Consider the following 57,671-nt stretch of genomic DNA (forward strand, 5'->3'; position numbering starts at 1 on the left):
AGGGGCCCAGCTCGATCCACTCATAGCCCGACTCGGCGACCTCGTCGAGGAAACGGGTGTAGGGCGTCTGCTGCGGATCGTCGGGAAACCACACCCCCCACGAATCCGGCGCGGAGCCAACACGAATTGAAGTCACGGTGCTCCCTGGCCTAGCGGTCGGACGGATTGATCAGTGGCCGCTGGACTTTCTTCCAGTCTGCGTACCGCTGATGGGCCTGCTGGGTGGACGCCAGTGTCGAGACCTGGCTGACCGGCACGTCCCACCAGGAATGGCTGTCCGGTGCAAAGACCATCGGGTCGGTCTCGACGTGGATGACCGTGGTGCGGTCACTGGCCTTGGCGACCTTGACGGCATCGGTGAACTCGGCGGCGGTCGTGACACGGATGACGTCGGCGCCCAGGCTGGCCGCGTTCGCGGCCAGATCGACAGGCAGTTTGCCGCCGTTGAGCCGGCCGTCCTCGCCGCGGTACCGGTAGCTGGTGCCGAAGCGTTGCGAGCCAACGGAATCCGACAGGCCGCCGATGGAGGCGAAGCCGTGGTTCTGCACCAGCACCGGGATGACCTTCACACCCTCCTGCACGGCGGTGACGAGTTCGGTGGCCATCATCAGGTAGGAGCCGTCGCCGACCATGATGAACACGTCGCGGTCGGGGGCTGCCATCCGCACTCCGATACCGCCGGCGATCTCATAGCCCATGCAGGAGAACCCGTACTCGACGTGGTAGCCCTTGCGGTCGCGCATCCGCCACAATTTGTGCAGATCACCGGGCATCGACCCGGCGGCGCACACTACGACGTCGCGGGCGTCGGACAACGTGTTCACCAAGCCGATCACCTGGTTCTGGTTCAGCGCGGCACCGTCCTCGGTGCGGTACGCCGCGGTGACGGTGTCGTTCCACTCGGACATCAGTTCGCGGACGCGCGAGGTGTATTCGTCGCTGACCGAGTAGTCGTCGAGCAGTCCGGTCAGCGCTTCGAGCGCTTCCCGGGCGTCGGAGACCACGCTGATCCCGCCCTGCTTGACCGAGTCCAGGGATGCCACGTTGATGTTGACGAACCGGACGTCGGGGTTGTTGAACGCGGTGCGCGACGCCGAGGTGAAATCGCTGTAACGGGTGCCGATCCCGATGATGACGTCGGCCTCGGCGGCCAGCGCGTTGGCCGCCGTGGTCCCGGTGGACCCGACGGCGCCGACCGAGCGCGGATCGTCGTGCAGCAGTGAGCCCTTCCCCGCTTGGCTCTCGCAGACCGGGATCCCGGTCTGGGCCACAAACTGCGCCAGCGCGTCGTTCGCGCCGGAATAGATGACACCGCCACCGGCGACGATCAGCGGTTTGGTCGCCGAGCGGATGACCTCGGCGGCCTTGGCGATCACGGCCCGCTCGGGCATCGGCCGGGCGATGTGCCAGGTGCGCTCGGCGAACAACGAGACCGGCCAGTCGAAGGCCTCGGCCTGCACGTCCTGCGGCAGGGCGATCGTCGCTGCGCCCGTCTCGACGGGATCGGTCAACACCCGCATCGCCCCCAGCAGCGCCGCGGGCAGCTGCTCGGGACGCCACACCCGGTCGAAATAGCGCGACAACGGTTTGAACGCGTCGTTGACGGTGACATCCCCGGACGAGGGCAGCTCCAGCTCCTGCAGCACCGGTGAGCTCACCCGGGTGGCGAAAGTGTCTGCGGGCAGCAGCAATACCGGCAGTCGGTTGATGGTGGCCAGCGCGGCGCCGGTCAGCATGTTCGTCGAGCCCGGTCCGACGCTGGCGGTCACCGCCCACGCCTGGGTGCGGTCGCGCTGCCGGGCGTACGCGACGGCGGTGTGCACCATGGCCTGTTCATTGCGGCCCAGCACATACCGCAGGCCCGGTTGTTCGCCGGCCTCGTGGGCCTCCACCTCGTCCTGAAGCAGTGCCTGGCCGATGCCCGCGACGTTGCCGTGGCCGAAGATGCCCAAGCACCCGGCGAAGAACTTGTGCCGCTCACCGTCGTGTTCGACGTACTGGTTGGCCAGGAAGCGCACGGTCGCCTGGGCGACGGTGAGCCGTACGGTCGGTTCGTTGTCGACGAACTTCTCTGTCGACTTCGGCGCGGTGGAAACCACGGGTCACGCTCCTTCGGTGGCGGAGTACATCACGATTGCGCGGTGAACGGCAGACGCGGGTCGATCTCCTGGTGCTCCCAGCTGCCGCGCAGCCAGGTGTGATTGGGATCGTCACAGATCAGCCAGGCGCGGGTCGGTCCCGAACCGGCCATCACGTTCAGGTAGTACATGTGGTGTCCCGGAGCCGCGATGGACGGGCCGTGGTAGCCGTGGGGGACCAGCACCACATCGCCGGTGCGGACCTCTTCGAGCACCTCGATCGGGCGCTCGGGGGTGCCATAGACCCGGTGATAGCCGAATCCCGGTGTGCCCGCCGGGCTGTCGTCGATCTCGAAGTAGTAGATCTCCTCGAGCTGGGTCTCGACGTCAGTGTTCTCGTCGTGCTTGTGCGCGGGATAGCTCGACCAGTTGCCACCGGGGGTGATCACCTCGCAGGCAATCAGCGAGTCCGCCTCGAATGCGGTGGCGGTGCCGAAGTTGTGCACCTGGCGGCTGCAATTGCCCGCCCCGCGCAGTTCGACGGCCACGTCGGCCGCGGCGACGCGGCGGTTCGGGAAGGACGTCTTCGCGCGGGCACCGCAGATCGCGATGCGGCCCCGGCCCGACAGGAAGTAGTCCTGGCCGAGGCCGAGGTACACCATGTCTGCGGGCCCGTCGAACACCGAAGCGCGGGCCGACAACTCGAACGTCTCGCCGCCGCATTCGACGCGCCCGGCGCCGGCCAACGGCAGGATCATCACCTCGTTGTCGCCGGTGTTCAATGACACCGAACCGTCATTTCCGAGATCGACTACGTGCAAGGAGGATTCGGCCCAGCCGGCGTCCTCCGGGGTGATCGCGACGGTGAACGGAGCCGAAGCGCTGTCGGCCGGAATGTACAGCTTCGACCTCATCGGACCATCGCCACCGCGGTCGCGACGGCCGAGCTGACGTCGTCGTCGGGCGGGTAGAGCAGGGTGCGGCCGACGATCAGGCCGCGCACCGACGGAAGTGACAACGCCTTCTCCCAACTGGCGAACGCCTCTTCGGGATCGGTGGGATCCCCACCGAGCAGCAGGGTGGGAAGGGTCGTGGACTCCATGACGCGCTCCATCTCGTCCACCACGGGCAGCTTCATCCAGGTGTACGCCGAGGTGGAGCCGAGACCCTGGCCGATGTGCACCGATTTAATCACCGCGTCGGGGGTCAGGTCGTTGCGGACCTTGCCGTCGACGCGCGAGGACATGAACGGCTCCAGCATCGCGATCAGACCGTGGGCGGCGAGCTCGTCCACGGCCTGTGCGCAGGCCGCAAGCGTGGACACCGTGCCTGGATCGTCGAGATCGATGCGGCACAACATCTTTCCGCCGTTCATCCGCGCCGCGGCGGTCGATGCGGCGGTGGCGCCCGTCATCCGGTCGTCGAGCTCGAACGACGAGCCGGCCAAACCGCCGCGGTTGAACGACGAGAACACCACCTTGTTCTCGAGCGCGCCCAGCAGCACCAGGTCATCGAGGATGTCCGCGGTGGCCAGTACTCCGTCCACGCCGGGATCGGCGAGCGCGGCCTGCAACCGGTCCAGCAGATCGGTGCGGCTGTTCATCGCGGTCGGCCGCCCGCCGACGGCGAGAGCGCCGCGCGCGGGGTGATCGGCGGCGACGATCATCAGGCGTCCGTTGCCGCGCAAGGTCGGCCGGGTGGTGCGCTGCGCCCAGGCGCGTGCGACAGCGCCCGGGTCGGTGGCACGCAGCTCGGTGATCGAGGCGTAGGTGGGGCGCACGGCGGTATCAGACATTGACGGCCTCCACAGCGGTCTGCTCGGCCAGTTCGGCGACCTCGGCGGCGGTCGGCATCGCGGTCGAGCACTCCAGCCGACCGGCGACGATCGCGCCGGCGGCGTTGGCGTAGCGCAGGGTCTTCTCCAGTGACCAGTTGTGGAGCAGTCCGTGGCACAGGCTGCCGCCGAACGCGTCACCGGCTCCCAGGCCGTTGACGACGTCGACTTGGTTGGGGGGCACGGTGACCGATGTGTGCCGGGTCTTGCCGAGCACCCCGCGCGGGCCCTGCTTGACGATGGCGAGTTCCACCCCGAGGTCGAGCAGCGCGTCGGCGGCTCGGTGCGGGTTGGACTCGCCGACGGCGATCTCGCACTCCTCGCGGTTGCCGACGGCGACCGTCACGTGTGCCAGCGCCTTCTGCACCTGCTCGGTGGCGGCTGCGGGCGTCTCCCAGAACATCGGGCGGTAATCCAGGTCCAGGACCGTGAGCGGCCGACGCTCGCGCGCCTCCCATGCAGCGAAATGCGCACTGCGACTGGGTTCCTCAGACAGACCTGTCACCGTCGACCAGTAGAGTCGCGCCGAGCGGACCGCGTCCGCATCGATCTCGTCGGCACGGATCTGCAGATCGGGGGCGCTGGGCTTGCGGTAGAAGTACAGCGGGAAATCGTCGGGCGGGAAGATCTCGCAGAACGTCACCGGCGTCGGGAACTCACTGTGGGTGGTGACGTATGAGTTGTCCACCCCGAGGCGAGCCAGTTCGGCGCGCACGTAGCGGCCGAACGGGTCGTCGCCGACGCCGGAGATCAGCGCCGACCGGTTCCCGAGTCGCGCCGCGGCGACCGCGACGTTGGCGGCGCTGCCGCCGAGGAACTTCCCGAACGTCTGAACCTCTTCGAGGCCGACACCGGTCTGGAGCGGGTAGACGTCGACGCCGCTGCGCCCGATGGCGAGCACGTCGTATGGCTGATTGGTCATCACAAGTCACTCCGACGGGATAGGTGTGGGTGGCTGCCTGAAACTGTGCCCCTGGTCACGGCACCATGTCAAGACTTTGTCCTGACATTCTATCTTTATCTCAATCGATGTTAGTATTCAGCTACTCTTGACCCGCCCTATACGAGATCGGAGCGGACTTGCCCCTGACTGTGGAGCTCGACAGGTCAAGCCCGGTTCCGCTGTACTACCAGCTGGCCCAGGCGATCGAGGCTGCGATCAGAAATGGCGAACTCGCGCCCGGGGACCGGTTCGAAAACGAACTCGCGTTGGCGAAGCGTCTGACGCTGTCCCGCCCGACCACCCGCCGGGCGATCCAAGAGCTCGTCGACAAGGGGCTGCTGGTCCGCAAGCGCGGAGTCGGCACCCAGGTGGTGCAGAACCCGGTGCACCGCCGGGTGGAACTGACCAGTCTGTTCGACGACCTCGCCCGCGCCGGCCAGGAGCCGACCACGCGATTGCTCAAGTACGAGGTCGGCCCGCCCGACGAGGAGACCGCCCGCGAGCTGAATCTGGCCGAAGGCCGGGAGGTCGCGTCGATCCACCGGTTGCGGTGCGCGAACGGCGAGCCGCTGGCCCTGATGGTGAACCATCTGCCCGCCGACATCGCGCCCGACGCCGACGAGTTGGAGAGCAACGGTCTGTACCAGTCGCTGCGGACCCGCGGTGTGCACATCCGGCTGGCCCGCCAGCGGATCGGCGCCCGCAGCGCGACCCGCGCGGAGGCTCACCTGCTCGATGAGAAGCCCAACGCGCCGCTACTGACCATGACGCGTACCGCCTTCGACGACTCCGGTGCCGCCGTGGAGTTCGGCAACCACTGCTACCGCGCGTCGCGTTACTACTTCGACACCACGCTCGTCGACCGCTGACCCGTCCCGGCGGACCCCTTCTGCGCCGAAATCGCATTCCACGCGGCGAAAACGCGGAAAGTTCCGCGTGGAATGCGATTTCGGCGGGGGAGGTCAGGTGAAGGCGGCGCGGAAGGCTTCCAGTGCGGCCTCGCTGCCCGCGACTCCGGCGCCCGACGTCCAGGCCTCCATGCCGACGGTGCCGGTGTAGCCGAGCGTCCGCAGCGCCGCCGCGACAGCGGCGTAGTTGATCTCGCCGGTGCCGGGCTCGCAGCGGCCGGGCACATCGGCGATCTGGATCTCGCCGATCGCGCCACCGCAGCGACGGAGCAGCTCGATCAGATTCCCCTCGCCGATCTGCGCGTGATACAGATCGAGCATCATCTTCACGTTCGGGTGGTTCACGCCTTCGACCAGCGCGAGCGTGTCCTTGGCGCGGGCCAGCGGCACACCGGGGTGGTCGACGATCGTGTTCAGGTTCTCGACGCAGAACGTGACGCCGGCCGCGGCGCCGAGTTCGCCCAACCGCTCCAGGGTGCGGGCCGCCGTCAGCCACATCTGCCCGGTGCTGCGTTGCCGGGGACGCGCCGCCTGCCCGTCGACGAGCTCGGCGGTGTGCAGGTTCAGCCGCGAGACCCCCAGCGTTTCAGCGGCTTTGATACTCAACTCCGCTGTCCGCACCACCTCGTGACAGCTGTCCGGATCGATCAGGTCGCCGTGCAGGTAACCCGTCATCGATGTGAACACCGCGCCGGTCGCCGCCAGCGCGGCCAGATCCTTGTCGTGCCAACTCCAGATCTCGACCGCGAAGCCGAGCTCGTGGATGCGTTTGACCCGATCCAGGATCGGCAGATCGCGGAACACCATCTCGGCGCACACCGCCAACTGAAAGCTCACTGCAGCAGTTCCTTTCGATGTCGCCGCCGCGGCGGCCGATGTCCGATGGCGCGGTCGGCGACCGAGCGAGGCGCGAGCACCGCATGCGAGCCATTGGCTACGCGCGTGGACTAGAACGTTCTAGGCCACGCTAGGCGGTGGGTCCGGATTTCGTCAACGGGGAAGCTGGAACGTTCTAGGCTGAGCGCATGCAACGGAGACCGACGCTCGCCGACGTGGCCGAGCGGGCCGGGGTGTCACGGGCGCTGGTGTCGATCGTGATGCGCGACGCCGCCGGCGCCAGCGAACTCACGCGCAAGCGGGTGAAGCGCGCGGCCGACGAGATCGGCTACCGCCCGGATCCGCAGGCCCGGCGTCTGCGTCAGCACCGGACCCGGCTTGTCGGCGTGAGCTTCTCGGCTCATCAGGAGTTCCATGCCGATCTCGTCGACGGCGTGTATGTCGCCGCCGAAGCCCTCGGCTACGACGTCGTGCTCAGTGCTGTGACGCCGCATCGCGACGAACGGCGAGCGCTGCGCACCCTTGTCGACGACCGTTGTGAGGGCCTGCTGCTCGTCGGGCCACAGTTGCCGACCCGCGCGCTCGATGAGTTGGCGGCGCAACTGCCGGTGGTGGTGATGGCGCGACGGGTGCGAAGCGTCGACGCGGTGCGCAGCGATGATGTGGCAGGTGCGGAGGCCGGGACGGCGCACCTGCTTGGGCTGGGACATCGCCGAATCCTCTATCTGGACGGCGGGACCGCGCCCGGCGCCGCCGAACGGCGGCGCGGCTACCGGCGCGCAGCCAGGGCTGCCGGAGTGTCCGAGCTCATCGCCACCGGCGGGCTCACCGAACAAGACGGCGCGGCTGCGGCGTGGGCGATGCTGGCGTCGGGAAAGCTGCCCGAGGCGGTCTTCGCGTTCAACGACCGGTGCGCAGTCGGTGTGATGGATGTGCTGATCCGATCGGGTGTCGCTGTGCCGCAGGACATTTCCATTCTCGGCTTCGACGACAGCCCCCTCGCCCGGCTGGCGCACATCCAGCTCACCACGATCCGCCAAGACAGCGGAGGTCTGGCGACGGCGGCGATGCAGCGCTTGGTGGCCCGGCTCGACGGTCAGGTCGATGACGGCGCGGTGGCCGACCTCGTGCGGGAGCCGACGCTGGTGGTGCGAGCATCGACCGCTGCGCCAACCTCCTGACCTGCATTGATTGGGACGGCTAAATGACATGCAGTCCTAATGTCAGGACAAAGTCTTGACTTTCCGGAGTGAGCCGTATTACATCACCTGTGAGGCGTGTCGCCCGGCACAGGCCTGTACTGGTCCGGCGGGCGTCGCGGCAGTCCCGAGGACAAGGAGAAACTGTGATGGGCGCTCGCGCGAAGAGCAACAAACCTGTGACGTTCAAGCGGCTCGCGGCGCTGGCGGGCGCGGGGGTCCTGGCATTCGGAATCGTGTCGTGTTCCTCCACCGGCGGAGCGCCCGAGGGGTCCGGCGAGGGTGGCGGCGGCGGCACGGTCGACACGCCGCGCATGACCATCGCAATGATCACCCATGAGGTGCCGGGTGACTCTTTCTGGGATCTGGTGCGCAAGGGCGCTGAGACGGCGGCGAAGAAAGACAACATCGAGCTGCGCTACTCCAACGATCCCGAGGCGCCCAATCAGGCCAACCTCGTGCAGTCGGCGATCGACAGCAACGTCGACGGCATCGCGGTCACGCTGGCCAAGCCGGACGCCATGCAGGCGGCAGTCAGAGCCGCTGAGGCGAAGGGGATTCCGGTCGTGGCGTTCAACGCGGGCATGGACGCCTGGAAGGGCATGGGCGTCAAGGAGTACTTCGGGCAGGACGGCCGCATCGCCGGTCAGGGTGTCGGTGACCGGCTTCGCAGCGAGAACGCCACCAAGGCCATCTGCGTGATCCAGGAGCAGGGACACGTCGACCTCGAGGCGCGCTGCGCCGGTGTCAAGGAGACGTTCCCGGCCACCGAGACGCTCAACGTCAACGGCAAGGACATGCCGTCGGTGGAATCGACCATCACCGCCAAGTTGCAGCAGGATCCGAGCATCGATTACATCGTCACCCTCGGCGCTCCGTTCGCGCTGACCGCGGTGCAGTCGGCCAAGAACGCGGGCAGCACCGCCAAGATCGGCACGTTCGACACGAACGCCGCCCTGGTCGAGGCGATCCAGGCCGGTGACGTGCAGTGGGCCGTCGACCAGCAGCCCTACCTGCAGGGCTACCTCGCCGTCGACTCGCTGTGGCTGTACCTGACCAACGGCAATGTCATCGGCGGCGGCCAGCCGACCCTGACCGGGCCCGCCTTCATCGACAAGTCGAACATCGATGCGGTGGCTGAGTATGCGAAGGGCGGCACCCGCTGATGTCCACCCAGCAGACTCTCGACGTCGCCGGCCACAAGGTGGTGCGCGACGAACGCGTCAAGGAACGAAACCGGCTGCAACGCATCCTGATCCGGCCCGAGATGGGCGCGGGCATCGGTGCCATCGGGATCTTCGTCTTCTTCCTGATCGTCGCGGAACCGTTCCGGGAGGCGTCGTCGCTGGCCACGGTTCTGTACGCCAGCTCCACGATCGGCATCATGGCTTGCGGCGTCGCGGTGCTCATGATCGGCGGTGAGTTCGACCTGTCGGCCGGCGTGGCCGTCACATTCAGCTCGCTGGCCGCGTCGATGCTCGCCTACAACCTGCACCTGAATCTGTGGGTGGGCGCGCTGCTTTCGCTGATCCTGGCGCTGGCCGTCGGCTTCTTCAACGGCTTCCTGGTGATGAAGACCAAGATTCCGAGCTTCCTGATCACCTTGAGCACCTTCTTCATGCTCGCCGGCATCAACCTCGCGGTCACCAAGCTGGTGGCCGGGCAGGTCGCCACTCAGAGCGTCAGCGACATGCAGGGTTGGGACTCGGCGCAGAAGGTGTTCGCGTCGTCGTTCACGCTGTTCGGGGTCAGCATCCGGATCACCGTGGTGTGGTGGCTGGTGTTCACCGCGATCGCGACATGGGTGCTGTTCAAGACCAAGATCGGCAACTGGATCTTCGCGGTCGGCGGTGACAAGGACAGTGCCCGCGCCGTGGGTGTTCCGGTCACCAAGGTCAAGATCGGGCTGTTCATGTTCGTCGGGTTCTGCGCCTGGTTCGTCGGCATGCACCTACTGTTCGCGTTCAACACGGTGCAGTCGGGCCAGGGCATCGGCAACGAGTTCTTCTACATCATCGCCGCGGTCATCGGCGGATGCCTGCTGACCGGTGGGTACGGCACCGCTATCGGTGCGGCCATCGGTGCGTTCATCTTCGGCATGACCAACCAGGGCATCGTGTACGCGGGCTGGGACCCCGACTGGTTCAAGTTTTTCCTGGGCGCGATGCTGCTATTCGCGGTGATCGCCAACAACGCCTTCCGCAACTACGCAGCAAAGAAGTGATTCGATGACTATCTCTGTCGAAAAGCCAAGCAGCGACGCGCAATCCGGTGGCAAGGCGCCTCTGGTCGAGCTGAAGAACGTCGGCAAGTCCTACGGCAACATCACCGCGCTCAAGGACATCTGCCTGCGGGTGCACGCCGGTGAGGTCACCGGCATCCTCGGCGACAACGGGGCCGGGAAGTCCACGCTGATCAAGATCATCGCCGGACTGCATCAGCAGACTGAAGGCGAGCTTCTCGTCGACGGCGCACCCACCAAGTTCGCCTCACCGGCCGAGGCGTTGGGCAAGGGCATCGCGACCGTCTACCAGAACCTGGCCGTCGTGCCGCTGATGCCGGTGTGGCGCAACTTCTTCCTCGGCCAGGAGCTGCGCAAGAAGTCGTTCCCGTTTTCGTTGGACGCCAACGCGATGCGCGCCACGACGTTGTCCGAGCTGTCGAAGATGGGCATCGACCTACCGGATGTCGACGTCCCGATCGGCTCCCTGTCGGGTGGTCAGAAGCAGTGTGTGGCGATCGCGCGGGCGGTGTTCTTCGGGGCACGGGTGCTGATCCTCGACGAGCCCACCGCCGCGTTGGGCGTCAAGCAGTCCGGGGTGGTGTTGAAGTACATCACCGCCGCCAAGGAGGCCGGGTTCGGCGTGGTGTTCATCACGCACAACCCGCACCACGCGCACATGGTGGGTGACCACTTCGTCCTGCTCAACCGCGGCAGGCAGAAACTCGACTGCACCTACGACGACATCACCCTGGAGCACCTCACCCAGGAGATGGCCGGCGGCGACGAGCTCGAAGCGCTGTCCCACGAGCTGCGCGCCTCCAAAAACTGAGTCAGCGCCGGATCGCAGGCCCCGTGGACGGATTCGTCTGCGGGGCCTCCGGTCGTGCGTCAGCGCACGTCCAGGACGGCCTCAGCGCGGAATCGTCCACGACCCGCACCGGGGCTCTCGCGCACCTGTCGCTCCAACCGCGCATGCCTGGCCGCAACCGGCGCTACGGCCGGAAAATTTTGCCAGGACACCGAGGGTTCATGGTTTCGACATGATGTCGGTACCGCTGTCGACGAGCCCGATACGGATCCGGACGGCACAATGGCGTCATGACCAATGGCGAACCCCGGGCGCATGCCCCGGTTTGGCGTGATCCGCTGTCAGCGGGTTGGCGGGCGCACCGCGGTCTGATGCTGTTGCGCCTGCGCTGGCACGAGCGGCGCGGTGCAGGGGCCTCCCAGCAGGAGTGATCCGCCGGCGGGGCTGCAGGTCAGCGCGGGTTCATTCCCGCCGCGCGATAGACGTCGTCGATGAGCGCCATGTTGGCCACCGCGTCGGCCGTGTCGAGCGGTAGTGGGGCGCCGTGGCGGACGTGATCGGCGAACGCCTCGAGCTGATACGTGTACGACGTGCGGGTGCCGTGGCTTTCGACGGTGGTGCCGTCCTCGGTGCACAGCGTCAGCCTGTCGTCGCCGTGCGGCTTGATGAAGTCGTGCACGAACGCCTCTGCGCGCGTGCCGATCAGCCGCAGCGTGAACGAATACTCTTCGTCGACCATCGAATTGGCCGTCAATCCGGTCACCCCGGACGGGAACACCAGCTCCGCGTCGAACCGCTCGTCGACGCCGGGGCTGCGTTGCACCGCCGTCGCCGACACCACCGACGGCGTGCCGAATCTGCGCAGGATGTGCAGCCCGTAGCAACCCAGGTCCATGAGTGCGCCACCGGCGAGCTCCAGCGACCAGCGCGGGTCGCCGGACGCCGGGGTCGGCATGCCCATCCGCACCTCGATGCGGCTCAGTTCGCCGAGGGTGCCGTCCCCGGCCAAGGCCAAGGCCCGCTGCGTGACGGGGTGGAACAGGTAGTGGAAGCCCTCCATCACCGTGACCCCCGCGGCCTCGGCCGCGGCGGCCACCCGGGCCGCTTCCTCCCGGTTTCGGGCGAACGGTTTCTCCGTCAGCACCGGTTTGCCTGCCGTGACCGCGGCCATGTTCCAGGGCGCGTGCAACGCGTTGGCCAGCGGGTTGTAGATGACGTCGACCTCCGGGTCGGTCACCACATCCTGGTAGGAGGGTACTACCCGCTCGACGCCGTACTTGTCTGCGAAAGACTTGGCCCGCAACGGATCCCGGGCGGCCACCGCAACCAGACGGTGCCCCAGCTCCTGGGCGGGTTCGACAATCGCCGATTCGGCGATCCGCGACGCGCCGAGGATACCGATCCGCAGCGTCACGACGAGATGCCGGCAGCCGCGCCCTGCAGGTACTCGACACTGGCCAGCACGTCGGCCAGCGGTCCGGCCCCGTCCGGCTCGCGGTCGAGGATGTTGTCCTGCTCCATCACGTACCAGCCGTCGAACCCGTGGTCCTCCAACGTCTTCACAATGCCGGCGATGTCCACGTCGCCGGCGCCCAGCGGGACGTACATGCCCGCGGCCACGGCCTGGGTGTAGGTCATCTCACCGGACTGCACCTTGGCCGCCAGGCCGGCGTCGACGTCCTTGAGGTGGGCGTGCCTGATCCGTTCGGGCACCTCTTTGGTCAGCGCCAGCGGGTCGGTGCCCCCGATCAGCAGGTGACCGGTGTCCAGACACAGCGGAATCCGCGACCCGGCGAGCACGCGGTCGACCTCCGCGCGCGACTCCACCATGGTGCCGACGTGCGGATGCAGCACGGCGGTCAAACCGCGCGCGGCGACGACGTCGGCCAGCCGATCCAGGTTGGACAGCAGAGTCGCCCACTGTGTCTCGTCGAGGACGGGGCGTTCGTCGTAGCCGTCCAGGCCGGTGGCGGCGGCGAGTACGACAACTCCCGCGCCCGCGGCGACCAGCGACTCCAGCGGTCCGGCCAGGTCCTCGACCGGGTCGTGGTCGTCCTTGTACAACACCACCGGCACGAATCCGCCCACGCACGCGAGCCCGTAACCGTCGAGCAGTTGCACCAGTTCGGCGGTGTCAGTGGGCAGGAAGCCCTCCGGCCCCAGTTCCGTTGCCGTCAAACCTGCCTGGCGCATCTCGGTCAGCACCCGATCGGAGCTGAGCTGATAGCCCCAGCCGGGAACCTCGCACACACCCCACGAAATCGGCGCACCCGCGATCTTCATTCCTTGACCTCCTCGATGCGCACCGGAACACCCCGGCGCAGTGACTCTGTGGCAGCTTCGGCGATCCATGCGACCTCCACCGCGTCGCTGACTGTGGCGCCCTGAATGGGGCCGCCTTCGACAACTTTCACAAAAGCGCCGAGCTCGGCGCGGAACGCCTCGGTGAACCGGTCCATGAAGAAATGGTGCGGCTGACCGGTAGGGAAGTCAGAGGACGGGTCGGCGTTGTGCACCGGGACACCCTGGTCCCAGCCCGCGACGACGGTGTCGTCGAAGCCATGCACCTCAAGGCGGCAGTCGTAGCCGCGGCCGTTGTACCGGGCCGCGGACACCACACCCAACGCGCCGCCGTCGAACCGCACCACCACGGCGGCGGTGTCGACGTCGCCGTACTCGGCGAACAGCGGGTCGCCCTGCACGCTGCCGGTGGCGTACACCTCCACGACGTTCTGCCCGGTGACCCAGCGGATCACGTCGAAATCGTGCACGGCGCAGTCGCGGAAGATGCCGCCGGAACCCTTGATGTAGTCCATCGGCGGGGGAGCGGGATCCATCGTGGTGCTGCGAACAGTGTGCAGCGCGCCCAGCGTGCCGTTGTCGACGGCCTGCTTCACCGCCGCGAAGGCGGCATCGAATCGGCGCTGATAGCCCACCTGGACGGCCACTCCCGAACGGGTGATCGCCTCGGCGACGCGGGCGCTCTCGGCGGCGGTGGACGCGATCGGCTTCTCGCAGAACGTCGGCAGCCCGCGCTCGACGGCGGCCAGAGTCAACTCCGCGTGCGCGGGAGTGGCCGCCGCGACGACCACGCCATCGATGCCCGAGGACAACAGCTTCTCGACCGATTCCACCGGCGTGGCACCGTATTTGGCGGCCACCTCGCTGACGACGTCGGGCCGTTCGTCGGTGATGACGAGGCCGGACACCTCCGGCAGATTGATCAGCGTCTCGGCGTGGAACGCCCCGATCCGGCCGAGGCCGATGAGTCCGAGGGTGGTCATGGGTTTCTCCGTTCGTTGTGATCGCGAAGCGCGATGTCGAGTTCGTCCGCGGTGAGGTTTGCGGCCAGTGCGTCGAGCACGGTGTCGACCTGGCTCAGTGGGGCCAGGCTGCCGATGGGTTGGTCGCTGTCCAGGTTGGTCGGGAACGCATAGCCCTCGGCGGTGGCCACCACGGCGTTCTCCACGTCGCGGTGCGGCCGGCCGGCGGCTTGCATGGCCAACAGGGCGGGATAGACGGCGCGCACCATCGCGGTGCGGTCCAGCGCCTCCATGGCCCGGCCGAACGGTGAGCTGATCTGCATCAGGTTCGCGATGCGGCGGATGTCGGCCGAGACGTTGGTGCCCGCACCGTGATACAGCGCCGGATTGAAGAACACCGCGTCGCCGGTGCGCAGCGGCAGCTGGACGTGATGCGCGGCGAAGTAGTCGATGAACGCGGGCCGGTTGAACGCGAGGTAGCCGCCGGTGAAGCGCTGCGAATGGGGCAGCAGCATGGTCGGCCCGCTCTCGACGGGCATGTCGCAGTGCGCGACGGCGCCCTGCAGCGTCAGCGTCGGGGACGTGCGGTGGATGTGCGCCGGATAGGCGGACAGGTGCTGCTCGGGAACGAAGCCGAGGTGGTAATCCCGGTGCGGCACCTGGGCTTTGCCGCCCGGATTGACGACGTTGACCTGTGAGGTGACCTGGTAGCGCGGCCCCAGCCAGGCCTGGCAGACGACCGCGAGGGCGTCGTTGGCGTAGTAGTCGGCGAACACCTGCGGGTCGTGCAGCGCCAGCTTCTGCGCGGCGTTCCAGATGCGGTCGTTCGCGCCGGGCGCACCGAAGTGGTCCCCAGCGGCGAGGCCAGCCGCGCGCTGGGCCTCGATGAGCGCGAAGAACGCGTCGTTGGTGCGGTCCACGACGTCGGTGTCGAAGGCCTCGGTGAACACCACGACGCCGGGGCCGTCGGCCAGCGCCCGGATCAGCTCGGCCTGCAACGCGCGTCGGTCGGTCGTGCGGGCCATCGCCGGCGCGGAGTAGACGAGCACGTTGTCGCGTACCTCGCGGGCGTGCGGGTAAACGCTGAGGTCGGTGTCGCGCTCGACCTGGCGGCGAAATTCGTCGAGGTCGAGGTCAGAGTCATCCAGCCACGGGCTGGGCGCGGTGTTGAGCGGTGCTGCCACGCCGCCTAGTCTTGCTGTGATCAGCACCGCAATCAACGGCATGAATCCATCAAAAACACCTCAGCGGTCGCGGCCGGCCGGCGGCCACTGCGCGGGAGAGGAGAGCCACGTGCCGCACAGGTACAAGGTGCGCGAGATCGCGCAGCAGGCCGGGCTCAGCGAGGCGACCGTGGACCGCGTGCTGCACAACCGGCCGGGGGTCCGCGAGAACACCGTGGCCGAGGTGAGGCAGGCGATCGCCGACCTGGACAAGCAGCGGGCCCAGCTGCGGCTCAACGGCCGGCGTTATCTGGTCGATGTGGTCATGCAGACCCCGCAGCGGTTCTCCGACGCATTTCGTGCGGCCGTGGAGGCCGAACTGCCCGCGTTCGCACCGGCGATGATGCGGGCCCGGTTTCATCTGTGGGAGTCCGGTTCCCCTGCGCAGACGGTGGAGGCGCTGGACAGGATCCGGGGCAGCCACGGGGTGGTGCTCAAGGCGCCCGACGATTCCGCGGTGGCCGAGGCCGTCGACCGGCTCGTCGAGTCCGGGGTCCCGGTGGTGACCTACACGACCGATGTGCCGTCGAGTGCGCGGTGCGGCTATGTGGGCATCGACAACCACGGCGCCGGCGTCACGGCGGCCTACCTGATGCAGCAGTGGCTCGGGGACGCACCGTCCGATGTGCTGATCACCCTGAGTCGCACGGTGTTCCGCGGGGAAGGCGAGCGGGAGGTCGGGTTCCGTTCGGCGCTGCGCCCGTCGGGACGCGCGATCGTCGAGGTCAGTGACAGCGACGGCATCGACGCCACCAATGAGCGTCTGGTGCTCGAGGCGCTCAAGGCCAACCCCGGCGTGCGGGCGGTCTACTCGGTCGGTGGCGGCAACGTGGCGACGGTCGCGGCGTTCGAGAAACTCGAGCGGGAGTGCAGGGTGTTCATCGCGCACGACCTGGACGCCGACAATCGGCGGCTGCTGCGTGATGGCCGGATCTCGGCGGTGCTGCACAACGATCTGCGTGCCGACGCCCGCCTCGCGCTACGCCTGATCCTGCAGGAGCAGGGCGCTTTGCCGGCGGAGCCCGTGCGGCCGGTGCCGATCCAGGTGGTGACGCCCTACAACGTGCCCGTCCATCACTGACCCCAAGGTCGCAGGTGCTAGCTGGCAGCTACTGATGGGTAACCGTTTCTAAGAAAACGGCGTCGCGCCGAGGTGTCTTGTAAACGTGACGAACAACACAATTTTGTCTCATCGTGACTGCGGGCGACGCGCTGAACTGTGCGTTCGGTGAGGCGGCCCCGAAACGTCGCCGCGTCGGCTGGTATAGGACGGCCTAAGAGAAGTGCAATAATCGGTACTGCTAGTGACACCAAATTGTGGTGGACACCCATTCGCGGCGCGTTGCGTCGACTGCGACTCGGTGGGTATTCGCCAGATGTGGCCCTGACAGCACCGGGCAGCTCATGGAAGGCAGGCGAGTGGGAGAGAACGGCAACGCGGCCGCAACGCCTCGGCAGAAGCTGGAAAAAGTCGTCATCCGGTTCGCCGGCGACTCCGGTGACGGAATGCAGCTCACCGGCGACCGGTTCACCTCCGAGGCCGCGCTCTTCGGCAACGACCTGGCCACCCAGCCGAACTACCCGGCCGAGATCCGCGCCCCTCAGGGCACCCTGCCCGGCGTGTCGTCGTTCCAGATCCAGATCGCCGACTATGACATCCTCACCGCCGGTGACCGTCCCGATGTGCTGGTCGCGATGAACCCCGCCGCGCTCAAGGCCAACGTGTCGGACCTGCCCCGGGGCGGCCTGATCATCGCGAACTCCGACGAGTTCACCAAGCGCAACCTCGCCAAGGTCGGCTACGACGCCAACCCGCTGGAGAGCGACGAACTCTCGGACTATGTCGTGCAGGCGGTCCCGATGACGACCCTGACGCTCGGCGCGGTCGAATCCATCGGCGCCACCAAGAAGGACGGCCAGCGCGCCAAGAACATGTTCGCGCTCGGGCTGCTGTCGTGGATGTACGGCCGCGAACTGGAGCACAGCGAGGCCTTCATCCGGGAGAAGTTCGCCCGTAAGCCCGATGTCGCCGAGGCCAACGTGCTGGCGCTCAAGGCAGGGTGGAACTACGGCGAGACCACCGAGGCGTTCGGCACCACCTACGAGGTCTCCCCGGCCAAGCTCAAGACCGGCGAATACCGGCAGATCTCCGGCAACACCGCGCTGGCGTACGGCTTGATTTCCGCTGGGCACCTCGCCGACCTGCAGATCGTGCTCGGCACATACCCGATCACCCCGGCCTCGGACATCCTCCACGAGCTGTCCAAGCACAAGAACTTCAACGTGCTGACGTTCCAGGCCGAGGACGAGATCGCCGGTATCGGCGCGGCCATCGGCGCGTCATACGGGGGCGCGCTCGGTGTCACGAGCACGTCAGGGCCCGGCGTCTCGTTGAAGTCCGAGGCGATCGGCCTGGCCGTGATGACCGAGCTGCCGCTGATCGTCATCGACGTCCAGCGCGGCGGGCCTTCGACGGGTCTGCCCACCAAGACCGAACAGGCCGACCTGCTGCAGGCGATGTTCGGCCGCAACGGCGAGTCGCCGGTGGCCGTGCTGGCCCCGCGTTCGCCGTCGGACTGCTTCGACATTGCCGTGGAGGCCGCGCGGATCGCGATCGACTACCACACCCCGGTGATGATCCTGTCCGACGGTGCGATCGCCAACGGCTCGGAGCCGTGGCGGATCCCGGACGTGTCCTCCTACGACAAGATCGAGCACACCTTCGCCAAGGAAGGTGAGCCCTTCCAGCCGTACGCCCGCGATCCCGAGACGCTGGCCCGCCAGTTCGCGGTCCCCGGCACTCCCGGGCTGGCGCACCGGATCGGTGGCCTGGAATCGGCCAACGGCTCGGGCAACATTTCGTACGAGCCCAAGAACCACGACCTGATGGTCCGCCTGCGCAACGAGAAGATCGCCGGGATCGCGGTGCCCGACCTCGAGGTCGACGATCCGACCGGCGATGCCGAGCTGCTGATGCTGGGCTGGGGCAGCAGCTACGGCCCGATCGGTGAGGCCTGCCGGCGCGCACGCCGCAACGGCATCAGGGTCGCGCACGCGCAGCTGCGGCACCTCAACCCGTTCCCCGCGAACCTGGGCGAGGTGCTCAACCGCTACGCCAGGGTGGTCGTCCCGGAGATGAACCTCGGTCAGCTCGCGTTGCTGCTGCGTGGGAAGTATCTGGTCGACGTACAGTCGGTGACCAAGGTGGAAGGGATGGCGTTCCTCGCCGACGAGGTGGAGGGCATCATCGACGCCGCGCTGGAGGGAACGCTCGGCGACAAGGAAATCGAGAAGGCCAAGTTCGCGCGGCTGGCCGCGGCCACCATCGAGGCCCCGGCGACCGACGCGACTGGTGTGGGAGCGAACGCATGACCGACGAGCGCTTGCGCGAGGAGCCGAAATGACCGACCTGATCGGCAGTGACCTGGGGCTGACCCCGTCTGGCCTGACCAAGACCAGCCTGGTCCCGACGACCGACCAGCCGCAGAAGGCCAAGGACTTCACCAGCGACCAGGAGGTCCGCTGGTGCCCCGGTTGCGGCGATTACGTCATTCTCAACACGATCCGCAACTTCCTGCCCGAGCTGGGTCTGCGTCGCGAGAACATCGCGTTCGTCAGCGGCATCGGCTGCTCCAGCCGGTTCCCGTACTACCTGGAGACCTACGGTTTCCACTCGATCCACGGTCGCGCACCCACCATCGCCACCGGCCTCGCGCTCGCGCGCGAAGACCTCTCGGTGTGGGTGGTCACCGGTGACGGAGACGCGCTGTCGATCGGCGGCAACCACCTCATCCACGCGCTGCGCCGCAACATCAACATCACGATCCTGCTGTTCAACAACCGGATCTACGGTCTGACCAAGGGGCAGTACTCGCCGACCTCGGAGACCGGCAAGGTCACCAAGTCGACGCCGATGGGCTCGCTGGACTACCCGTTCAACCCGGTCTCCCTGGCGCTCGGCGCCGAGGCGACCTTCGTCGGCCGCGCACTGGACTCGGACCGCAAAGGACTGTCCGAGGTGCTTCGCGGCGCCGCCCAGCACCGCGGTGCGGCGCTGGTGGAGATCATGCAGGACTGCCCGATCTTCAACGACGGCTCGTTCGACGCGCTGCGCAAGGAAGGCGCCGAGGAGCGGCTGATCAACGTCACCCACGGACAGCCGATCACCTTCGGTCCTGACAGTGAGTACTGCGTGGTCAAGTCCGGATACGGGCTGGAGGTCGCCAAGACCGCCGACGTGTCGGCCGACGAGATCGTGGTCCACGACGCGACGGTCGAGGATCCGGCGTACGCGTTCGCGCTGTCGCGGCTGTCCGAGCAGAACCTCGACCACATGGTCATGGGGATCTTCCGTCAGGTCAGCAAGCCGACCTACGACGACGCGGCCCGTCAGCAGCTGGCCACCGCGCGCGAGACCAGGGCGCACGACACCGCTGCCCTGCAGTCGCTGCTGCGCGGTAAAGACACCTGGACAGTCGACTGATCCGACTGGCTGACCCAGCCTAGGTAGCTGCGCTAACGTCACCGGTGTGACGTCACCGCTGCCGTTGGCTGCTGTCGTACTCGCCGGGGGAGCCTCCCGGCGGATGGGTCGGGACAAGGCCACGTTGACCGTCGACGGACCCTCGGGGCCCGTCACCCTTATCGAGCGCGTGGTCGCCGTGGTGCGTGAACGCTGCGATCCGGTCTTCGTGGTCGCCGCACCCGGTCAGGCGCTGCCCGACCTGGATGCCGTCGTGCTGCGCGACGAGATCCGCGGTGTGGGGCCGCTGCTGGCGACCGGCCGGGGTCTGCGTGCCGCCGCCGAAGCAGGCCGCGCGCACGCGTTCCTGTGTGCGGTCGACATGCCGGCGCTGACCTCCGAGGTGATCGATGTCCTCGCCGCCCCCGCGGGCCGGTTGGATGCGGACGTGGTGCTCCCGTGGGACGGGCGCGACCACTACCTCGCGGGTATCTACCGCACGGCCCTGCACACCGTGGTCTCGGAGCTGCTCGCGGCTGGGGAGCGCAGCATGCGGTCGCTGGTGGATGCGGTCGACACGCAGCGGATCGTCCTGCCGCCCCAGCCGTCCCTGGCCAACGTCAACACAGCAGACGAGCTGGCAGCAGTCGTACCGCCGCGATTGTCCCAGCAAATTCCCATTGATTCCTTTGACAATGACTATCGCTAATTCCTTGCCCGAAATCGGCCAATTCCTCGTATTTACTGTCGTAATGTTTGACAGCTGTCAGGATGGTCGGGTGTGACGGCATGGCCGGCCGTCGGCCCCTTTGTCATGTTGCGCTCCAACAAGTTTCAGTATCTGCGGGGCTGAAAAGCGGTCAATTCGAGCGCTTTTCACCCTGACAAGCGCGATTGAACTGGTTCGCCGAAATTGGAGACGGTTCCCGTATTCGTTCCCGGCGCCCCGATTTGGCGACCGGGCGGTGCTCCGGCCGTCCGTCGACCGCTGTCGTTTCGCGGCGAAAACGGCTGATTTGGAAGAGGATTCGTCTGGGACGGGTTGCGCGCCGGGTTGCGGTGGTTCACTGACGACCATCGAAATCAGTTGCAGGAAAAGGGAATTCGATGATGGCAAGGAAGCGGTGATCGCCCCGGGCCAGCGAACCGACTCGCCCGCGACGGGCGCATCGACAAGCCGATCAAGGCTTCTTGCGTGCGATGCGGCGACTCTGAGCGGTCTGCGGTCCGCGACGCAAGTGGTCCAGCTCACAAAAAGCCGGTGATTTGACTCACTTTCGCCGGACTGGCGGTCTGTCCTGACCCCTGCGTCAAACATCCATCTGACCTGCACGGACGGCGAACGCTCCCCGTCGTGATCATTCCGTGATCTGCGTGCGACACGTTCTCCGGCGATATGACTTTGGCCGGATCGCTTTGTACGGTCCCAAACAGCTTCTTACGGAGCAAATAACTCAAAACCACGAACCAGCGTGTGAGTGGGGCCGGGGCGGCCGAGTCGGTCGTCCGGGCCGTCGGGTTTTCCGATCCGGCGAGGTCTCCAGGTGACCTCCCCTGTTGTGCCTGACCGAGACGGCGCAACCCAAATCACCGCCTGCTGTGCAGGCATCACGCCCGTGTGACACCGCGTGTCCATGGGCGTCCTTGGCGCGCGCTCGGCGAAAGGACAAATCTTGAAGAACATCCGCAAGACGTTTGGGCTGGCCGCTTTTGCCGGGGCGCTCGCCATCGCGCCGATGGCTGCCGTCACTGGCTTGGCGGCCGGCACCGCGAATGCGGACGGCGTCAACTGGGACGCTGTGGCTGCCTGCGAGTCCGGCGGCAACTGGTCGATCAACACCGGAAACGGTTACTACGGCGGCCTGCAGTTCACCATGAGCACGTGGCAGTCCAACGGCGGCTCGGGTGCCCCGCACCAGGCCAGCCGCGAGGAGCAGATCCGCGTCGCCAACAACGTCCTGCAGAGCCAGGGCATCGGTGCGTGGCCGACCTGCGGCGGGCGCGGCTGACCGCCGACGAACGCGACCAAGAAGCGGTGCCGACCCCGTCGGCACCGCTTCTCGTTTCTTCTGCCCCTCTGGCGCCGTCCTTCTCAGACGCCTCTTACGTCAGATAAGTAACTGTTAAAACTTTCGTCTCTTCGCTAACAGGTGATGCGCATCACTCGACAGTGCAGGTAACCGCGTCGTGAAAGCTCCACCACTTCACTGCGGGCCTTGAGTCACAAACGGTCGGGGAAGGACCGCAGAGATGAACGTTCGTACCGCAGTCAACAAGGGCCTGATGGCCGCCGCGATCTCCGGAGCCCTGGCCGTCGTGCCGATGGCACTGGACGGCACCACCGCCACCGCCCACGCCGACTCCGTCAACTGGGATGCGATCGCGAAGTGCGAGTCGGGCGGAAACTGGGCCATCAACACCGGCAACGGACACTTCGGCGGACTGCAGTTCAAGCAGGCCACCTGGTCGGCCAACGGCGGCGTGGGCAACCCGGCCAGCGCTTCCCGGCACGAGCAGATCCGCGTCGCCGAGAACGTGCTGCGCACCCAGGGCCTGAAGGCCTGGCCGAAGTGCGGCGCCAAGGGCATGGCCGCCCAGGTCTGGGGCAACCCGGCTCCGGCGGCACCGGCCACGGTCCCTTCGACCACCACGGGCAGGGCCAACGGCTGCGCCACGATGCCCACCTCGGTCTTCGGCGGCGTGCTGGACCTCCGCAAGATGTGCACCGCGCTGTTCACGCCGCGCTCGGCGCGCTGACCGGAGAGCCGCGCCGAGCACGACCCGGCGGTCAGCCGGCCGCGTCGCGGACAGTGGGCAGGACAAAGGCGGCACCGGCTGCGATCGAGGCCAGGTGGCGCGTCACCGCCCACTCCGGGATCAGCGTGCTCGCCCGGCTGGCGAGGCCGCTGAGCGCCGCCGGCCGCAGATTGACGATGCGGCCGATCGCGGCGGATTCACGCACCAGCGGGCGCACCCGCTTCTTGCGAAACACCGCGAATTTCGCGAACGCGGTCGGCAGGTCGGGGCACAACTCGACGAACCTCGCCAGGATCGCCGCGTCCTCCAGGCCCTGACAGCCGCCCTGTCCCAGGTGCGGTCGCATCGGATGGGCGGCGTCGCCGATGATCACGGTCGGGCCGCGAGACCAGTGGTCGGGTTGGGCGCGGTCGTAGAGGTCGTTGCGCAGAAGGTCGGCCGGATCCGTCGCCGCCAGCAGCGCCGGGATCGGATCAGCCCATCCGGACAGCTTCGCGCTCAGGTAGGCATGTTCGCCGCCCGGGGCTCTGCTGCCCTCGGGGGCGCGTTCGGTGGCGAACCAGTAAGTGTGGTCGGGGCCGAGCGGGACATGTCCGACCTCGGTGCCCGCCGCCATGGTCTCGCCGGCCAGCGCCGGATCCAGCCGGTATGCCGCGACGCCTCGCCATGCGGTGTACCCGACGTATCGGCTGCGCAGCGGGCCGTTGAGCGTGCGCGCCAGCGTCGAGTTCACCCCGTCGGCGCCAACCACCGCGTCGGCGTCGCGGACGCCGCCGTCTGACAAGGTGAGCTGCACCGAGGACTCGGCGATCGACACCCCCGTCACCGCCGTCCCGGTCCGCACGGTCCCCGGGGGCAAGCTGTTCACAAGAATGTCGGTCAGCGCCGACCGTCGCACGACGACCAGGGGCTCACCGAGCGCGGTGACGATCCGCTGCGCCGAGGGGCGGCGCAGCCACGAGCCGTCGCGCCAGCGGATCGCGCCGGCGGTCACGCGTCCGCCGGCGCGCCTGACGTCCTCCCCGAGGCCGATGCGGTCCAGTGCGGCCAGCGCGTTCGGCCAGATGCTGATGCCCGCGCCCGAACTCACGTCGGTGCGTTGTTCCAGCACCGTCACGTCGTGCCCGCAGTGCCGCAGCGCGACGGCCGCCGCGAGACCGGCGATTCCGGCGCCGATCACGATGGTGTGCCCCGACATGCACCGACCCTAGCGATATGCGTCAAGTGGACGAGACAGCGCGGTCACACGGCCGAAACGCACCGCTGGTTTCCTGAACGGCAACCCCGTCAACCGTCGGTATACCGGAGGGTGTCATGAGACCTGCGCTCGAGCTGACCAGTGTGCCCGAATGGGCGGTGCGGCCGACCCAACCGGCCGCCGACCTCTCCGGTCGGTGCTGGACGATCATCGCGATCGGCGCCGCCGGGATGCAGGTCGCTCAGCGCTGGAGCGCTGAGATCGCCGCTGTGTCAGCCCAATCCGAGGTCCGTCTGCATCCGACGCCTGACGGTGACGACGGCGAGTCGGCGTGTACGGCGCTGCGCCGGGATCTCGCCGACGCCCGGGTGGGGTGGCGCCTGATGATCGCCGGTCCGGCGAGTGCCTGTCTCAAGGTGCGGGCCGAGGCCCTCGCGGCCGGTGTCGCCGACGACGAGATGACCGTCGGCTCGACCGAGGTAGCCCGGCGCGCGGTGCGTTGCGTGCACTGCCGGACGGTCACCACCGCCTCCGTGGCTCTGGAGGACGTCCTGGTGTGCGCCGGGTGTGCGCGCAATATAGTTGTGCACTACCATGTTTCGAGGCTGCAGGGTGCCCACCTGGGGTACATGGCCGACGCCGAGCAGCAGGTGGCGTCGTGAACATGCGCAGGCTCGCCGTCGCCGCGGTCGACGACACCTTCGACGGTATCCGGACCCTGACACTGGTCGACCCCGACGGGGGTGCGCTGCCGTCGTTCACTCCCGGCAGTCACCTCGTCGTGGAGTGCGCAGGACCGGGGTCGCCGGTCAACGCCTACTCGCTGACCGGCGAGGCCACCGCACCTGCGGCCTATGTGATCTCGGTGTTGCGGGCAGGTCGCGACGGTGCTCCGAGCGGTTCACGCTGGATCCATGACGAGCTCACCCCGGGTGACACGGTGCTAGCCCGTCCGCCACGCAGCGCGTTCCCCCCGATCCTGCGGGCCCGCCGACATCTGTTGGTAGCGGCGGGGATCGGCATCACGCCTATGGTCTCGCATCTGCGCAGCGCTCGATTGTGGGGTCGCGATGCGCGACTGCTCTACATCCACCGTCGCGGCCGGGGCGTCTACGCCGATCTCGTCCGCGAGCTCACCGAGCACGTGTCGATCCACACCCGCCGTGCCGATCTCGTCGCCGAGTTGACCGCGAGCCTGGCCGATCAGCCGCTCGGAACGCACCTTTACGTGTGTGGCCCGGCCGGTTTCATCGACGTCGTCACGGCCTCCGCGGTCGAACTAGGGTGGCCGGCCAGCCGTATCCACGTCGAGCACTTCGGAATCGACGCACTCGATCCGGGCGAACCGTTCGCGGTGCGGCTGTCCTCCGACGCGGAGGAGTTCACCGTCGATGCCGGTGTTTCGTTGCTCGACGCGCTCGAAGGACGCGGGATCGAAGTGCCCAACCTCTGCCGCCGGGGCGTGTGCGGAGAGTGTCGAATTCCGGTGTCGGGCGGGGTCATCGAGCACCGCGACCTGTACCTGACCGACGACGAGAAGAATGCGGGGGATTCGATGATGGCCTGTGTGTCCCGGGCCCGGGGCCAGAGCCTGGAGTTGGCGCTGTGATCTCGGCGCCCGACCTTATCGCGACGTTCCCGTTCCCGTTCGCCACCGACCAGTATCGGTACAGCACCAATGTGGAGCCGGCAGGTGCGGTGGTGCCGACCCCGGCCGGAGGGTGGGGGGAGCGGGTGGTCGACATCGACAGCGAATACGAGCGCGAACTGGCTGAGCGCGCAACGATTCTGGCTGCCGATCCGAGCAGGTACGCGGTGCTGGCGCACATGCGGCCGGCGTGCTGGGATGCGATGCTGACATTGATGCGTGAGATGGCGGCGGCGTACCCGGATGTCATGTCCGTGCAACGGCACGGCGCCGGGTGGGGCTGGCGCAACGACCGGCTGGGCCTGGTGCAGGATTTCGTCGTCGGTGACGACGCGACCCTGCCCGCCGAGCCGCTGGCCTACATCGCCGCGCAGGTCCAGGAGGACATCGTGCTGCTCGACCAGCGCGACGGGGATCTGTTCGGCGATGCCGGCGTGGTGACCTTCGCCGCCGACTGGTCGTTCGGGTTCGACGTGGGCATGACGTTCCTGGAGATCCACGGACCTGTACCGCGGTTGCGTGCAACGGGCGTGATCACCCGCGCCCGGGAGTTCCTGATGCGGTTGCAGCCCGGGGAGACCTATCGGCGCACCAACTGGACGTTGACCGTCGGTCGCCGCCTCGACGTTTCGACCGAGCGCTACCACGAGTGGGGCCCGGACCGGACCACGATCCAGACCGTCCCTGACGAGCAGTTCGGACGTCTGGTGCACCTGCGCGTCGAGGTGCAGCATCTGATCCGCCTGCCGGAGTCGGGATCGGTCTGTTTCCTGATCCGTACCTATCTGCTCCCGCTGGCCGACCTGGTCGCATTCGACCCGTGGCGGCAGGCCACCGCGGCGGTGCTGGCCGACCTGCCCGCGGACATGGCCGAATACAAGGGCATCATCGCCTACCGCGACCGTGCGGTGCAGTGGCTGCGCAACGCCGGCTGAAGGTCGGCCGACGGCGGCACCCCGTGCGCCCTGCGGACGCAGAATCGCCCGAATCCACAACGGATTCGGGCGATTCTGTCTGTGCTCGCGAGCGGCCGGTGACCGCACGCGCATTGCGGCGCTCAGTAGGGGGTCGGTTCTCCTTCGGCCGCCGGTCCCGGCTCCACCGGTTGATGTTCGATGATCGCGTTGTACGCCTTGTTCTCGTGCTGGATCATCCGAACGAAGAACCCGACGAACAACATCACCGCCAGCAGGAAGCACAGCCAGACTCCCACGGAGTAGCCGCCGAACGTGAACACCACCCCGGCGTCCTCATAGCTGTCGATCGGGCTGAACATCTACTTCACCTCCACTGCACCGATGAGGGCCTTGCCGCCGTTGACGGGCATGACCGTCACCGGGATGCCCTCCGGGTACGGCGTCGCGGGCACCTCGCTGAGGTCCAGACCCTGTTCCTCGACCTCCTTCGGAATCCGCAGCAGGCCAACCTTCTTCAGCCCCAGCGAGACGAGGTAGGTGGGGATGAAGCCGAGCGCCGCGAACACCACCGCACCGACCGCCTGGCCCCACAGCGAGATCGACGGGTTGCCGTCGGTGTTCGGGTAGCCCGCCAGGAACACACCGGCCATCAGCACCGAATACAGTCCGACCCCGCCGTGCACCGCCACGGCGCCGACCACGTCGTCGATCTTGAACTTCTCCAACAGCTTTCCGATGTAAGGGATCAACGCACCGGCGCCCAGCGCGAGCACGAACGCCAACGCGGGGTGATAGAGGTCCATGCCGGACGCGACCCCGATGATGCCGGCCAGCCCACCCGAGATCGTCCAGAACGGTTCACCGCGCGAGGTCATGTAGGCCCCGATGATGCCGCCGGCCAGACCCATCAGCGTGTTGAAGGCGAACGCGCTCAACGTGGTCGGGCTGGCATAGATCGTGCTGAACCCGTCGCCGGCGTAGATGACACAGCCCATCAGGAAGCCGAAGAAGCCGGTGAAGATCAACATCAGGCCCAGCATGGTCAGCGGCAGGTTGTGCGGGCGAATCGTCATGGCCTTGCCGTCCGGCAGGAACCGTCCGATGCGCGGGCCGAGGTTGATCAGGATGCCCAGGGTCGCGAAGCCGGCGATCATGTGCACGCAACCGGCGGCGCCGACGTCGTGAAAGCCCAGTTTGGTCAGCATCCAACCGGCGCCGTGCCAGCCCCACGCCGCCCCGATGATCCAGGTCACCGACCCCACGAGCACGGTCAGAACCAGGAACCCACTGGTCCGGATGCGTTCCAGCACAGCGCCGGACATGATCGAACCGGTGGTGGCGGCGAACAGCGCGAACGCCCCCCAGAAGATGCCGCTGGCCGGGTCCGCGACGTTCGGGCCCATGTTGTCGCCCCACGGCAGCGCGGCCTTGGCCGCGTCGTTGAACTCGATGAAGCCGCTGGGCATCGCGTTGTAGAGGAACCAGCCGACGAAGAAGAACGACGCGACGATCGTCGCCAGCGCCAGAAGGTTCTTCATCGCCGTGGCGAGCACGTTCTTCGACCGCGAGGCGCCGACCTCGTAGGCGAGGAAGCCGGCGTGGATGAGCATCATCAACGCGATCGACATCCAATAGAAGAACTCGTTGTTGACTGCGGCCATGGACGCCAAGGCGTCCTCGACTTCGGGTGTCAATGGGACCTCCGCCGGGTCTGTTGGGGTGGTTTCCCGGAACACGGTTTATTCGTAGTGTTCTCGAGGTACTGATGGTGTACGACGCTTGACGCTAACCGTGGGAATGTGTCCCACCGGTCAAGGTGTGTTAATTCCACGTGAAGTCCTGTACGGCAGTATGTTACGAAATCCGTATGCCTTCTGCTCCGAATCTCCCCGCTGCGACCCCGTCCACTGTCTTTCACGACCTCGACCGATTCCTGGCGCTGCCGCGGGTGGCCGCTCTGGCGGTCTCGCCGGACGGTTCCCGCGTCGTGACGACGGTGGCCGAACTCGACGACAAGCGCACCGAATTCGTCACTGCGCTGTGGGAACTCGACCCGACCGGCGGGCGGCCGGCGCGGCGCCTGACCTACGGCGCCAAGGGGGAGTCCGCGCCGGAGTTCACCGCCGACGGTGACCTGCTGTTCCTGGCGACCCGGCCCGGCGAGGGCGACGACAAGCCTGCCGGCAAGGCACTGTGGCGGCTGCCCGCCGTCGGCGGCGAGGCACATGAAGTGGCGACACTGCCCGGCGGCATCGACAGTGTGCGGGCGGCGGACGCAGCGGCCACCATGGTGGTCACCTCCACCATGCTCGCCTCCGCCGCCGACACCGACACCGACCAGCGGCTGCGGAACCTGCGCAAGGACAACAAAATCTCGGCGGTGCTGCACACCGGCTATCCGGTGCGGTACTGGGACCACGACCTCGGCCCCGAACAGACCCACGTCTTCGACCTCACCGGCGGCGCGGCACGCGACCTGACGCCCGCGCCGGACCGCGCGCTGCGTGACGCGCACGTCGACCTCAGCCGCGACGGCACGTTCCTCGTGACGACGTGGCAGGACCCGGCGCCGGGAGCGGCGCTGCGCACCGTGCTGGTCCGGGTCGACATCGCGACAGCGCAACGGACCACGGTGGTCGACGATCGGCGTGCCGACCTCGGAAACCCGGCCATTTCGCCGGATGGCCGATCGGTGGCCTACACGCGGGAGACGATCTCCACACCTCGACAGGCTCCACGAATTACGTTGTGTGTGTTGCGGTTCGGCGAAGAACCGGTCGAGCTCACCGCCGACTGGGACCGCTGGCCGACGTCGGTCACCTGGTCGGCGGACGGCTCGGCGGTGATCGTCACCGCCGGCGACAACGGTCGTGGCCCCGTCTTCGCCGTCGACCCTGCCACCGGAGCGGTGCGCAGCTTGGTGGCCGACGACTTCACCTATACCGACGTGCGGACCGCGCCCGGCGGTGTGCTGTTCGCGCTGCGCAGTTCCTATACGACGCCGCCGCACCCGGTCCGCATCGATGCCGACGGGTCGGTCACCGTTCTCGACTGCGTTCCGTTTCCGGAACTGCCCGGCGCGCTGACGGAGGTGGCCGCCACGGCCGAGGACGGCCAGACCGTGCGGTCCTGGCTGGTCCTTCCCGATGGTGACGAGCCCGCCCCGCTGCTGCTGTGGATTCACGGCGGACCACTGGCAAGCTGGAACGCCTGGCACTGGCGCTGGAACCCGTGGCTGATGGCGGCCCAGGGCTATGCCGTGCTGCTCCCGGACCCGGCCCTGTCCACCGGGTATGGCCAGCACTTCATCCAACGGGGCTGGGGGGCATGGGGATTCGCGCCGTATACGGACCTGATGGCCGCGACCGACGCGGCGTGCGCGCACCCGAGGATGGACGCCACCCGCTCCGCGGCGATGGGCGGCTCGTTCGGCGGGTACATGGCCAACTGGATCGCCGGGCACACCGACCGGTTCTCGGCGATCGTCACCCACGCCAGTCTGTGGGCCCTCGACCAGTTCGGTGCGACCACCGACGGCGCCTACTGGTGGGCCAGGGAGATGACGCCGGAGATGACCAGGGCCAACTCACCGCACCTCTTCGTCTCCGAGATCGCCACCCCCATGCTGGTCATCCACGGGGACAAGGATTACCGGGTGCCGATCGGGGAGGCGCTGCGGCTCTGGTATGAGCTGCTGAGCAGGTCGGCGAGGCCCGCCGCCGACGACGGCAGCACGGTGCACCGGTTCCTGTACTTCCCGTCGGAGAACCATTGGGTGCTGAGCCCGCCGCACGCGAAAATCTGGTACCAGGTGGTGCTGGCGTTCCTGGCCCGCCACGTGCTCGGACAGGACACCGAGCTGCCGGAAACGCTCGGGTAGCGTCAGCGGGCATGAGCGCAGACGCCGCACACGACCGTCAGCACGACATCGTGGTCTACGGGGCCACCGGCTTCGTCGGGAAGCTGACCGCGCAGTACCTCGCCACCGCCGGTACCGGTGCCCGCATCGCGCTGGCCGGCCGTTCGGCAGATCGCCTGCTGGCGGTCCGGGACTCGCTGGGCGAAGCGGCCCAGGACTGGCCGCTGATCGTCGCCGACGCGTCTTCGCCGTCGAAACTGAACGAACTCGCGGCCAGCACCCGGGTGGTGGTCACCACCGTGGGCCCGTACCTGCGGTACGGCCTGCCGCTGGTCGCGGCGTGCGCGGCGGCGGGCACCGACTACGCCGACCTCACCGGTGAGACCCTGTTCGTGCGCCGGTGCATCGACCTGCACCACAAACAGGCCGCCGACACCGGCGCGCGGATCGTGCACGCGTGCGGCTTCGACTCGATCCCGTCGGATCTGACCGTGTTCGCGCTGCACCGGCAGGCCGGACGCGACGGCGCCGGCGCGCTCGGGGACACCAACTACGTCGTACGCACCTTTGCCGGCGGGGTGTCCGGCGGCACGGTGGCGTCGATGGCCGAGCTCGCCCGCGAGGCGTCGCTGGACCCCGAAGCCCGCCGCCTGCTCAACGACCCCTACACATTGACCCCTGACCGGGGCGCCGAACCCGAACTCGGCGCTCAGCCGGACGCGCGGTGGCGCCGCGGCCGGGAGATCGCCCCTGAACTCGACGGCTACTGGGTCGGCGCGTTCGCCATGGCGCTGCCCAACACCCGCATCGTGCGGCGCAGCAACGCGCTGCTGGACTACTCGTACGGCAGGCGGTTCGAGTACGCCGAGCAGATGAGCACCGGGCACTCGGTGGCCGCGCCGCTGCTGGCCGCCATGGCCACGGCCGGAAATGTCGCGACGATGGAACTCGGCAGCCGCTTCCTCAACCGAGTGCCGCGCCGGGCGCTGGAGCGCGTCCTGCCCAAACCCGGCACCGGGCCGAGCGAGCAGACCCGGGAACGCGGGCATTACACCGTCGAGACCTACACCACGACCTCGACCGGCGCCCGCTACGTCGCCCGGATGTCCCAGCAGGGTGACCCCGGCTACAAGGCGACCTCGGTGCTGCTCGGCGAAAGCGGACTGGCGCTCGCGCTGGATCGCGACAAGCTGCCCGACCTGCACGGCATCCTGACCCCGGCCGCGGCCATCGGTGACGCGCTGCTGGCCCGGTTCCCGGCCGCCGGGGTCAGCCTGGACGTGTCGCGGTTGAACTGATCGATCCGGTCCCCGGCGTCGATCCCGGGTCTACTGTCGCTTGCATGGCCGACCTCGACGAGCTCTACGGGGAGATTCCGACCCGGCAGATCGCTGCCCGACTGGGCGCCGACGAGGCCGAGGTCAGCGGCGCCATCAAGACGCTGCTGCCCGTGCTGGTCGGCGGACTACAGCACAACGCGCAAGACCCCGGCATCGCGGCGAACATCGCCTCCGCGGCCGACAACCACGCCGGTCTGCTCGACGGCGGTGTCGACGTCGACCAGGTCGACGAGGCGGACGGCTCCAAGGCGGTCGCGAAGATCTTCGGCGGCAACGACACCGGCCAGGTCGCCTCGGCGTTGTCGCGCGGCGGGGCCGGGAACAGCGACCTGATCAACAGACTGCTCCCGATCCTCGCGCCGATCGTGCTCGCCTACATCGGCCGGAAACTCACCGGCGGCCAGGCGCAACCCCAGGGCCAGGGCGGTGGCGGCCTCGGCGACATCCTGGGCGGGATTCTGGGCGGTGGCGGTCAGCGCTCCGCAGGTGAGGACAACCCGCTGGGCAGCATCCTCGGCAGCGTGCTCGGCGGCGACAAAGGCGGTCCGCTCGGCGACATTCTGGGCGGCCTGCTCGGCGGGAAGAGGTGACGCGGCTCTGTCGCCGTCGGGCGGAAAGAAGTGATCGGCACGCGCTTCCTAGAATGGCTCGGTGACCTCCCAGCCGAATGCCCCCGGCGACGCCCCGCGCGCCCCCGAGCTCGACGCCCTGCCCAAGTCCTGGGATCCGGGAGCGGTCGAGGCCGACCTGTACGACGGCTGGGTCCGGGCTGGCTACTTCACCGCCGACCCCGACAGCGACAAGCCTCCGTACTCCATCGTGCTGCCGCCGCCCAATGTGACCGGAAGTCTGCACATGGGCCACGCGCTGGACCACACGTTGATGGACGCGCTCACCCGGCGCAAGCGCATGCAGGGCTATGAGGTGCTGTGGCTGCCCGGCATGGATCACGCCGGCATCGCCACCCAGACCCTCGTCGAGAAGCAGCTCGCCTCCGACGGGACGACCAAAGAAGACCTCGGCCGCGAGCAGTTCATCGACAAGGTCTGGGAATGGAAGCGCGAATCCGGCGGAACCATCGGCGCCCAGATGCGCCGGCTCGGTGACGGGGTGGACTGGAGCCGCGATCGGTTCACGATGGACGAGGGTCTGTCACGCGCGGTCCGCACCATCTTCAAGCGGCTCTACGACGCCGGCCTGATCTATCAGGCCGAACGGCTGGTCAATTGGTCGCCGGTGCTGGAGACCGCGATCTCCGACCTCGAGGTGAAGTACGAGGACGTCGAGGGCGAGCTGGTGTCCTTTCGCTACGGCTCGATGAACGACGACGAACCGCACATCGTGGTGGCCACCACCCGGCTGGAGACGATGCTCGGTGACACCGCGATCGCGGTGCACCCCGACGACGAGCGATACCGAAACCTGGTGGGCAAGACGTTGCCCCACCCGTTCCTCGAACGTGACATCGCGATCGTGGCCGACACCCACGTCGACCCCGAATTCGGCACGGGCGCAGTGAAAGTCACACCCGCCCACGACCCCAATGACTTCGAGATCGGGCTGCGGCACCAGCTGCCGATGCCGACCATCCTCGACACCAAGGGCCGGATCAGCGACACCGGCACCCGGTTCGACGGAATGGACCGCTTCGAGGCGCGGGTGGCGGTGCGCGAGGCGCTGGCCGAACAGGGCCGCATCGTCGCCGAGAAGCGTCCCTACCTGCACAGCGTGGGCCACTCCGAGCGCAGCGGCGAACCGATCGAGCCGCGCCTGAGCCTGCAGTGGTGGGTGCGGGTCGAGTCACTGGCCAAGGCCGCCGGTGACGCGGTCCGCAACGGCGACACCGTGATCCACCCGGCCAGCCTGGAACCCCGGTGGTTCGCCTGGGTCGACAACATGCACGACTGGTGCATCTCACGTCAGCTCTGGTGGGGGCACCGCATCCCGATCTGGCACGGACCGAACGGGGAGACCGTCTGCGTCGGACCGGATGAGACGCCGCCCGAAGGCTGGGAGCAGGACCCCGACGTGCTGGACACGTGGTTCAGTTCGGCGCTGTGGCCGTTCTCGACGATGGGCTGGCCGGACCGCACCCCCGAACTGGCGAAGTTCTATCCGACCACCGTGCTGGTCACCGGTTACGACATCCTGTTCTTCTGGGTGGCCCGGATGATGATGTTCGGTACCTTCGTCGGTGACGACCCGGCCATCACCGGCACGGCCACGAAGGGCGCACACCCGCAGGTGCCGTTCGAGAACGTGTTCCTGCACGGCCTGATCCGCGACGAGCACGGCCGCAAGATGAGCAAGTCGCGCGGCAACGGCATCGATCCGCTGGACTGGGTGGAGAAATACGGCGCCGACGCGCTGCGCTTCACGCTGGCCCGCGGCGCCAGCCCGGGCGGCGACCTCGCCATCGGTGAGGACCACGCCCGCGCGTCCCGCAACTTCGCCACCAAGTTGTTCAACGCGACCCGCTTCGCTTTGCTCAACGGCGCCAGCCCGGCGCCACTGCCGCCGGCGGCCGAACTCACCGACGCCGACCGGTGGATCCTCGGCCGGCTCGAAGAGGTGCGAGCCGAGGTGGATTCGGCGCTGGACGGCTACGAGTTCAGTCGCGCATGTGAGTCGCTCTACCACTTCGCCTGGGACGAGTTCTGCGACTGGTATGTCGAGCTCGCGAAAGTGCAACTGGGCGAAGGTGTTTCCCACACGACTGCGGTGCTGGCGTTCGTGCTCGACGTGCTGCTCAAGCTGTTGCATCCGGTGATGCCTTTCGTCACCGAGGTCCTGTGGAAGACGCTGACCGGCGGAGAGTCCCTGGTCATCGCCGACTGGCCGGCCCCGAGCGGTCACGCCGTCGATCATGGCGCCACGCAACGGATCTCCGACACCCAGAAACTGATCACCGAGGTGCGGCGATTCCGCAGCGACCAGGGTCTCGCCGACCGGCAGCGGGTGCCGGCCAGACTGTCCGACATCGGCGCGGCGGGTCTGGATGACCATGTCCCCGCGGTGCGAACCCTGGCCTGGCTGACCGATGCGGAGGACGGGTTCACCACGTCGGCGGCGGTCGAGGTGCGGCTGTCGGGCGGCACCGTGGTGGTCGAGGTCGACACCTCGGGCACGGTGGATGTCGAGGCCGAACGCCGCAGGCTGGAGAAGGACCTCGCGGCCGCCGAGAAGGAGCGCAAGGGCACGACCGCCAAGCTCGGCAACGACGCGTTCCTGGCCAAAGCTCCCGCGGAGGTGGTCGACAAGATCCGGAACCGGCAGCAGGTGGCCAACGAGGAAGTGGAGCGCCTCACCGCGCGGCTGGCCGCGCTGTCGGCGAGCCAGTAGCGAAGCAGATCGCCCATGGCATCACACGAGCCCACCCCCGACGAGGTCGCCGCACTGCTGCAGGTGGAGCACCTGCTCGACCAACGCTGGCCCGAGACCAAGATCGAGCCGAGCACCGCGCGGATCGCGGCGCTGATGGAGATGCTCGGGTCACCTCAGCTCGGGTTCCCGTCGATCCACATCGCGGGCACCAACGGCAAGACCTCGGTCGCCCGGATGGTCGACGCGCTGCTGACCGCGCTGCACCGGCGCACCGGCCGCACCACCAGCCCGCACCTGCAGTCGGCGGTCGAACGCATCTCGATCGACGGCAAGCCGATCAGCCCGGCGACCTACGTCGACACCTACCGGGAGATCGAGCCGTTCGTCGAGCTGGTCGACCGGCAATCCGAAGCCGCAGGCGGACCGAGATTGAGCAAGTTCGAAGTCGTCACCGCGATGGCGTTCAGCGCGTTCGCCGACGCACCCATCGACGTCGCCGTCGTCGAGGTGGGCCTGGGCGGCCGCTGGGACGCCACCAACGTGGTCAACGCGCCGGTGGCCGTGGTCACCCCGATCGGCATCGACCACGCGGACTACCTCGGTGACACGATCGCCGAGATCGCCGGCGAGAAGGCCGGGATCATCACCCGCCAGGCCGACGACCTGGTGCCGACCGACACCGTGGCCGTGCTGGCACGCCAGCTGCCCGAGGCGATGGAGGTGTTGCTGGCGCAAGCGGTACGCTCCGATGCCGCTGTGGCAAGGGAGGATTCGGAGTTCGCCGTGCTCGGCCGGCAGGTCGCCATCGGCGGCCAGCTTCTTCAGCTGCAGGGCCTGGGCGGGGTGTACTCCGACATCTTCCTGCCGCTGCACGGGGAGCATCAGGCGCACAACGCCGTGCTCGCGCTGGCCGCGGTGGAGGCGTTCTTCGGTGCCGGCGCGCAGCGCCAACTCGACGTCGACGCGGTGCGGGCCGGATTCGCCGCCGTGACCTCGCCGGGGCGGCTGGAGCGGATGCGCAGTGCGCCAACCGTTTTCATCGATGCCGCACACAACCCGGCCGGCGCCTTCGCGCTGGCCGAGGCGCTGCGCGACGAGTTCGATTTCCGCTTCCTCGTCGGCGTCGTCTCGGTGATGGGGGACAAGGACGTCGACGGAATCCTGGCCGCTCTGGAACCCGTACTGGATCAGATCGTGGTGACTCACAACGGATCACCGCGGGCGCTGGAGGTGGCGGCGCTGGCGGTCAAGGCTGAGGAGGTCTTCGGTCCAGAGCGGGTGATCACCGCCTCGACGCTGCCCGACGCGATCGAGACCGCCACCGCGCTGGTCGAGGAGTCCGGCGGCGACGGCGACGCCGCGGGGATGAGCGGTGCGGGCATCGTGATCACCGGTTCTGTCGTCACCGCGGGCGCCGCTCGAACACTGTTCGGAAAGGACCCCGCATGACCGCGCAGCCTCCGGATCCGTGGAAGAGCTTCCGGGGGGTGATGGCCGGCACCCTGATCCTCGAGGCCATCGTCGTGCTGCTGGCGCTGCCGGTGGTCGGCGCCGTCGGGCCCGGGCTCACGCCGCTATCGACCGCCTACGTCGTCGGGTTCGCCGTGCTGCTGGTGCTCATGGCGGGCGTGCAGGGCCGGCCGTGGGCCATCTGGGCCAACCTCGGCGTGCAACTGATCCTGGTCGCCGGATGGTTCATCTACCCGGCGGTGGGTTTCGTCGGGCTGTTGTTCGGCGTGGTGTGGCTGCTGATCGCCTACCTGCGTGCGGAGGTGCTCCGTCGGCAGAAGCGAGGCCTGCTTCCGGGGCAGCGGCCGGCCGACGACTAGTCTGTGCGTCGTGACTGAGCGAACTCTCGTCCTGATCAAGCCCGACGGCGTGCAGCGCCGCCTCATCGGAGAGGTCATCAGCCGGGTCGAAGCCAAAGGCCTGAGCATCGCGGCGCTGGAACTGAAGAACGTCAGCGACGACCTCGCCCGCGCGCACTACGCCGAACACGAGGGCAAGCCGTTCTTCGGGTCGCTGCTGGAGTTCATCACATCCGGGCCCGTGGTCGCGGCCGTCCTGGAGGGTCCGCGGGCCATCGCGGCGTTCCGGCAATTGGCCGGCGGCACCGATCCCGTCGAGAAGGCCACCCCCGGCACCATCCGCGGTGACCTGGGCCTGGAGACGCAGTACAACCTTGTTCACGGATCGGATTCGCCGGAGTCGGCGGCCCGCGAGATCGAGCTCTGGTTCCCCGGCCGGTAGCGACCGCCTCGCCCGAGCTAACCCCGCCTACGCGGGCCACTCTCTGACATGTGGGATACTGGTCGCGGGTGATCGGCCTTACAACCCGGGTTGATCATCCGAATGAAGACTTAGACAGCGCGACCACCGTGAACCGCGGTGCGGCGCGGACCGTCCAGCCATCATTCAGACCGGCACCGGGATCGTTCCTTCGGGATCACTCGGAGCAAGACCAGAGGACGTCCGGGAGTAGGTAGCCCGGGTACAACATCAAAAGCCCTCGCGTGGCCGCGTCAGAGCATGACGCGCCCGGGGGCTTGAGGAGAATACGTGGCCGACAATGAGATTTTTCAGGCACCGACCCACGACCCCGCGGACGAGCCCCGGCTCGCCGCAGATGCGTCCGGGGACACCAAGGGCGCCCCGACGCCGGAACGCCTGAGGGTCCACTCGCTGGCCCGCGTGCTCGGTACCACCAGCAAGCGGATCATCGACGCGCTGATCGAACTCGACGGCCGGGCACGCAGCGCACATTCCACGGTCGGCCGTGAGGAGGCCGACCGCGTCCGCGAGGTGCTGGCCGCCCCCGAACCCGAGGTTGCGCAGGCCGAGCCGGCGGCAGAGGCCGCCCAGGCGGAAGCCGTCGAGCCCGAAGCCGCCCAGCCGGAAGCCGTCGAGCCCGAAGCCTCACAGCCGGAGGCCGCCGCGCCTGTCGCCGAGGTCGCTCGGCTCAGCGAGGTCGTCGAGGTGACGGAGGTCGCCCAGTTCACCGCGGTCACCGAGGAGGAGCCCGAGTCGAGGCTGATCCTGGAAACCCCGCCCGCCCCGGCCGCCGAACCCGCCGACTATCTGCCGCTGTTCGTCGCGCCCCAACCCGTGCGCTTTGACGACCACTTCGACGACAGCGACGACGACGAGTCCGACGACGACACCGACGAGTCCGAATCGGACACCGACGGTGACGACGACCAGACCGACCGCCCCGCCGCCAAACGCCGCAGGCGGGGTCGGCGCGGGCGCGGACGCGGTCGCGGCGAGCAGAACGGCGACGAGTCAGCCGGCGACACCGAATCCGACACCGACGCCGATGCCGAGAAGGCCGACAGCGGCGAAGACTCCGACGACGACAGCAGCGAGGACGACGGGCCCAGCGGGGACGGCTCCAGCCGTCGCCGTCGCCGCCGTCGCCGTCGCAAGTCCGGCTCCGACGACGACAGCGACACCAACGGCTCGCCCGACGACCCGCCCAACACCGTTGTCCACGAGCGTGAGCCGCGGAAGGCGTCGAACCGCAACGACAAGACGTCGTCGGATTCGGAGATCCAGGGCATCAGCGGCTCCACCCGACTGGAGGCCAAGCGTCAGCGCCGCCGGGACGGTCGCGACGCCGGCCGGCGCCGGCCGCCGATCCTGAGCGAAGCGGAGTTCCTGGCCCGCCGCGAGGCCGTCGAACGGATGATGGTGGTCCGCGACAAGGTCCGCACCGAACCGCCGCACGAGGGTGCTCGCTACACCCAGATCGCGGTGCTCGAAGACGGCGTCGTGGTCGAGCACTTCGTGACATCAGCCGCGTCGGCATCTCTCGTCGGCAACATCTACCTGGGCATCGTGCAGAACGTGCTGCCGTCGATGGAGGCGGCGTTCGTCGACATCGGCCGCGGCCGCAACGGTGTGCTCTACGCCGGTGAGGTCAACTGGGAAGCCGCCGGTCTGGGCGGTGCGCAGCGCAAGATCGAACAGGCTCTCAAACCCGGCGACTACGTCGTCGTCCAGGTCAGCAAGGATCCGGTCGGACACAAGGGTGCGCGACTGACCACCCAGGTGTCGCTGGCCGGCCGCTACCTGGTCTACGTCCCGGGTGCGTCCTCGACCGGGATCAGCCGCAAGTTGCCCGACACCGAGCGGCAGCGCCTCAAGGAGATCCTGCGCGAGGTGGTCCCGTCCGACGCGGGTGTGATCATCCGGACCGCATCGGAGGGCGTGAAGGAAGAGGACATCCGCTCCGACGTGGAGCGGCTGCAGAAGCGCTGGACCGAGATCGAGGCCAAGGCCGCCGAGATCACCGGGAAGAAGGCCGGTGCGGCGGTCGCGCTCTACGAAGAGCCCGACGTGCTGGTCAAGGTGATCCGTGACCTGTTCAACGAAGACTTCACCGGGCTGACCGTCGCCGGCGACGAGGCGTGGAAGACCATCACCGACTACGTCAACGCGGTCGCTCCGGAGTTGCTCCCGCGGATGACGAAGTACGAGCCGGCGTCTCCCGACGCCCCCGATGTGTTCGCCGTGCACCGCATCGACGAACAACTGGCCAAGGCGATGGACCGGAAGGTGTGGCTGCCGTCGGGCGGCACCCTGGTCATCGACCGCACCGAGGCCATGACCGTGGTGGACGTCAATACCGGCAAGTTCACCGGATCGGGCGGCAATCTCGAGCAGACCGTGACCCGCAACAACCTCGAAGCCGCCGAGGAGATCGTGCGCCAGCTGCGGCTGCGCGACATCGGCGGCATCGTGGTCATCGACTTCATCGACATGGTGCTGGAGTCCAACCGCGATCTGGTGCTGCGCCGGCTCACCGAGGCCCTGGCCCGTGACCGCACCCGCCACCAGGTGTCGGAGGTGACATCTCTGGGTCTGGTCCAGCTCACCCGCAAGAAGCTCGGTACCGGCCTGATCGAGGCGTTCTCGACCACCTGCAGTCACTGCGCCGGCCGTGGCATCGTGCTGCACGGCGATCCCGTGGACTCGGCCGCCACCAACGGCAGCCGCAAGGCCGAGTCCGGCGGCGGACGCCGAAGCAAGCGCGGCAAGCGCGGCGGTCGTGCCGAGCAGGAGGTCCAGGTCGCCAAGGTGCCGGCGCACTCCCCGGGTGAACACCCGATGTTCAAGGCGATGGCCGCCGCCAACGGCAAGCACGAGGACGACGAGGACGACGACACCGCCGTGGCGCCCGAAGAGGTCGCCGAGATCGACACCGAGGCCACGGTGGCGGTGACGCGCGACGGCAACGACGACGAACTCGATGACGACTTCGACGAGGATGACACCGACGAAGACGACGACACCAACGAGGACGACACCGACGAGGACGACACCGACGAGATCGACCTCGACGACGACGATGACGAAGAGGACGACGACATCGACGACCTCGACGACGACTCGGACGAGGACGACTCCGACGAAGACGACTCCGACGAGGACGACTCCGACTCGGGTGAGGACGAGCCTGCAGCGGTCGTCGTCGCCCGCCCGGCAGGTCGACACCGTCGCCGCGCGGCGGCCCGACCCGCTGGTCCGCCCAGTCGCGACTGAGCGGTTTGATTCTCTACCCGCTGGTCACGTACCCTTGACCAGTTGTCTCCAGGGCTTGCCGACGGCCGGCCGGAGACGGGACGAGATCCCACCCCAGACCCGCACGCACACCCCGGGTGATGCGCGCCCGCACGCGAAGCAGGAGAAGACCCAGCGATGGCAGCCAAAACAGCCACGTACGCGATCGTCAAGACCGGTGGCAAGCAGTACAAAGTCGCGGCCGGTGACGTGGTCAAGGTGGAGAAGCTCGACGTCGAGCCGGGCGCCACGGTGTCGCTGCCCGTCGCCCTGGTCGTCGACGGTGCGAACGTGACCACCGACGCCGCGGCCCTGGAGAAGGTCGCGGTCACCGGTGAAGTCCTCGAGCACACCAAGGGTCCGAAGATCCGCATCCACAAGTTCAAGAACAAGACCGGCTATCACAAGCGCCAGGGTCACCGTCAGCAGCTGACGGTGCTCAAGGTCACCGGCATCAAGTAACGACGGGAGCGAGAAGACATGGCACACAAGAAGGGCGCTTCCAGCTCACGCAACGGTCGCGACTCAGCCGCCCAGCGGCTCGGCGTGAAGCGGTTCGGCGGGCAGGTCGTCAAGGCCGGGGAAATCCTGGTGCGGCAGCGGGGCACTCATTTCCACCCCGGCGTGAACGTCGGCCGTGGCGGCGACGACACGCTGTTCGCGACCGCTCCCGGCGCTGTCGAGTTCGGCAGCAAGCGCGGCCGCAAGACCGTCAACGTCGTTCGCGTCACCCGCACGTCGTCCGATGTCGCCGCCGGAGCGGCTCCCGAGGCCTGACTTTCACGCGAGATCGACGTTTCGCCGCAGGCTTCGCGTCGGGCCGGCAGAACGTAGATTTCGTCACCGAAAGGATGTCCGATGCCCCGGTTCATCGACCGCGTCGTCATTCACGCGCGGGCGGGTAACGGCGGCAACGGCTGCGCCTCGGTCCATCGCGAGAAGTTCAAACCTCTCGGCGGTCCGGACGGCGGCAACGGCGGTCGCGGCGGCAGCATCGTGTTCGTCGTCGACCCGCAGGTGCACACCCTGCTCGACTTCCATTTCCATCCCCACGTGGCCGCACCCAACGGCAAACAGGGCGCGGGCAGTAACCGCGACGGTGCCGCGGGCGCCGACCTCGAGGTGAAGGTCCCCGACGGGACCGTCGTGCTCGACGAGCACGGCCAGATCCTGGCTGACCTGGTCGGCGCCGGCACCCGCTTCGAGGCCGCCGCCGGTGGTCGCGGGGGCCTCGGCAATGCCGCACTCGCCTCGCGTGCCCGCAAGGCGCCCGGTTTCGCGTTGCTCGGCGAGAAGGGCGAGGCCCGTGACCTCACCCTGGAGCTCAAGACCGTCGCCGATGTGGGCCTGGTCGGCTTTCCGTCGGCGGGCAAGTCCTCGCTGGTGTCGGCGATCTCAGCTGCCAAACCCAAGATCGCCGACTACCCGTTCACCACGCTGGCGCCCAATCTCGGGGTGGTGTCGGCGGGTGAGCACACCTACACCGTCGCCGACGTGCCGGGGCTGATCCCGGGCGCCTCGGAGGGGCGCGGCCTCGGGCTGGATTTCCTGCGCCACATCGAACGCTGCGCTGTGCTGGTGCATGTCGTCGACTGCGCGACCCTGGAGCCGGGCCGTGATCCGGTGTCCGACATCGAGGCGCTGGAGGCCGAGATCGCGGCGTATACGCCTACGCTGCAGGGCGATTCGACGCTCGGTGACCTCGCCCAACGCCCACGGGCGGTGGTGCTGAACAAGATCGATGTTCCCGACGCCCGGGAGCTGGCCGACTTCGTCCGCCAGGACATCACCGAGAAGTTCGGCTGGCCGGTGTTCGAAATCTCGACAGTCAGCCGGGAAGGGTTGCGACCCTTGACCTTCGCGTTGTGGGACATGGTGTCCTCGTATCGGGCCAGCCAGCCGGCCGTGGTGCCGCGCCGCCCGGTGATCCGACCGATCCCGGTCGACGAGACGGCGTTCTCGGTCGAACCCGACGGTCAGGGCGGCTTCGTGGTCAAGGGCACCCGGCCGCAACGCTGGGTCGCGCAGACCAATTTCGACAACGACGAGGCCGTCGGCTATCTCGGCGACCGGTTGGCGCGGCTCGGCGTCGAGGACGAGCTGCTCAAGCTCGGCGCCCGGCCCGGCTGCGCGGTGACCATCGGCGACATGACCTTCGACTGGGAGCCGCAGACCCCGGCCGGTGTCGACGTGCCGCTGACCGGCCGCGGCACCGATGTACGACTGGAACAGAGCGACCGGGTCTCGGCCGACGAACGCAAGGCGGCACGGAAGGCGCGCCGCCAGAGTGGCGATGTAGACGAATGAGCGCGCACCGGGAAGCGATCCGGACGGCACGCTCAGTGGTGGTCAAGATCGGCACCACCGCGTTGACGACGTCTTCGGGGGTGTTCGACACCAACCGGCTGCAGAACCTGGCCGACGCCATCGAAGCGCGGATGAAGGCCGGCTCGGACGTGGTGATCGTGTCTTCGGGCGCCATCGCAGCCGGCATCGAGCCGCTCGGACTCACCAAGCGGCCCACCGATCTGGCGACGAAGCAAGCCGCAGCCAGCGTGGGTCAGGTGGCGCTGATCAACTGCTGGAGCGCGGCGTTCGGGCATTACGGCCGCACCGTGGGCCAGGTACTGCTGACCGCCCACGACATCTCGATGCGGGTGCAGCACACCAACGCCCAGCGCACCCTGGACCGGTTGCGGGCGTTGCACGCGGTGGCGATCGTCAACGAGAACGACACCGTGGCCACCAACGAGATCCGGTTCGGCGACAACGACCGGCTGTCGGCCCTGGTCGCCCACCTGGTGGGCGCTGATGCGTTGATCCTGCTGTCCGACATCGACGGCCTTTATGACGGCGATCCCCGCAAGGCGCCCGCAGACAATCCGGCACGGTTCATCCCGGAAGTGGCCGGACCCGACGACCTGGAAGGGGTGACCGCCGGCCGCGGCAGCCACCTCGGCACCGGCGGTATGGTCTCGAAGCTGTCCTCGGCGCTGCTGGCGGCCGACGCCGGCGTCCCGGTGCTGCTGGCCGCCGCCTCGGATGCCGACGCCGCGCTGCAGGACGCGTCGGTGGGCACAGTGTTCGCCCCGCGCTCAGAACGCATGTCCGCGCGTAGGTTCTGGGTGCGCTACGCCGCCGAAGCCTCTGGGACACTGACCCTGGACGAGGGCGCCGTCAATGCCGTGGTGCGGCAGCGGCGCTCACTTCTTCCCGCCGGGATCACCGCGGTGTCGGGCCGGTTCTACGGCGGTGACGTCGTCGAGCTGCGCGACAAGGACGCCGCGATGGTCGCTCGCGGTGTGGTCGCCTATGACGCCGCGGAACTGGCGACGATGCTCGGCCGGTCCACGTCGGACCTACCCGCCGAGATGCGCAGACCCGCCGTGCACGCCGATGACCTGGTGGCCGTCTGAGCGTCCGGTCAGCTCGTCGACGAGCAGCGCCAGCATCGGCGAACACCCGTTGTCGATCTTGACGTCGGCGAGGTCGTCGCCGCGGGTTGGTCCCCGGTTGACGATCGCGATCGGCGTCCCGGAGGCAGCGGCATGCCGGACGAACCGGTAGCCGGAGTACACCGTCAGCGACGACCCGGCGACCAGCAGCGCCTCGGCTCCGTCGACAATCGAGAATGCTTGCACAACACGCTCTTTCGGAACGCTTTCACCGAAGTAGACAATGTCCGGCTTGAGCATGCCGGTGCAGCGCGGGCAGTCCACCACCTGGAAGGAGGCGGTGTCGGCGACCACGGCGTCGGCGTCGGGGGCCACCGCGATTCCGCCGAGAGCCGCGGCCCTCTCGGCGAAACCCGGGTTGGCGTCGTCGAGAAGGTCGGCCAGCGCCGCGCGCGTCATGGTGTGCCTGCAGTCCAGACAGATCACCCGAGCGTAGGAACCGTGCAGATCGATGACGTTCTCGCTGCCCGCCTTGGAGTGCAGCAGGTCGACATTCTGGGTGATCACGCCGGTCACCACCCCGGCACGTTCCAGCGCGGCCAGCGCACGGTGCCCGGCGTTGGGCAGCGTCTGGTCCATATGCCGCCATCCGAGGTGATTGCGCGCCCAGTACCGCTGCCGGAACTCAGGATCGGAGGTGAACTGCCGGATGGTCATCGGATTGCTCGGCGGCGAGTCCGGGCCGCGGTAGTCGGGGATCCCCGAATCGGTCGACATGCCCGCACCGGTGAGCACCGCGACACGCCGGTCCTGCAGTAACGCGACGAGTTCGGGGGCCTCCACGTCACCGAATGTAGGCGATCACCGCCGGTGATCGCGTATGTACTGGTCAGCCGGTCAGCTTTGGGGTGACGTCACCTCGCTCGGCCGACGGCGTGGGGTGTTGGCATATCCCGTTCGCTTTTCGGGCAACAATGAGGCATGGATTTCTACTCCGCGTACCGGCACGGCTTCGTCCGGGTCGCCGCCTGCACGCATCACACGGCGCTCGCCGACCCTCGGGGCAATGCCGAATCCGTGCTGCGACTGGCCCAGGCCTGCCACGACGACAGTGTTGCGCTCGCGGTCTTCCCGGAGCTGACGCTGTCGGGATACTCGATCGAGGACATCGTGATGCAGGATGCCCTGCTCGAGGCCGTCGAGGACGCGCTGTTCGAGATCGTCACCGCGTCGGCCGACCTGTTGCCCGTGCTGGTGATCGGTGCACCGCTGCGCTTTCGGCACCGGATCTACAACACCGCGGTGGTGATCCACCGCGGCCGGGTCCTCGGTGTGGTCCCGAAGTCCTACCTGCCCAACTACCGCGAGTTCTACGAGCGACGCCAGATGGCTCCGGGTGACGACGTGCGCGGATCGATCAGGCTGGGCAGGGGTGACGACGCTGTCGACGTGCCCTTCGGCCCCGACCTGCTGTTCGCCGCATCCGATCTGCCCGGGTTCGTGCTGCACGTCGAGGTCTGCGAGGACATGTTCGTGCCGATCCCGCCGAGTGCGTCGGCCGCGCTGGCAGGCGCGACGGTGTTGGCCAACCTGTCCGGTAGCCCTATCACCATCGGCCGGTCCGAGGACCGCTGCCTGCTGGCCCGATCCGCCTCGGCCCGGTGCCTGGCCGCCTACGTGTACGCCGCGGCCGGCGAAGGTGAGTCCACAACCGATCTCGCGTGGGACGGGCAGACGATGATCTGGGAGAACGGCGAATGCCTGGCCCAGTCGGAACGCTTCCCGAAAGGTGAGCGACGGTCGGTCGCCGACGTCGATCTCGAACTTCTTCGCTCCGAACGCCTTCGGATGGGCACTTTCGACGACAACCGCAGGCACCACAGCGCGAGCACCGATTCGTTCCGGCGTGTGGAGTTCGTCCTGGACCCGCCCAGCGGCGACGTCGGGCTTCTGCGGCACATCGAGCGGTTCCCGTTCGTGCCGTCGGATCCGCAACGGCTGGAACAGGACTGCTACGAGGCCTACAGCATCCAGGTGTCCGGTCTGGAGCAGCGCTTGCGGGCGCTGAACTATCCCAAGATCGTGCTCGGTCTGTCCGGCGGTCTGGACTCGACCCATGCGCTCATCGTCGCGGCGCGGGCGATGGACCGGGAACAGCGGCCGCGCAGCGACATTCTGGCTTACACGATGCCCGGGTTCGCCACCGGAGACCGGACCAAGGGCAACGCGCTGCGGTTGGCCGAGGCGCTGGGCGTGACGTTCGCCGAACTGGACATCAAGGCGACCGCCGAGTTGATGCTCAAGAACATGGACCATCCGTTCGGACGCGGGGAGAAGGTCTACGACGTCACGTTCGAGAACGTGCAGGCCGGCCTGCGCACCGACTACCTGTTCCGGTTGGCCAACCAGCAGGGCGGTATCGTGCTGGGCACCGGGGATCTGTCCGAACTGGCACTGGGCTGGTCGACGTACGGTGTCGGCGATCAGATGTCGCATTACAACGTCAACGGCGGGGTCCCGAAAACATTGATCCAGCATCTGATTCGGTGGGTGATCTCGTCGAAGCAGTTCGATGACACCGTCAACGAGGTGCTGCAGTCGGTGCTTGACACCGAGATCTCCCCGGAGCTGGTGCCCGCGGGTGAGGACGAGGAAATCCAGAGCAGCGAATCCAAGGTCGGACCCTATGTGCTGCAAGACTTCTCGTTGTTCCAGGTGCTGCGGTTCGGGTTCCGGCCGTCAAAGGTCGCGTTCCTGGCCTGGCATGCGTGGAGCGATGCCACCCGCGGTGACTGGCCGTCGGGATATCCCGAGGAAAAGCGTCCGACATACTCGCTGAAGGAGATCCGGCACTGGCTGCAGGTATTCGCCCAGCGGTACTACTCGTTCGCGCAGTTCAAGCGCTCCGCGCTGCCCAACGGGCCCAAGGTCTCCCACGGCGGGTCGCTGTCGCCGCGCGGGGACTGGCGTGCCCCGTCGGACATGTCGGCCCGCACCTGGCTCGACGAGATCGACCGCGAGGTCCCTACCGACTGACGGTGCCCACCCCGGGCACGAAACGTCCGACGGCGGCGAGATAGTCGCGGTAGGGCGCACCGTGTGCGGCGCGCAGATACGGCTCCTCGACGGTGCGCACCTGGAGCTCGATCGTCACCACCAGGATCACGAAGCCGGCGATCGCCACCACGTTGGGTGTGACCAGCGTGACGCCGAACGCGAAGACGATCATCGCGGCGAAAATCGGGTTGCGCACCCGCGCGAACACGCCGGTGCGGACCAGTGTCGTCGTCTCCGACGCGTCGACGCCGATGCGCCAGGCGTCACCCATGTCGCGCTGGGCGTACACCGTCGCGGCGATGCCCGCGGCCGCGACACCGGCACCGGTCAGGTGAATCCAGGGCGCGGCCAGCAGCGGGTCGACCAGCCCGGTCCATTGCAGTGCCGGCGCGGTGCCGGCGACCGCGATGGCGACCACGAAACCCACCCCGGCGAACCATTCCGGTGACCCGGGTCTTCCGGTGACACCCTTGAAGCCGGTGGAACCGGTGTGACGGCGCTGAACCCAACTGCGCCAACCGAATCCGAGCGCGGCGAACACGGCGAACAGACACAGCGCGACTGCAGGCATCAGATGCAGCATGGGTCACCCTTCCAGGCTTGGATTCCTTCACGCACAGCCAGCGCCGCGATCCCCAGCGCCGCAACGGGATCGGCCCAGGTCAGGACCCGGCGGCGGTGCGCGTTGAGCCCCGCCTTTGCCATCAGCAGCAGGCCTGCTCGTCGGCCGCCGGGCAGCACGCCGGGTCGACCTCCACAACCAGGCCGACCAGGTCGGTGAGCGCGTGGGCGATCCGCGGATCGGCCAGCTCGTAACGGCTGCGCCTGCCTTCGCGGCTGACGGTGACCAGACCACAGCCCCGCAGGCAGGCGAGGTGGTTGGACAGAATCTGCCGCGACACCGCGATCCGCTCGGCGAGCTCGGACGGGTACCCAGGGCCGTCGCGCAGGATCAGCAGGATCTGGGCGCGGGTCGGATCCGAGATGGCGCAACCGAAACGGGACAGCGCGTCACTACCGAGGGCGGTCTGCACAGCGCAGACAGTACATCAACTCCTGAATTCAGGGAAGTCTGAACTGTCTAGAGTCTGCCGTCGATGCGCAGTGCGGGGTGCACCCATTCCGGGGATCGGCGTTCCTTGAACGCCATGAAGCCCTCGATGGACTCGGGTGCGCCGAGGCTGGCCGCCATCCCGATGCGGTCGTAGAGGCCCAGATAGTTGTCCAGGCTGGATTTGACGACGGTTCGGGCTCCCGGGGCGGTCCGGCAGCATTGGGCGAGGACCTCGCGGGCCACATGCGCCAGGTCGTCGTGGGGGACCACCCGGGCCACCATGCCCCAGTCGTGTGCCTCTTCGGCGGTCAGCGTGCGGCCGGTGAACATCAGGTCGCGGGTGCGGACCGGCCCGATCAGCCGGGCCAGCATGTGGCTGTAGTACGTGTCGGCGATCCCGCGGTACAGCTCGGGCACCCGGAACGTGGCCCGGTCGCTGACTACGGCCATGTCGGCGCACAGTGCGATCTGCAGGCCGCCGCCCTGGCAGAGGCCGTTCACCGCCGCCACGACCGGTTTGGCCGACTGGCGCAGAGTGTCGAACGGCAAGGCGTCCATCCCGAGTGCGGGCCCGAACGTCATCCAGTTGTCGGCGCCGCCGCCACCCATGTCGCCCCCCGGAGCGAAGACGTCGCCGGTGCCGGTGATCAGCAGTCCGGCCAGGTCGGGATCGCTTTCGACGTGCTTGACCGCGTACTTGATGCCGAAGTACATCGCCGGCGTCATCGCGTTGCGTGCCTCCGGACGGTCGAGCCGGCAGACGCCGAATGCGCCTTCCCGGGTGAAGCGCAGGTAGGGCGTACCGAGCCAGTCACCTTCTGGGGGGCGGGCGGGAGACGGCTCAGCGGGGCGGGCGGGAGCTGGCTCGGGGGGGCGGGCGGGAGACGGCTCTGCGGGGTGGGGGCGGGATTCGGTGCTCATCTGGCGCAGTCCTTCCGTCCGGTCAGGACGCCTCAAGCACGTCCTCGACAGCCTCACTGTAAGGGGCACAGTCGCCGGCACCGGGCACCAGCGTCGCCAGCGCCCCGGCCGCGCACGCTCGGGCCAGCGCGTAGGGGACGCCGCGCGGCCAGTGCGCGGCGAACACACCGGCGAACACGTCGCCGGCGCCGGTGGTGTCCACCGCCTCGACGGCGGGCGCCGGGATGTCCGAACGGCCCTCGCCGAAATGGGTGGCACCGCGGGCACCACGGGTGACGACCAGGTGCGGTACCCGGGGCCGGTCACCGTCGAGCCAGTCGTCGGACTCGGTTTCGTTGACGACGACCACGTCGACGAGGCCGGCCAGCGTCGCGATGTCGGGTGGGGCCGGGGACGCGTTGAGCACCACAGCCGCCCGGGCGGCACGCCCGACCCGGGCCGCGGCGACCACGGTGTCCATCGGGATCTCCAGCGACAACAGCACCACGTCGCTGCGGGCCACCACCGCCTGCACCGCCGGCGAACTCAGGTTCAGATGCGCGTTGGCGCCCGGCGCGACGACGATGCAGTTCTCGGCAGCGGCGTCGACCACGATCGCCGCGGACCCGCTGGGCCCGGGCACCCGGGTAAGGCCGTCCGTGCCGACGCCGTTGGCGCGCAGATGCGCCTGCAGTTGCCCGGCGGCGGCGTCGGTGCCCAGCGCCGCGACCAGCTGCACCGCGGCGCCGGCGCGTGCCGCGGCCACCGCCTGGTTACCGCCCTTACCGCCCGGCGAGGTGGACAGCGCCGAGGCCAGCACGGTCTGTCCGGCCCGGGGCAGCGCCTCGACGGTGAACGTGAGGTCGGCGTTGACACTGCCGACCACGCAGACCCGCGTCACCATGAGAGTCCAAGCTAGTCGCAGCGCGAGGGTGGACGCGTGTCGAATGCCATGCCGTTTGCCGACGGGAGGTTCGATACCCTGGCCTGATGAGCGTGCAGAACCCCGCCACCCCCGACTTGCGGCAGCAGGTTCACGACGCCGCACGCCGGGCCCGCCGGGTGTCCCGGACGCTGGCGACGTTGAGTGCCGACGTCAAGAACCGCGCCCTGCGCGCCGCCGCCGACCACGTCCTGATGCACACCCGCACGATCCTGGATGCCAACGAGGTCGACCTCGCCGCGGCACGGGCCGCGGGCACCCCCGAGGCGATGCTCGACCGGCTCGCGCTGAACCCCACCCGGGTGGACGCTATCGCCGACGGGCTGCGTCAGGTGGCCGGTCTGCCGGATCCGGTCGGTGAGGTGCTGCGTGGCCGCACACTGCCCAACGGTCTGCAATTGCGGCAGCAGAGGGTCCCGTTGGGTGTGGTCGGCATCGTCTACGAAGGCCGCCCCAACGTCACCGTCGATGCGTTCGGGTTGACGTTGAAATCGGGCAACGCGGTTCTGTTGCGGGGCAGTTCGTCGGCCGCGCAGTCCAACGCGGCGCTGGTGAACGCGCTGCGGGCGGCGCTGGCCACCGAGGGACTCGATGCCGACGCGGTGCAACTGCTGTCCAGCAAGGACCGGGCCACCGTGACCCATCTGATCCAGGCGCGCGGACTGGTCGACGTGGTGATCCCGCGCGGCGGCGCCGGGCTGATCGACGCCGTCGTGCGCGACGCGCAGGTGCCTACGATCGAGACGGGCGTCGGCAACTGCCATGTCTACGTTCACAAGTCGGCCGATCTGGACATGGCCGAATCCATCGTGCTGAACGCCAAGACCCGGCGCCCGAGCGTGTGTAACGCCGCCGAGTCGCTGCTGGTCGACGCGGCCATTGCCGATGTCGCGGTGCCGCGGCTGACCGAAGCGCTGGCCGCGGCGGGGGTCTCGGTGCACACCGAGCCGTCCGAGGAGCAGTTGCGCTCCGAGTTCCTGTCGATGGACATCGCGCTGGCGGTGGTCGACGGTCTGGACGCCGCGATCGAGCACATCAACGAGTACGGCACCGGCCACACCGAAGCCATCGTGACCACCGATCTGGCTGCGGCCCAACGGTTCAGCGAACGCGTCGACGCCGCCGCGGTGATGGTCAACGCGTCGACGGCGTTCACCGACGGTGAGCAGTTCGGCTTCGGCGCCGAGATCGGCATCTCGACCCAGAAGCTGCATGCCCGAGGACCCATGGGTCTGCCCGAACTGACGTCGACCAAATGGATCGTGTGGGGTGCCGGGCACACCCGTCCGGCCTGAGCCCCGAGGAGAAAAGCACCCGTGAGCGTTCCCGCACAGATCGTGCCGCTGTTCGCCGACATCGACGATGTCGCCAAGCGGCTGGCCGAAACCGGTTATCTGCCCGACACTGCGACGGCCACCGCGGTGTTCCTCGCCGACCGGCTCGGCAAGCCGCTGCTGGTGGAGGGGCCCGCCGGTGTCGGCAAGACCGAACTGGCGCGCGCCATCGCCCAGGCGACAGGCTCCGAACTGGTGCGCCTGCAGTGCTATGAGGGCGTCGACGAGGCCCGGGCGCTCTACGAGTGGAACCACGCCAAGCAGATTCTTCGCATCCAGGCCGGCAATGCCGGTGCCGGCTCCGACGGGACCGACTGGGACCGCACCAAGGACGACGTCTTCTCCGAAGAGTTCCTGCTGACCCGTCCGCTGCTGACCGCGATCCGGCGCACCGAACCGACGGTGCTGCTGATCGACGAGACAGACAAGGCCGACATCGAGATCGAGGGTCTGCTGCTGGAGGTGCTGAGCGATTTCGCGGTGACGGTGCCCGAGCTCGGCACCATCACCGCCGAGCGGCGGCCGCTGGTGGTGCTGACGTCGAACGCGACCCGCGAACTGTCCGAAGCGCTCAAACGCCGGTGTCTGTTCCTGCACATCGACTTCCCGGACCCGGATCTGGAGCGCCGCATCCTGCTCTCCCGGGTGCCCGAGCTGCCGGAGCGGCTCGCTGAGGAACTGGTGCGGATCATCGGCGTGATGCGGGGGATGGCGCTCAAGAAACTGCCGTCGGTGGCCGAGACCATCGACTGGGGCCGCACGCTGCTGGCCCTGGGCATGGACACCGTCGACGACGAGGTGATCGCCGCGACGCTCGGCGTCGTCCTCAAGCACCAGTCCGACCAGATCAAAGCCGCGGGCGAGCTGAGACTCAACTGATGCCTGCGCGACGCACCCGCCCGCCCCAGCCGCTGGCGCCCCACGGAATTCCCGGCCATCTGGTCGAGTTCGTGGAAGCATTGCGCGCGCAGGGGATCTCGGTGGGTCCGTCGGAGACGGTGGATGCCGGCCAGGTGATGGCGACGCTGGGACTGGCCGACCGGGACGTGCTGCGGGAAGGCCTGGCGTGCGCGGTATTGCGCCGTGCCGACCACCGCGACACCTATGATGCACTGTTCGATCTGTATTTCCCGGCGGCGCTGGGTGCCAAGACCCTGCTCGAGGATCCGGACGACGAGTCAGGTCTGCCGCCGGAGGACATCGAGGCGATGCGCCAGGCCCTGCTCGACATGCTGACCGACAACCAGGAACTGGCCGATCTCGACGAGCGGCTGGCGGCGATGATCGCCCAGATCGTCGAGGCCTATGGCCGGTACAGCTCCAGCCGCGGGCCGTCGTATTCGTCGTACCAGGCGCTCAAGGCCATGAGCCTGGATGACCTGGAGGGCCGGCTGTTGGTGGGGCTGCTCGCCCCATACGGCGAGGAGCCCACGCCCACCCAGGAGCAGATCGCCAAAGCCATTGCCGCGCAACGGATCGCGCAGCTGCGCAAGATGGTGGAGTCGGAGACCAAGCGGCGCACCGCCGAGCAACTCGGCCGCGACCACGTGCAGATGTACGGGGTTCCGCAGCTGGCCGAGAACGTCGAGTTCCTGCGCGCGTCAGGCGAGCAGCTGCGGCAGATGCGCCGCACGGTCGGCCCGCTGGCCCGCATGCTGGCCACCCGGCTGGCGGCCCGGCGACGGCGTTCCCGCGCCGGGGAGATCGACCTGCGCAAGACGCTGCGAAAGTCGATGTCGACCGGTGGTGTCCCGATCGACGTGGTGCTCAAGAAGCCGCATCCGGCGCGTCCCGAGCTGGTGGTGCTCTGCGACGTGTCCGGATCGGTGGCCGGTTTCAGCCATTTCACGCTGCTGCTGGTGCACGCGCTGCGCCAGCAGTTCTCCCGGGTGCGCGTGTTCGCCTTCATCGACACCACCGACGAGGTCACCGAATTGTTCGGTCCCGACGCGGATCTCGCGGTGGCCGTGCAGCGGATCACCCGTGAGGCCGCCGTCTACACCCGTGACGGGCATTCCGACTACGGGCACGCGTTCGTGTCGTTCCTCGACAAGTTCCCCAACGTGCTGTCGCCGCGCAGCTCGCTGCTGGTACTCGGCGACGGCCGCAACAACTACCGCAACCCTGAGACCGATCTGCTCGCCCACATGGTCAACGCCAGCAGGCACGCGCACTGGCTCAACCCTGAGCCCAGGCACCTGTGGGGCAGCGGTGATTCCGCCGTGCCGCGCTATCAGGACGTCATCACCATGCATGAGTGCCGCTCGGCCAAGCAGCTCGCCTCGGTGATCGACGCGCTGCTCCCCGTCTAGCTTCCCGCCGAAATCGCATTCCACGCGGTGTTTTTCGTCCGGAGTCCGCGCGGAATGCAATTTCGGCGACGAGATGATCAGGCCAGCGACAGCGTGACCGGACCGCCCTTCGGGTCGGCACCGGCCACCAATGACCACGGCGCCCGGTAGACCCGCCCGGGCGCGGCCGGCCACGGGGTGCGTTTGCTTGCCAGCAGCCGGCCGTCCTGCATGGCGCGCAGCCGCGGCAAGCGGCGGTACTCGTCGGTCCACAAAAGCAGGTCGCCGCGGGCGGGGACGCCGCCGTCGGCGGAGACCAGTTGCGGGGCAACCCAACGCAGCGGTGCGTCGACGCGGATCGGGGTCACGGCCGGGGTCGGCGCGGCGTCGTCGCGGCGGCGCAGCCAGGACTGCACCGCGGGGGCGACGTGGCGGCCGTCGAGGGCGGCGCCGTCGGCGGTGTCCACCGGGTGCAGCAGGTTGCCGACCGCGAACACGCCCGGACGGCTGGTCCGCAGGGCCGGATCCACGACGGGGCCGCGCGTGGCGGAGTCCATCTGCAGTCCGCCGGTGCGGGCGAGCTCGTGGTCGGGGATCCAGTCGCCGGTGAACACCACGGTGTCACAGGCGATCTCACGACGCTGTCCGGTGGCGATGTGTTCCACGGTGACCGCGCGGACCCGGTCCTTGCCGTGAATGCCCACCACGCGGCTGCCGGTGAGCACCGGCTCGTCCAGCAGTATCCGGCCGGCCGACCGGAACGCGGCGTACGCCTCGGCACGGGGATAGCCGCTGATCATCGCCGCGGTGGCGCAACCGGTTTCACGCAGGGTGAGCACCGCCGACCAGCTGACCAGTTCGGCGCCCACGATCACCGCCCGGCGACCGACGGCGGTGTGGTGCACGTGCACCATGTTCTGCAGCTGTCCGGTGGTGTAGACACCCTCGGGGCGGTCGCCGGGCACCAGCCGGGCCGGGCGGGGGCGTTCGCGGGCGCCGGTGGCAAGGACGACCGCGTCTGCGGTGACGGTCCGCACGCCGCGCGGGGAGGTGATCTGCACGGTGCGTTCACCCGCCCACCCGGTGACCATCGCCTCGGTTTCCAGCACGGCCCCGGCGTCGCGGGCCATGTCGGTCAGACGCCGGGCGTAGGCAGGCCCGGAGATGAACCGGTGCAGGTCGCGCATGCCATACCCGAGATGGTCACTGTGCCGGGGGATTCCACCGGTCTGCGCCTCACGCTCGAGCACAAGGACTTCGCCGTCGACCGCGGGGGCCAGCGCGGCGGCGGCCGTGAGCCCGGACGGTCCTGCGCCGATGACGGCCACTGCGACGTGGTTCACCGCGCGGTTCCCGCCTGGAGCAGGGTCTGGGTGTGCGCGCCGCAGTAGAACCCCTGGCAGCGCCCGTTCATCACGCGGGTGCGCCGGCGCAGCCCGTCGAGGTCCGCGGGCGGAATCGGGGAGTCGAAGGCATCGCGGATCTCTCCGGCGGTGACCCGCTCGCAGAAGCAGACGATCCTTCCGTACTCCGCGTCGGCGGCGATGCGTTCACTGTCCTGGTACGGGCGCACCGCGGCTTCGCCGAGATTGGGCATGCGGGGCGGCGGTGGCAGGCCGTCACGTTCGGTGACCTCGACGCCGGCCCTGGCCAACAGCTCGGTGACGTACTCGGCCACCGCCATACCCGACGTGAGACCTGTGGAGCGGATTCCGCCGACGAGCACGTAGCGCTGCCGTGCATCGAGGTCGATGAGATAGTCGTCGTGATCGGTCGCCGCGCGCAGCCCGGCGTAGCTGGCGGTGACCTCCTCGTCGAACAGCGACGGCATCAACGCCCGCCCCCTCGAGATCAAGAAGTCGAACCCCTTCTCGGATGTTCCCGTGGCCGTGCGGTCTTTGAGGTTCTCCGATGTCGGGCCCACCATCACGTTGCCGTAGATGGTCGGGCTCACCAGCACACCCTTGCCGCGGGAAGACGGCACGGCCAGCACGATCAGCGGCACCATCGGCCTGGTCAGTTTGTCGAACACCAGCAGTTCGCCACGGCGCGGGATCACGGTGAAGCGCTCGTACCCGAACTCGGCGTCGAGATGGTCGGCCCCCAGGCCGGCAGCGTTGATGACCCACCGCCCGCGCACGTCCCCGGCGGTGGTGTGCAGCGTCGTGTGGTCGGGCCCGCGGTCGACGCCGGTGACCTGTGCACCGCGCAGCAGTCGCGCACCCCGGGCTACCGCGTCGGTGGCCAGCGCCAGGTTGGTGGTCCAGGTACAGATGACCGATTCGCCGGGCACGGTCAGACCGGCCAGCGCGCCCGGGCCGAGGTCGGGAACCCTGCGGTACACCTCGTCGGCGGTGACGAGGCCACATTCGCGGTAGCCGTTGCGCTCGGCCTTGACGATCAGGCCGGGCAGCGCGTCGGCCTCCTCCTCGGTCCAGGCCACCAGCATTGCGCCGGTGCGTTCCACCGGGATGCCGGTCTGTTCGGCGTAGTCGCCGAGCAGGTGGTAGCCCCTGGCCACCAGCCGGGATTCCAGCGTCCCGGGGGTGGCGTCGAAACCGGTGTGCAGCAACGCGGTGTTGGCTTTGCTGGTGCCGTCGCCGACATCGTTGCGGGCCTCGACCATCGTGACCGACAGGTCGGTGCCGGCCAGGGCCCGGGCGATCGCGGCGCCGACGATCCCGGCGCCGATCACGACGACGTCGGAGACGCCTTCGGAGGTCATGATGTGCTCTCCTCAGATGAATTCTGCTGTGTGGCAGCCGAATCAGCGGCACGACGCCAGCGGTGCAGGTAGTCGGCGGCGCGGTCGGCCGACCACCGCGGTTGGTAGGTCTGTGCGGGAACCCAGTGCCCCACCGCGTCCGCGACGGAGATCCCGGGGTCGAGTGCGAGCCGGGCACACGCGGCCGCACCGAGCGCGGTCGCGTGCAGCGACGGGTACACCTCGACCGGCATGCGGGCCAGGTCGGCCTGGGCCTGCATCAGGGCGGCCGACCGGGTCAGGCCGCCGTCCACGCGCAGCCGTGTCAATGGCCTGCCGAGGTCCGCCGACACCAGGTCGGTCAGTGCGGTCACCTGCGCGGCGATTCCTTCGACCAGCGCCCGTACCAACTGGCCGCGTCCGCTCGACAAAGTCATCCCCGAGAACGACGCGGTCGCGCCCGAATCCCACCACGGCGCCGCCAGCCCCGCCAGCGCCGGCACGCATAACACGCCGTCGCTGGATTCCGCTGCGGCGGAGTCGATCTGATCGGCCGACGGTACCAACCCGAGATCCACGGCCCAACGGATCGCGGATGCGGCCGTGTAAACCTGGCCGTCGATGCAGTACCGCGTCTGGTCACGTAACCGCCAGGCCACCGACGTCGTCAGCCCGGAGGTCGACCGCACCGCGTCGGACCCGAGCTGCGCGAGCAGGAACGCGCCGGTGCCGTAAGTGCATTTCGCCGATCCCGGCTCCAGACAGCTCTCGGCCAGCAGTGCCGCCTGCTGGTCGACGACCAGGCCGGTGACCGGCAGACTCGGGCCGAAAACCTCTGTGGTGCCTATGATCTCGTCGCTGGCGACGATCTGGGGCAGCGCCTCGCCGTCCAGGCCGAACAGCGCGACGAGGTCGTCGTCCCACTGCACCTTGTCCAACGACATGAGCAGGGAGCGGCTCGCGGTGGACGCGTCGGTGACGAACGCGCCGCACAGCCGGTGCACCAGCCACGTGTCGGTCGTGGTCACCACCCCGTCGCGGGTCAGCTGGGCGCGGATCCACGCCATCTTCGGTGCGGAGAAGTACGGATCGAGCACCAGCCCGGTCCGCCGGGCGACCTCGTCGGCATGATCGGCGAGTGCGGCGCACAGGGACTCGGCGCGCCGGTCCTGCCACACGACCGCGGGGGTGAGGGGCTGCCCGGTGGTGCGGTCCCACGCCAGAACCGTCTCGCCCTGGTTGGCCAGCGCGACCGCGGTGGCGGTCACCCCGGCCGACTCCAGCGCGCGGCGTCCGGCGGTGACGACGGAATCGAAGAGCGCCTCGGGATCCTGCTCGACGCCGCCGCCGGGCAGATAGTCCGGGCGCAGGGACTCCTCGGCGACGGCCAGGACGTGCCCGGCGGCGTCGACGACGACGGCCTTGGTTCCGGACGTGCCCTGATCGATGGCGAGGATGTGACCCATCGCGTGGTCCGTCACTCCCGCAGTTCGGCGTCGATGGAGTGCATGTCCGGCATCGACAGACTCTTCTTGCCGTAGCGGATCAGCAGGTAGCCGAGGTAGGCCGCCCCGATCGCCACCATCACGATGACGTAGGACCACGCCTC

At 68.4% G+C, this 57,671-nt stretch carries 51 protein-coding genes and 3 pseudogenes (1 of these 54 running past the window's edge); 31 read left to right on the forward strand and 23 right to left on the reverse strand.

Annotation, left to right across the window (positions count from 1 at the left end; genetic code table 11):
• The 5 genes and pseudogenes from ACXMYJ_RS17440 to iolC all read right to left on the reverse strand — a co-directional run.
• Positions 1–136, reverse strand: a pseudogene (locus ACXMYJ_RS17440) (2-keto-myo-inositol dehydratase); the annotation flags it as partial.
• Positions 137–149: 13 nt separating this feature from the next.
• On the reverse strand, positions 150–2,099 hold the full coding sequence (iolD, locus tag ACXMYJ_RS17445; RefSeq protein WP_460357982.1) for a 3D-(3,5/4)-trihydroxycyclohexane-1,2-dione acylhydrolase (decyclizing): 1,950 nt from the start codon (positions 2,097–2,099) through the stop codon (positions 150–152).
• A gap of 29 nt (positions 2,100–2,128) precedes the next feature.
• Positions 2,129–2,992, reverse strand: a complete 864-nt coding sequence (iolB, locus tag ACXMYJ_RS17450) for a 5-deoxy-glucuronate isomerase (protein ID WP_460357985.1) — start codon at positions 2,990–2,992, stop codon at positions 2,129–2,131.
• Positions 2,989–3,873 (reverse strand): Cgl0159 family (beta/alpha)8-fold protein, encoded by an 885-nt coding sequence (locus tag ACXMYJ_RS17455; RefSeq protein WP_460357988.1) that lies wholly within the window; start codon positions 3,871–3,873, stop codon positions 2,989–2,991. The genes iolB and ACXMYJ_RS17455 overlap by 4 nt, the downstream gene beginning before the upstream one ends.
• Entirely contained in the window at positions 3,866–4,834 is a 969-nt protein-coding gene (iolC, locus tag ACXMYJ_RS17460) for a 5-dehydro-2-deoxygluconokinase (protein WP_260754276.1), read from the reverse strand. Before iolC ends, ACXMYJ_RS17455 begins: the two co-directional genes overlap by 8 nt.
• 158 nt (positions 4,835–4,992) lie before the next feature.
• On the opposite strand from iolC, the gene ACXMYJ_RS17465 reads away from it, so the two are divergent.
• Positions 4,993–5,724 carry a GntR family transcriptional regulator gene (locus ACXMYJ_RS17465; RefSeq protein ID WP_443188907.1) on the forward strand — a complete coding sequence of 244 codons (732 nt, stop codon included), beginning with the start codon at positions 4,993–4,995 and terminating at the stop codon, positions 5,722–5,724.
• Between the two features lie 93 nt (positions 5,725–5,817).
• Here ACXMYJ_RS17465 and ACXMYJ_RS17470 read toward each other — a convergent pair whose 3' ends face one another.
• A complete protein-coding gene (locus ACXMYJ_RS17470; RefSeq protein ID WP_460357992.1) occupies positions 5,818–6,600 on the reverse strand; it encodes a TIM barrel protein in 783 nt (260 codons plus the stop codon).
• 188 nt (positions 6,601–6,788) lie between these two features.
• On the opposite strand from ACXMYJ_RS17470, the gene ACXMYJ_RS17475 reads away from it, so the two are divergent.
• The 5 genes from ACXMYJ_RS17475 (at position 6,789) to ACXMYJ_RS17495 (ending at position 11,262) form a co-directional block, all read left to right on the forward strand.
• Positions 6,789–7,781, forward strand: coding sequence for a LacI family DNA-binding transcriptional regulator (locus tag ACXMYJ_RS17475; RefSeq protein WP_443188905.1), 993 nt, complete (start codon positions 6,789–6,791; stop codon positions 7,779–7,781).
• 167 nt (positions 7,782–7,948) lie between these two features.
• Entirely contained in the window at positions 7,949–8,965 is a 1,017-nt protein-coding gene (locus tag ACXMYJ_RS17480) for a substrate-binding domain-containing protein (RefSeq protein ID WP_460357995.1), read from the forward strand.
• Positions 8,965–10,023: an ABC transporter permease gene (locus ACXMYJ_RS17485; RefSeq protein ID WP_260754270.1), complete on the forward strand. Its 1,059-nt coding sequence runs from the start codon at positions 8,965–8,967 to the stop codon at positions 10,021–10,023. Before ACXMYJ_RS17480 ends, ACXMYJ_RS17485 begins: the two co-directional genes overlap by 1 nt.
• Before the next feature lie 4 nt (positions 10,024–10,027).
• A complete protein-coding gene (locus ACXMYJ_RS17490) occupies positions 10,028–10,852 on the forward strand; it encodes an ATP-binding cassette domain-containing protein (RefSeq protein ID WP_260754268.1) in 825 nt (274 codons plus the stop codon).
• A 269-nt stretch (positions 10,853–11,121) separates the two neighbouring features.
• Positions 11,122–11,262, forward strand: coding sequence for a hypothetical protein (locus ACXMYJ_RS17495; protein WP_260754266.1), 141 nt, complete (start codon positions 11,122–11,124; stop codon positions 11,260–11,262).
• Positions 11,263–11,282: 20 nt separating this feature from the next.
• Here ACXMYJ_RS17495 and ACXMYJ_RS17500 read toward each other — a convergent pair whose 3' ends face one another.
• Genes ACXMYJ_RS17500 through ACXMYJ_RS17515 form a run of 4 tightly spaced genes read right to left on the reverse strand, consistent with a single transcriptional unit; the run spans position 11,283 to position 15,320 of the window.
• Entirely contained in the window at positions 11,283–12,245 is a 963-nt protein-coding gene (locus ACXMYJ_RS17500) for a Gfo/Idh/MocA family protein (protein ID WP_460357999.1), read from the reverse strand.
• Complete coding sequence (locus ACXMYJ_RS17505) at positions 12,242–13,114, reverse strand: sugar phosphate isomerase/epimerase family protein (protein WP_460358002.1); 873 nt, start codon at positions 13,112–13,114, stop codon at positions 12,242–12,244. The genes ACXMYJ_RS17500 and ACXMYJ_RS17505 overlap by 4 nt, the downstream gene beginning before the upstream one ends.
• The gene (locus ACXMYJ_RS17510) at positions 13,111–14,115 is read right to left on the reverse strand and encodes a Gfo/Idh/MocA family protein (RefSeq protein ID WP_260754260.1); all 1,005 of its coding nucleotides are present in this window, start codon (positions 14,113–14,115) and stop codon (positions 13,111–13,113) included. Before ACXMYJ_RS17510 ends, ACXMYJ_RS17505 begins: the two co-directional genes overlap by 4 nt.
• Positions 14,112–15,320, reverse strand: coding sequence for a phytanoyl-CoA dioxygenase family protein (locus ACXMYJ_RS17515; protein WP_260754259.1), 1,209 nt, complete (start codon positions 15,318–15,320; stop codon positions 14,112–14,114). Before ACXMYJ_RS17515 ends, ACXMYJ_RS17510 begins: the two co-directional genes overlap by 4 nt.
• A 67-nt stretch (positions 15,321–15,387) precedes the next feature.
• Here ACXMYJ_RS17515 and ACXMYJ_RS17520 point away from each other — a divergent pair, with 67 nt between their 5' ends.
• The 6 genes and pseudogenes from ACXMYJ_RS17520 to ACXMYJ_RS17545 all read left to right on the forward strand — a co-directional run bounded on the left by ACXMYJ_RS17520 (position 15,388) and on the right by ACXMYJ_RS17545 (position 22,536).
• On the forward strand, positions 15,388–16,398 hold the full coding sequence (locus tag ACXMYJ_RS17520) for a LacI family DNA-binding transcriptional regulator (protein WP_260754257.1): 1,011 nt from the start codon (positions 15,388–15,390) through the stop codon (positions 16,396–16,398).
• A 323-nt stretch (positions 16,399–16,721) separates the two neighbouring features.
• Complete coding sequence (locus tag ACXMYJ_RS17525; RefSeq protein ID WP_260754254.1) at positions 16,722–18,689, forward strand: 2-oxoacid:acceptor oxidoreductase subunit alpha; 1,968 nt, start codon at positions 16,722–16,724, stop codon at positions 18,687–18,689.
• 28 nt (positions 18,690–18,717) lie between these two features.
• On the forward strand, positions 18,718–19,800 hold the full coding sequence (locus ACXMYJ_RS17530; RefSeq protein WP_460358007.1) for a 2-oxoacid:ferredoxin oxidoreductase subunit beta: 1,083 nt from the start codon (positions 18,718–18,720) through the stop codon (positions 19,798–19,800).
• Positions 19,801–19,846: 46 nt separating this feature from the next.
• On the forward strand, positions 19,847–20,488 hold the full coding sequence (gene mobA, locus ACXMYJ_RS17535; RefSeq protein WP_443188904.1) for a molybdenum cofactor guanylyltransferase: 642 nt from the start codon (positions 19,847–19,849) through the stop codon (positions 20,486–20,488).
• Positions 20,489–21,554: 1,066 nt separating this feature from the next.
• A pseudogene (locus ACXMYJ_RS17540) lies at positions 21,555–21,788 on the forward strand (transglycosylase family protein); the annotation flags it as partial.
• Positions 21,789–22,029: 241 nt separating this feature from the next.
• Positions 22,030–22,536, forward strand: coding sequence for a transglycosylase family protein (locus ACXMYJ_RS17545; RefSeq protein ID WP_460358010.1), 507 nt, complete (start codon positions 22,030–22,032; stop codon positions 22,534–22,536).
• 31 nt (positions 22,537–22,567) lie between these two features.
• On the opposite strand, the gene ACXMYJ_RS17550 is transcribed toward ACXMYJ_RS17545, so the two are convergent.
• Positions 22,568–23,734 (reverse strand): FAD-dependent oxidoreductase, encoded by a 1,167-nt coding sequence (locus ACXMYJ_RS17550; protein ID WP_260754248.1) that lies wholly within the window; start codon positions 23,732–23,734, stop codon positions 22,568–22,570.
• A 116-nt stretch (positions 23,735–23,850) separates the two neighbouring features.
• Between ACXMYJ_RS17550 and ACXMYJ_RS17555 the strand changes: the two genes are divergently transcribed.
• The 3 genes from ACXMYJ_RS17555 to ACXMYJ_RS17565 are packed head-to-tail and all read left to right on the forward strand — an operon-like array spanning position 23,851 to position 26,317.
• A complete protein-coding gene (locus tag ACXMYJ_RS17555) occupies positions 23,851–24,396 on the forward strand; it encodes a dimethylamine monooxygenase subunit DmmA family protein (RefSeq protein WP_260754246.1) in 546 nt (181 codons plus the stop codon).
• Between the two features lie 2 nt (positions 24,397–24,398).
• Complete coding sequence (locus ACXMYJ_RS17560) at positions 24,399–25,343, forward strand: PDR/VanB family oxidoreductase (protein WP_396885540.1); 945 nt, start codon at positions 24,399–24,401, stop codon at positions 25,341–25,343.
• Positions 25,340–26,317: a heme-dependent oxidative N-demethylase family protein gene (locus ACXMYJ_RS17565; RefSeq protein ID WP_460358014.1), complete on the forward strand. Its 978-nt coding sequence runs from the start codon at positions 25,340–25,342 to the stop codon at positions 26,315–26,317. The genes ACXMYJ_RS17560 and ACXMYJ_RS17565 overlap by 4 nt, the downstream gene beginning before the upstream one ends.
• A 122-nt stretch (positions 26,318–26,439) precedes the next feature.
• Here ACXMYJ_RS17565 and ACXMYJ_RS17570 read toward each other — a convergent pair whose 3' ends face one another.
• Entirely contained in the window at positions 26,440–26,658 is a 219-nt protein-coding gene (locus ACXMYJ_RS17570; protein WP_260754241.1) for a hypothetical protein, read from the reverse strand.
• Positions 26,659–27,993, reverse strand: coding sequence for an ammonium transporter (locus ACXMYJ_RS17575; RefSeq protein WP_460358017.1), 1,335 nt, complete (start codon positions 27,991–27,993; stop codon positions 26,659–26,661).
• Between the two features lie 173 nt (positions 27,994–28,166).
• On the opposite strand from ACXMYJ_RS17575, the gene ACXMYJ_RS17580 reads away from it, so the two are divergent.
• The 12 genes from ACXMYJ_RS17580 (at position 28,167) to proB (ending at position 43,800) form a co-directional block, all read left to right on the forward strand.
• Positions 28,167–30,179 (forward strand): prolyl oligopeptidase family serine peptidase, encoded by a 2,013-nt coding sequence (locus ACXMYJ_RS17580; RefSeq protein ID WP_460358020.1) that lies wholly within the window; start codon positions 28,167–28,169, stop codon positions 30,177–30,179.
• An 11-nt stretch (positions 30,180–30,190) separates the two neighbouring features.
• A complete protein-coding gene (locus ACXMYJ_RS17585; protein WP_460358024.1) occupies positions 30,191–31,456 on the forward strand; it encodes a saccharopine dehydrogenase family protein in 1,266 nt (421 codons plus the stop codon).
• Positions 31,457–31,500: 44 nt separating this feature from the next.
• Positions 31,501–32,088 (forward strand): DUF937 domain-containing protein, encoded by a 588-nt coding sequence (locus ACXMYJ_RS17590; RefSeq protein ID WP_460358027.1) that lies wholly within the window; start codon positions 31,501–31,503, stop codon positions 32,086–32,088.
• A 61-nt stretch (positions 32,089–32,149) separates the two neighbouring features.
• Positions 32,150–34,840 carry a valine--tRNA ligase gene (locus ACXMYJ_RS17595; protein ID WP_460358029.1) on the forward strand — a complete coding sequence of 897 codons (2,691 nt, stop codon included), beginning with the start codon at positions 32,150–32,152 and terminating at the stop codon, positions 34,838–34,840.
• 15 nt (positions 34,841–34,855) lie between these two features.
• Positions 34,856–36,271, forward strand: a complete 1,416-nt coding sequence (gene folC / locus ACXMYJ_RS17600; protein ID WP_260754228.1) for a bifunctional tetrahydrofolate synthase/dihydrofolate synthase — start codon at positions 34,856–34,858, stop codon at positions 36,269–36,271.
• Positions 36,268–36,651 (forward strand): DUF4233 domain-containing protein, encoded by a 384-nt coding sequence (locus tag ACXMYJ_RS17605; protein ID WP_260754226.1) that lies wholly within the window; start codon positions 36,268–36,270, stop codon positions 36,649–36,651. Before folC ends, ACXMYJ_RS17605 begins: the two co-directional genes overlap by 4 nt.
• Before the next feature lie 10 nt (positions 36,652–36,661).
• Entirely contained in the window at positions 36,662–37,072 is a 411-nt protein-coding gene (ndk, locus tag ACXMYJ_RS17610) for a nucleoside-diphosphate kinase (protein ID WP_260754224.1), read from the forward strand.
• A 309-nt stretch (positions 37,073–37,381) separates the two neighbouring features.
• Entirely contained in the window at positions 37,382–40,366 is a 2,985-nt protein-coding gene (gene rne, locus ACXMYJ_RS17615; protein WP_443188900.1) for a ribonuclease E, read from the forward strand.
• A gap of 156 nt (positions 40,367–40,522) precedes the next feature.
• Positions 40,523–40,846, forward strand: coding sequence for a 50S ribosomal protein L21 (gene rplU, locus ACXMYJ_RS17620; RefSeq protein WP_260754220.1), 324 nt, complete (start codon positions 40,523–40,525; stop codon positions 40,844–40,846).
• 18 nt (positions 40,847–40,864) lie between these two features.
• Positions 40,865–41,161: a 50S ribosomal protein L27 gene (rpmA, locus tag ACXMYJ_RS17625; protein ID WP_260754219.1), complete on the forward strand. Its 297-nt coding sequence runs from the start codon at positions 40,865–40,867 to the stop codon at positions 41,159–41,161.
• A gap of 81 nt (positions 41,162–41,242) precedes the next feature.
• Positions 41,243–42,691: a GTPase ObgE gene (gene obgE / locus ACXMYJ_RS17630; RefSeq protein ID WP_260754218.1), complete on the forward strand. Its 1,449-nt coding sequence runs from the start codon at positions 41,243–41,245 to the stop codon at positions 42,689–42,691.
• Positions 42,688–43,800, forward strand: a complete 1,113-nt coding sequence (proB, locus tag ACXMYJ_RS17635; protein ID WP_260754217.1) for a glutamate 5-kinase — start codon at positions 42,688–42,690, stop codon at positions 43,798–43,800. Before obgE ends, proB begins: the two co-directional genes overlap by 4 nt.
• On the opposite strand, the gene ACXMYJ_RS17640 is transcribed toward proB, so the two are convergent.
• Positions 43,744–44,622 carry an NAD-dependent protein deacetylase gene (locus ACXMYJ_RS17640; protein WP_460358035.1) on the reverse strand — a complete coding sequence of 293 codons (879 nt, stop codon included), beginning with the start codon at positions 44,620–44,622 and terminating at the stop codon, positions 43,744–43,746. The genes proB and ACXMYJ_RS17640 overlap by 57 nt on opposite strands.
• Positions 44,623–44,760: 138 nt before the next feature.
• On the opposite strand from ACXMYJ_RS17640, the gene ACXMYJ_RS17645 reads away from it, so the two are divergent.
• Positions 44,761–46,815 (forward strand): NAD(+) synthase, encoded by a 2,055-nt coding sequence (locus ACXMYJ_RS17645; protein ID WP_460358038.1) that lies wholly within the window; start codon positions 44,761–44,763, stop codon positions 46,813–46,815.
• Here the strand turns inward: ACXMYJ_RS17645 and ACXMYJ_RS17650 are convergent.
• The 5 genes and pseudogenes from ACXMYJ_RS17650 to ACXMYJ_RS17670 form a co-directional block, all read right to left on the reverse strand.
• Positions 46,805–47,407, reverse strand: coding sequence for a methyltransferase family protein (locus tag ACXMYJ_RS17650; RefSeq protein WP_260754212.1), 603 nt, complete (start codon positions 47,405–47,407; stop codon positions 46,805–46,807). The genes ACXMYJ_RS17645 and ACXMYJ_RS17650 overlap by 11 nt on opposite strands.
• Positions 47,407–47,499, reverse strand: a pseudogene (locus ACXMYJ_RS17655) (cobalt transporter); the annotation flags it as partial. The gene ACXMYJ_RS17650 and the pseudogene ACXMYJ_RS17655, both read right to left, overlap by 1 nt.
• A gap of 41 nt (positions 47,500–47,540) precedes the next feature.
• Complete coding sequence (locus tag ACXMYJ_RS17660) at positions 47,541–47,870, reverse strand: ArsR/SmtB family transcription factor (protein WP_260754210.1); 330 nt, start codon at positions 47,868–47,870, stop codon at positions 47,541–47,543.
• 47 nt (positions 47,871–47,917) lie between these two features.
• Complete coding sequence (locus tag ACXMYJ_RS17665) at positions 47,918–48,811, reverse strand: enoyl-CoA hydratase/isomerase family protein (RefSeq protein WP_260754200.1); 894 nt, start codon at positions 48,809–48,811, stop codon at positions 47,918–47,920.
• A 22-nt stretch (positions 48,812–48,833) separates the two neighbouring features.
• Positions 48,834–49,694 (reverse strand): PfkB family carbohydrate kinase, encoded by an 861-nt coding sequence (locus tag ACXMYJ_RS17670; RefSeq protein WP_443187907.1) that lies wholly within the window; start codon positions 49,692–49,694, stop codon positions 48,834–48,836.
• Positions 49,695–49,780: 86 nt separating this feature from the next.
• Between ACXMYJ_RS17670 and ACXMYJ_RS17675 the strand changes: the two genes are divergently transcribed.
• From ACXMYJ_RS17675 to ACXMYJ_RS17685, 3 genes are read left to right on the forward strand one after another with little or no spacing between them, the layout of a single operon-like run.
• The gene (locus ACXMYJ_RS17675; RefSeq protein WP_460358043.1) at positions 49,781–51,028 is read left to right on the forward strand and encodes a glutamate-5-semialdehyde dehydrogenase; all 1,248 of its coding nucleotides are present in this window, start codon (positions 49,781–49,783) and stop codon (positions 51,026–51,028) included.
• A gap of 21 nt (positions 51,029–51,049) precedes the next feature.
• Positions 51,050–51,946 (forward strand): AAA family ATPase, encoded by an 897-nt coding sequence (locus tag ACXMYJ_RS17680; RefSeq protein WP_460358045.1) that lies wholly within the window; start codon positions 51,050–51,052, stop codon positions 51,944–51,946.
• Complete coding sequence (locus ACXMYJ_RS17685) at positions 51,946–53,379, forward strand: vWA domain-containing protein (protein WP_460358048.1); 1,434 nt, start codon at positions 51,946–51,948, stop codon at positions 53,377–53,379. Before ACXMYJ_RS17680 ends, ACXMYJ_RS17685 begins: the two co-directional genes overlap by 1 nt.
• 77 nt (positions 53,380–53,456) lie before the next feature.
• Here ACXMYJ_RS17685 and ACXMYJ_RS17690 read toward each other — a convergent pair whose 3' ends face one another.
• The 4 genes in view from ACXMYJ_RS17690 to ACXMYJ_RS17705 are tightly spaced (at most 11 nt apart) and all read right to left on the reverse strand, a layout consistent with a single transcriptional unit that may run on beyond the window.
• Positions 53,457–54,701: an NAD(P)/FAD-dependent oxidoreductase gene (locus tag ACXMYJ_RS17690; RefSeq protein ID WP_460358050.1), complete on the reverse strand. Its 1,245-nt coding sequence runs from the start codon at positions 54,699–54,701 to the stop codon at positions 53,457–53,459.
• Positions 54,698–56,083, reverse strand: a complete 1,386-nt coding sequence (locus ACXMYJ_RS17695) for an FAD-dependent oxidoreductase (protein ID WP_460358053.1) — start codon at positions 56,081–56,083, stop codon at positions 54,698–54,700. Before ACXMYJ_RS17695 ends, ACXMYJ_RS17690 begins: the two co-directional genes overlap by 4 nt.
• Positions 56,080–57,528, reverse strand: coding sequence for an FGGY family carbohydrate kinase (locus ACXMYJ_RS17700; RefSeq protein ID WP_460358056.1), 1,449 nt, complete (start codon positions 57,526–57,528; stop codon positions 56,080–56,082). Before ACXMYJ_RS17700 ends, ACXMYJ_RS17695 begins: the two co-directional genes overlap by 4 nt.
• A gap of 11 nt (positions 57,529–57,539) precedes the next feature.
• Positions 57,540–57,671: the 3' portion of an amino acid permease gene (locus tag ACXMYJ_RS17705; protein ID WP_260754191.1), read on the reverse strand. The gene runs 1,362 nt beyond the window's last position; the window shows 132 of its 1,494 coding nt (coding positions 1,363–1,494); the start codon falls outside the window, past its right edge; it ends in the stop codon at positions 57,540–57,542.

Source organism: Mycobacterium sp. ZZG, assembly GCF_054786995.1.

Coding starts and splice junctions, on each gene's coding strand:
- proB (WP_260754217.1), top strand. CDS start 42,688: ATGAGCGCGCACCGGGAAGCGATCCGGACGGCACGCTCAGTGGTGGTC.
- ACXMYJ_RS17665 (WP_260754200.1), bottom strand. CDS start 48,811: ATGAGCACCGAATCCCGCCCCCACCCCGCAGAGCCGTCTCCCGCCCGC.
- obgE (WP_260754218.1), top strand. CDS start 41,243: ATGCCCCGGTTCATCGACCGCGTCGTCATTCACGCGCGGGCGGGTAAC.
- ACXMYJ_RS17685 (WP_460358048.1), top strand. CDS start 51,946: ATGCCTGCGCGACGCACCCGCCCGCCCCAGCCGCTGGCGCCCCACGGA.
- ACXMYJ_RS17485 (WP_260754270.1), top strand. CDS start 8,965: ATGTCCACCCAGCAGACTCTCGACGTCGCCGGCCACAAGGTGGTGCGC.
- ACXMYJ_RS17480 (WP_460357995.1), top strand. CDS start 7,949: ATGGGCGCTCGCGCGAAGAGCAACAAACCTGTGACGTTCAAGCGGCTC.
- ACXMYJ_RS17505 (WP_460358002.1), bottom strand. CDS start 13,114: ATGAAGATCGCGGGTGCGCCGATTTCGTGGGGTGTGTGCGAGGTTCCC.
- ACXMYJ_RS17515 (WP_260754259.1), bottom strand. CDS start 15,320: ATGCCGTTGATTGCGGTGCTGATCACAGCAAGACTAGGCGGCGTGGCA.
- ACXMYJ_RS17650 (WP_260754212.1), bottom strand. CDS start 47,407: ATGCCTGCAGTCGCGCTGTGTCTGTTCGCCGTGTTCGCCGCGCTCGGA.
- ACXMYJ_RS17585 (WP_460358024.1), top strand. CDS start 30,191: ATGAGCGCAGACGCCGCACACGACCGTCAGCACGACATCGTGGTCTAC.
- ACXMYJ_RS17570 (WP_260754241.1), bottom strand. CDS start 26,658: ATGTTCAGCCCGATCGACAGCTATGAGGACGCCGGGGTGGTGTTCACG.
- ACXMYJ_RS17525 (WP_260754254.1), top strand. CDS start 16,722: ATGGAAGGCAGGCGAGTGGGAGAGAACGGCAACGCGGCCGCAACGCCT.
- ACXMYJ_RS17495 (WP_260754266.1), top strand. CDS start 11,122: ATGACCAATGGCGAACCCCGGGCGCATGCCCCGGTTTGGCGTGATCCG.
- ACXMYJ_RS17455 (WP_460357988.1), bottom strand. CDS start 3,873: ATGTCTGATACCGCCGTGCGCCCCACCTACGCCTCGATCACCGAGCTG.
- ACXMYJ_RS17675 (WP_460358043.1), top strand. CDS start 49,781: ATGAGCGTGCAGAACCCCGCCACCCCCGACTTGCGGCAGCAGGTTCAC.
- iolB (WP_460357985.1), bottom strand. CDS start 2,992: ATGAGGTCGAAGCTGTACATTCCGGCCGACAGCGCTTCGGCTCCGTTC.
- ACXMYJ_RS17670 (WP_443187907.1), bottom strand. CDS start 49,694: ATGGTGACGCGGGTCTGCGTGGTCGGCAGTGTCAACGCCGACCTCACG.
- ACXMYJ_RS17605 (WP_260754226.1), top strand. CDS start 36,268: ATGACCGCGCAGCCTCCGGATCCGTGGAAGAGCTTCCGGGGGGTGATG.
- ACXMYJ_RS17560 (WP_396885540.1), top strand. CDS start 24,399: ATGCGCAGGCTCGCCGTCGCCGCGGTCGACGACACCTTCGACGGTATC.
- ACXMYJ_RS17700 (WP_460358056.1), bottom strand. CDS start 57,528: ATGGGTCACATCCTCGCCATCGATCAGGGCACGTCCGGAACCAAGGCC.
- rpmA (WP_260754219.1), top strand. CDS start 40,865: ATGGCACACAAGAAGGGCGCTTCCAGCTCACGCAACGGTCGCGACTCA.
- ACXMYJ_RS17490 (WP_260754268.1), top strand. CDS start 10,028: ATGACTATCTCTGTCGAAAAGCCAAGCAGCGACGCGCAATCCGGTGGC.
- rplU (WP_260754220.1), top strand. CDS start 40,523: ATGGCAGCCAAAACAGCCACGTACGCGATCGTCAAGACCGGTGGCAAG.
- ACXMYJ_RS17550 (WP_260754248.1), bottom strand. CDS start 23,734: ATGTCGGGGCACACCATCGTGATCGGCGCCGGAATCGCCGGTCTCGCG.
- ACXMYJ_RS17590 (WP_460358027.1), top strand. CDS start 31,501: ATGGCCGACCTCGACGAGCTCTACGGGGAGATTCCGACCCGGCAGATC.
- ACXMYJ_RS17510 (WP_260754260.1), bottom strand. CDS start 14,115: ATGACCACCCTCGGACTCATCGGCCTCGGCCGGATCGGGGCGTTCCAC.
- folC (WP_260754228.1), top strand. CDS start 34,856: ATGGCATCACACGAGCCCACCCCCGACGAGGTCGCCGCACTGCTGCAG.
- ACXMYJ_RS17545 (WP_460358010.1), top strand. CDS start 22,030: ATGAACGTTCGTACCGCAGTCAACAAGGGCCTGATGGCCGCCGCGATC.
- ACXMYJ_RS17580 (WP_460358020.1), top strand. CDS start 28,167: ATGCCTTCTGCTCCGAATCTCCCCGCTGCGACCCCGTCCACTGTCTTT.
- ACXMYJ_RS17695 (WP_460358053.1), bottom strand. CDS start 56,083: ATGACCTCCGAAGGCGTCTCCGACGTCGTCGTGATCGGCGCCGGGATC.
- iolC (WP_260754276.1), bottom strand. CDS start 4,834: ATGACCAATCAGCCATACGACGTGCTCGCCATCGGGCGCAGCGGCGTC.
- ACXMYJ_RS17555 (WP_260754246.1), top strand. CDS start 23,851: ATGAGACCTGCGCTCGAGCTGACCAGTGTGCCCGAATGGGCGGTGCGG.
- ACXMYJ_RS17475 (WP_443188905.1), top strand. CDS start 6,789: ATGCAACGGAGACCGACGCTCGCCGACGTGGCCGAGCGGGCCGGGGTG.
- ACXMYJ_RS17645 (WP_460358038.1), top strand. CDS start 44,761: ATGGATTTCTACTCCGCGTACCGGCACGGCTTCGTCCGGGTCGCCGCC.
- ACXMYJ_RS17530 (WP_460358007.1), top strand. CDS start 18,718: ATGACCGACCTGATCGGCAGTGACCTGGGGCTGACCCCGTCTGGCCTG.